General features: G+C 34.4%; 64 protein-coding genes, 1 tRNA gene and 1 other RNA gene (1 of these 66 only partly in view). 59 read left to right on the plus strand and 7 right to left on the minus strand.

What is annotated here, in order from left to right:
• The 9 genes from ACP5QL_RS06950 to rplL form a co-directional block, all read left to right on the plus strand.
• Positions 1-77: hypothetical protein (locus tag ACP5QL_RS06950; RefSeq protein ID WP_428126492.1), on the plus strand; the 77-nt coding region annotated here is incomplete at its 5' end.
• A 24-nt stretch (positions 78-101) separates the two neighbouring features.
• Positions 102-251, plus strand: coding sequence for a 50S ribosomal protein L33 (gene rpmG, locus ACP5QL_RS06955; RefSeq protein WP_012583730.1), 150 nt, complete (start codon positions 102-104; stop codon positions 249-251).
• Positions 250-326: transfer RNA gene (locus tag ACP5QL_RS06960), tRNA-Trp, on the plus strand. The genes rpmG and ACP5QL_RS06960 overlap by 2 nt, the downstream gene beginning before the upstream one ends.
• A 28-nt stretch (positions 327-354) precedes the next feature.
• Entirely contained in the window at positions 355-570 is a 216-nt protein-coding gene (gene secE / locus ACP5QL_RS06965) for a preprotein translocase subunit SecE (RefSeq protein ID WP_428126384.1), read from the plus strand.
• An 18-nt stretch (positions 571-588) separates the two neighbouring features.
• Positions 589-1,119 carry a transcription termination/antitermination protein NusG gene (gene nusG / locus ACP5QL_RS06970; protein ID WP_272996388.1) on the plus strand — a complete coding sequence of 177 codons (531 nt, stop codon included), beginning with the start codon at positions 589-591 and terminating at the stop codon, positions 1,117-1,119.
• A gap of 17 nt (positions 1,120-1,136) precedes the next feature.
• On the plus strand, positions 1,137-1,565 hold the full coding sequence (gene rplK / locus ACP5QL_RS06975) for a 50S ribosomal protein L11 (protein WP_012548197.1): 429 nt from the start codon (positions 1,137-1,139) through the stop codon (positions 1,563-1,565).
• Between the two features lie 55 nt (positions 1,566-1,620).
• A complete protein-coding gene (gene rplA, locus ACP5QL_RS06980; protein ID WP_012583727.1) occupies positions 1,621-2,349 on the plus strand; it encodes a 50S ribosomal protein L1 in 729 nt (242 codons plus the stop codon).
• A gap of 170 nt (positions 2,350-2,519) precedes the next feature.
• The gene (gene rplJ / locus ACP5QL_RS06985; RefSeq protein WP_012583726.1) at positions 2,520-3,056 is read left to right on the plus strand and encodes a 50S ribosomal protein L10; all 537 of its coding nucleotides are present in this window, start codon (positions 2,520-2,522) and stop codon (positions 3,054-3,056) included.
• A 15-nt stretch (positions 3,057-3,071) separates the two neighbouring features.
• On the plus strand, positions 3,072-3,449 hold the full coding sequence (gene rplL / locus ACP5QL_RS06990; RefSeq protein ID WP_012583725.1) for a 50S ribosomal protein L7/L12: 378 nt from the start codon (positions 3,072-3,074) through the stop codon (positions 3,447-3,449).
• 22 nt (positions 3,450-3,471) lie between these two features.
• On the opposite strand, the gene ACP5QL_RS06995 is transcribed toward rplL, so the two are convergent.
• Genes ACP5QL_RS06995 through ilvE form a run of 7 tightly spaced genes read right to left on the minus strand, consistent with a single transcriptional unit; the run spans position 3,472 to position 11,081 of the window.
• Positions 3,472-4,695, minus strand: coding sequence for an aspartate kinase (locus ACP5QL_RS06995; RefSeq protein WP_012583724.1), 1,224 nt, complete (start codon positions 4,693-4,695; stop codon positions 3,472-3,474).
• 16 nt (positions 4,696-4,711) lie between these two features.
• Complete coding sequence (locus ACP5QL_RS07000) at positions 4,712-5,710, minus strand: aspartate-semialdehyde dehydrogenase (RefSeq protein WP_012583723.1); 999 nt, start codon at positions 5,708-5,710, stop codon at positions 4,712-4,714.
• A gap of 16 nt (positions 5,711-5,726) precedes the next feature.
• Positions 5,727-6,620 (minus strand): homoserine kinase, encoded by an 894-nt coding sequence (gene thrB / locus ACP5QL_RS07005; RefSeq protein ID WP_012583722.1) that lies wholly within the window; start codon positions 6,618-6,620, stop codon positions 5,727-5,729.
• Complete coding sequence (gene thrC, locus ACP5QL_RS07010; protein ID WP_012583721.1) at positions 6,617-7,657, minus strand: threonine synthase; 1,041 nt, start codon at positions 7,655-7,657, stop codon at positions 6,617-6,619. The genes thrB and thrC overlap by 4 nt, the downstream gene beginning before the upstream one ends.
• A 4-nt stretch (positions 7,658-7,661) precedes the next feature.
• Positions 7,662-8,936 (minus strand): homoserine dehydrogenase, encoded by a 1,275-nt coding sequence (locus ACP5QL_RS07015; RefSeq protein ID WP_424662376.1) that lies wholly within the window; start codon positions 8,934-8,936, stop codon positions 7,662-7,664.
• Positions 8,933-10,204, minus strand: a complete 1,272-nt coding sequence (gene lysA / locus ACP5QL_RS07020) for a diaminopimelate decarboxylase (RefSeq protein WP_012583719.1) — start codon at positions 10,202-10,204, stop codon at positions 8,933-8,935. Before lysA ends, ACP5QL_RS07015 begins: the two co-directional genes overlap by 4 nt.
• Positions 10,194-11,081: a branched-chain-amino-acid transaminase gene (gene ilvE / locus ACP5QL_RS07025; protein WP_428126399.1), complete on the minus strand. Its 888-nt coding sequence runs from the start codon at positions 11,079-11,081 to the stop codon at positions 10,194-10,196. The genes lysA and ilvE overlap by 11 nt, the downstream gene beginning before the upstream one ends.
• Before the next feature lie 162 nt (positions 11,082-11,243).
• Here ilvE and rpsF point away from each other — a divergent pair, with 162 nt between their 5' ends.
• The 50 genes from rpsF to ACP5QL_RS07275 all read left to right on the plus strand — a co-directional run.
• Positions 11,244-11,537: a 30S ribosomal protein S6 gene (gene rpsF, locus ACP5QL_RS07030; protein ID WP_012583717.1), complete on the plus strand. Its 294-nt coding sequence runs from the start codon at positions 11,244-11,246 to the stop codon at positions 11,535-11,537.
• Between the two features lie 3 nt (positions 11,538-11,540).
• Positions 11,541-11,981: a single-stranded DNA-binding protein gene (locus tag ACP5QL_RS07035; RefSeq protein WP_012583716.1), complete on the plus strand. Its 441-nt coding sequence runs from the start codon at positions 11,541-11,543 to the stop codon at positions 11,979-11,981.
• A complete protein-coding gene (rpsR, locus tag ACP5QL_RS07040; RefSeq protein ID WP_012583715.1) occupies positions 11,974-12,228 on the plus strand; it encodes a 30S ribosomal protein S18 in 255 nt (84 codons plus the stop codon). The genes ACP5QL_RS07035 and rpsR overlap by 8 nt, the downstream gene beginning before the upstream one ends.
• 78 nt (positions 12,229-12,306) lie before the next feature.
• Positions 12,307-13,239 carry a DUF2232 domain-containing protein gene (locus ACP5QL_RS07045; RefSeq protein WP_012583714.1) on the plus strand — a complete coding sequence of 311 codons (933 nt, stop codon included), beginning with the start codon at positions 12,307-12,309 and terminating at the stop codon, positions 13,237-13,239.
• 4 nt (positions 13,240-13,243) lie between these two features.
• Positions 13,244-13,699, plus strand: a complete 456-nt coding sequence (gene rplI, locus ACP5QL_RS07050) for a 50S ribosomal protein L9 (RefSeq protein ID WP_012583713.1) — start codon at positions 13,244-13,246, stop codon at positions 13,697-13,699.
• 2 nt (positions 13,700-13,701) lie between these two features.
• Positions 13,702-15,063 (plus strand): replicative DNA helicase, encoded by a 1,362-nt coding sequence (gene dnaB / locus ACP5QL_RS07055; RefSeq protein WP_012583712.1) that lies wholly within the window; start codon positions 13,702-13,704, stop codon positions 15,061-15,063.
• Between the two features lie 86 nt (positions 15,064-15,149).
• Positions 15,150-15,632, plus strand: coding sequence for a roadblock/LC7 domain-containing protein (locus ACP5QL_RS07060; protein ID WP_012548117.1), 483 nt, complete (start codon positions 15,150-15,152; stop codon positions 15,630-15,632).
• A gap of 28 nt (positions 15,633-15,660) precedes the next feature.
• Positions 15,661-16,248 (plus strand): GTP-binding protein, encoded by a 588-nt coding sequence (locus ACP5QL_RS07065; RefSeq protein WP_012583711.1) that lies wholly within the window; start codon positions 15,661-15,663, stop codon positions 16,246-16,248.
• Entirely contained in the window at positions 16,241-17,011 is a 771-nt protein-coding gene (gene argB / locus ACP5QL_RS07070) for an acetylglutamate kinase (RefSeq protein WP_012583710.1), read from the plus strand. Before ACP5QL_RS07065 ends, argB begins: the two co-directional genes overlap by 8 nt.
• Before the next feature lie 16 nt (positions 17,012-17,027).
• The gene (locus tag ACP5QL_RS07075; RefSeq protein ID WP_428126413.1) at positions 17,028-18,419 is read left to right on the plus strand and encodes a GumC family protein; all 1,392 of its coding nucleotides are present in this window, start codon (positions 17,028-17,030) and stop codon (positions 18,417-18,419) included.
• Position 18,420: 1 nt separating this feature from the next.
• A complete protein-coding gene (locus ACP5QL_RS07080; RefSeq protein WP_012583708.1) occupies positions 18,421-19,533 on the plus strand; it encodes a DegT/DnrJ/EryC1/StrS family aminotransferase in 1,113 nt (370 codons plus the stop codon).
• Positions 19,534-19,535: 2 nt separating this feature from the next.
• Entirely contained in the window at positions 19,536-20,525 is a 990-nt protein-coding gene (gene galE / locus ACP5QL_RS07085; RefSeq protein WP_012583707.1) for a UDP-glucose 4-epimerase GalE, read from the plus strand.
• 24 nt (positions 20,526-20,549) lie between these two features.
• Positions 20,550-21,011: an SsrA-binding protein SmpB gene (smpB, locus tag ACP5QL_RS07090; RefSeq protein WP_428126418.1), complete on the plus strand. Its 462-nt coding sequence runs from the start codon at positions 20,550-20,552 to the stop codon at positions 21,009-21,011.
• A 1-nt stretch (position 21,012) separates the two neighbouring features.
• Positions 21,013-21,363: a transfer-messenger RNA gene (ssrA, locus tag ACP5QL_RS07095) on the plus strand.
• A gap of 40 nt (positions 21,364-21,403) precedes the next feature.
• Positions 21,404-23,059: an N-acetylmuramoyl-L-alanine amidase gene (locus ACP5QL_RS07100; RefSeq protein ID WP_012583705.1), complete on the plus strand. Its 1,656-nt coding sequence runs from the start codon at positions 21,404-21,406 to the stop codon at positions 23,057-23,059.
• Positions 23,052-23,849: a glutamate racemase gene (gene murI, locus ACP5QL_RS07105; protein ID WP_012583704.1), complete on the plus strand. Its 798-nt coding sequence runs from the start codon at positions 23,052-23,054 to the stop codon at positions 23,847-23,849. The genes ACP5QL_RS07100 and murI overlap by 8 nt, the downstream gene beginning before the upstream one ends.
• Complete coding sequence (locus ACP5QL_RS07110; protein WP_012583703.1) at positions 23,833-24,930, plus strand: tripeptidase T; 1,098 nt, start codon at positions 23,833-23,835, stop codon at positions 24,928-24,930. Before murI ends, ACP5QL_RS07110 begins: the two co-directional genes overlap by 17 nt.
• Before the next feature lie 5 nt (positions 24,931-24,935).
• Positions 24,936-25,349: a methylaspartate mutase subunit S gene (gene glmS / locus ACP5QL_RS07115; protein ID WP_012583702.1), complete on the plus strand. Its 414-nt coding sequence runs from the start codon at positions 24,936-24,938 to the stop codon at positions 25,347-25,349.
• Between the two features lie 6 nt (positions 25,350-25,355).
• Complete coding sequence (gene glmL / locus ACP5QL_RS07120) at positions 25,356-26,741, plus strand: methylaspartate mutase accessory protein GlmL (RefSeq protein ID WP_272995156.1); 1,386 nt, start codon at positions 25,356-25,358, stop codon at positions 26,739-26,741.
• Complete coding sequence (locus tag ACP5QL_RS07125) at positions 26,732-28,183, plus strand: methylaspartate mutase subunit E (RefSeq protein ID WP_424662371.1); 1,452 nt, start codon at positions 26,732-26,734, stop codon at positions 28,181-28,183. Before glmL ends, ACP5QL_RS07125 begins: the two co-directional genes overlap by 10 nt.
• A 16-nt stretch (positions 28,184-28,199) precedes the next feature.
• Complete coding sequence (locus ACP5QL_RS07130; protein ID WP_428126428.1) at positions 28,200-29,453, plus strand: methylaspartate ammonia-lyase; 1,254 nt, start codon at positions 28,200-28,202, stop codon at positions 29,451-29,453.
• Positions 29,446-30,783 carry an acyclic terpene utilization AtuA family protein gene (locus ACP5QL_RS07135; protein WP_424662370.1) on the plus strand — a complete coding sequence of 446 codons (1,338 nt, stop codon included), beginning with the start codon at positions 29,446-29,448 and terminating at the stop codon, positions 30,781-30,783. Before ACP5QL_RS07130 ends, ACP5QL_RS07135 begins: the two co-directional genes overlap by 8 nt.
• A 3-nt stretch (positions 30,784-30,786) precedes the next feature.
• A complete protein-coding gene (locus ACP5QL_RS07140) occupies positions 30,787-31,104 on the plus strand; it encodes a DUF4387 domain-containing protein (RefSeq protein ID WP_012583697.1) in 318 nt (105 codons plus the stop codon).
• Positions 31,097-31,939 carry a fumarate hydratase gene (locus ACP5QL_RS07145; protein WP_428126433.1) on the plus strand — a complete coding sequence of 281 codons (843 nt, stop codon included), beginning with the start codon at positions 31,097-31,099 and terminating at the stop codon, positions 31,937-31,939. The genes ACP5QL_RS07140 and ACP5QL_RS07145 overlap by 8 nt, the downstream gene beginning before the upstream one ends.
• Positions 31,936-32,460 (plus strand): FumA C-terminus/TtdB family hydratase beta subunit, encoded by a 525-nt coding sequence (locus tag ACP5QL_RS07150; RefSeq protein ID WP_012583695.1) that lies wholly within the window; start codon positions 31,936-31,938, stop codon positions 32,458-32,460. Before ACP5QL_RS07145 ends, ACP5QL_RS07150 begins: the two co-directional genes overlap by 4 nt.
• Entirely contained in the window at positions 32,460-33,383 is a 924-nt protein-coding gene (locus tag ACP5QL_RS07155; RefSeq protein WP_424662369.1) for an alanine-tRNA synthetase second additional domain-containing protein, read from the plus strand. Before ACP5QL_RS07150 ends, ACP5QL_RS07155 begins: the two co-directional genes overlap by 1 nt.
• A gap of 2 nt (positions 33,384-33,385) precedes the next feature.
• Positions 33,386-34,108 (plus strand): ribonuclease PH, encoded by a 723-nt coding sequence (gene rph, locus ACP5QL_RS07160; protein ID WP_012583693.1) that lies wholly within the window; start codon positions 33,386-33,388, stop codon positions 34,106-34,108.
• On the plus strand, positions 34,109-34,723 hold the full coding sequence (gene rdgB / locus ACP5QL_RS07165; RefSeq protein ID WP_012583692.1) for an RdgB/HAM1 family non-canonical purine NTP pyrophosphatase: 615 nt from the start codon (positions 34,109-34,111) through the stop codon (positions 34,721-34,723). It begins immediately after the preceding gene.
• Positions 34,720-35,097 carry a RidA family protein gene (locus tag ACP5QL_RS07170; RefSeq protein ID WP_012583691.1) on the plus strand — a complete coding sequence of 126 codons (378 nt, stop codon included), beginning with the start codon at positions 34,720-34,722 and terminating at the stop codon, positions 35,095-35,097. The genes rdgB and ACP5QL_RS07170 overlap by 4 nt, the downstream gene beginning before the upstream one ends.
• A gap of 26 nt (positions 35,098-35,123) precedes the next feature.
• Entirely contained in the window at positions 35,124-35,798 is a 675-nt protein-coding gene (locus tag ACP5QL_RS07175) for a rhomboid family intramembrane serine protease (protein ID WP_272995146.1), read from the plus strand.
• Between the two features lie 15 nt (positions 35,799-35,813).
• Complete coding sequence (locus ACP5QL_RS07180; protein ID WP_012583689.1) at positions 35,814-36,656, plus strand: SDH family Clp fold serine proteinase; 843 nt, start codon at positions 35,814-35,816, stop codon at positions 36,654-36,656.
• 99 nt (positions 36,657-36,755) lie between these two features.
• On the plus strand, positions 36,756-37,796 hold the full coding sequence (gene hrcA / locus ACP5QL_RS07185; protein WP_428126442.1) for a heat-inducible transcriptional repressor HrcA: 1,041 nt from the start codon (positions 36,756-36,758) through the stop codon (positions 37,794-37,796).
• Positions 37,797-37,801: 5 nt separating this feature from the next.
• The gene (locus ACP5QL_RS07190) at positions 37,802-38,542 is read left to right on the plus strand and encodes an RsmE family RNA methyltransferase (protein ID WP_012583687.1); all 741 of its coding nucleotides are present in this window, start codon (positions 37,802-37,804) and stop codon (positions 38,540-38,542) included.
• Between the two features lie 4 nt (positions 38,543-38,546).
• Positions 38,547-39,800, plus strand: coding sequence for a tRNA (N(6)-L-threonylcarbamoyladenosine(37)-C(2))-methylthiotransferase MtaB (mtaB, locus tag ACP5QL_RS07195; protein WP_012583686.1), 1,254 nt, complete (start codon positions 38,547-38,549; stop codon positions 39,798-39,800).
• A 16-nt stretch (positions 39,801-39,816) separates the two neighbouring features.
• The gene (gene rpsU, locus ACP5QL_RS07200; RefSeq protein WP_012547397.1) at positions 39,817-39,987 is read left to right on the plus strand and encodes a 30S ribosomal protein S21; all 171 of its coding nucleotides are present in this window, start codon (positions 39,817-39,819) and stop codon (positions 39,985-39,987) included.
• 9 nt (positions 39,988-39,996) lie between these two features.
• Positions 39,997-40,887 carry a PhoH family protein gene (locus tag ACP5QL_RS07205; RefSeq protein WP_012583685.1) on the plus strand — a complete coding sequence of 297 codons (891 nt, stop codon included), beginning with the start codon at positions 39,997-39,999 and terminating at the stop codon, positions 40,885-40,887.
• Positions 40,884-41,312, plus strand: coding sequence for an rRNA maturation RNase YbeY (gene ybeY, locus ACP5QL_RS07210; RefSeq protein WP_424662366.1), 429 nt, complete (start codon positions 40,884-40,886; stop codon positions 41,310-41,312). The genes ACP5QL_RS07205 and ybeY overlap by 4 nt, the downstream gene beginning before the upstream one ends.
• Complete coding sequence (locus tag ACP5QL_RS07215; protein ID WP_012583683.1) at positions 41,312-41,674, plus strand: diacylglycerol kinase; 363 nt, start codon at positions 41,312-41,314, stop codon at positions 41,672-41,674. The genes ybeY and ACP5QL_RS07215 overlap by 1 nt, the downstream gene beginning before the upstream one ends.
• 38 nt (positions 41,675-41,712) lie before the next feature.
• On the plus strand, positions 41,713-42,969 hold the full coding sequence (locus tag ACP5QL_RS07220) for a hemolysin family protein (protein WP_428126496.1): 1,257 nt from the start codon (positions 41,713-41,715) through the stop codon (positions 42,967-42,969).
• The gene (locus ACP5QL_RS07225) at positions 42,962-44,572 is read left to right on the plus strand and encodes a CTP synthase (protein WP_012583681.1); all 1,611 of its coding nucleotides are present in this window, start codon (positions 42,962-42,964) and stop codon (positions 44,570-44,572) included. The genes ACP5QL_RS07220 and ACP5QL_RS07225 overlap by 8 nt, the downstream gene beginning before the upstream one ends.
• Positions 44,565-44,960: a cytidine deaminase gene (gene cdd, locus ACP5QL_RS07230; protein ID WP_272995138.1), complete on the plus strand. Its 396-nt coding sequence runs from the start codon at positions 44,565-44,567 to the stop codon at positions 44,958-44,960. Before ACP5QL_RS07225 ends, cdd begins: the two co-directional genes overlap by 8 nt.
• Positions 44,957-45,853 (plus strand): GTPase Era, encoded by an 897-nt coding sequence (gene era / locus ACP5QL_RS07235; protein ID WP_012583679.1) that lies wholly within the window; start codon positions 44,957-44,959, stop codon positions 45,851-45,853. Before cdd ends, era begins: the two co-directional genes overlap by 4 nt.
• A gap of 9 nt (positions 45,854-45,862) precedes the next feature.
• Positions 45,863-46,522: a deoxyribose-phosphate aldolase gene (gene deoC / locus ACP5QL_RS07240; protein ID WP_012583678.1), complete on the plus strand. Its 660-nt coding sequence runs from the start codon at positions 45,863-45,865 to the stop codon at positions 46,520-46,522.
• On the plus strand, positions 46,506-47,216 hold the full coding sequence (gene recO, locus ACP5QL_RS07245) for a DNA repair protein RecO (RefSeq protein WP_428126454.1): 711 nt from the start codon (positions 46,506-46,508) through the stop codon (positions 47,214-47,216). The genes deoC and recO overlap by 17 nt, the downstream gene beginning before the upstream one ends.
• Positions 47,217-47,218: 2 nt before the next feature.
• A complete protein-coding gene (gene glyQ / locus ACP5QL_RS07250; protein ID WP_012583676.1) occupies positions 47,219-48,118 on the plus strand; it encodes a glycine--tRNA ligase subunit alpha in 900 nt (299 codons plus the stop codon).
• A complete protein-coding gene (glyS, locus tag ACP5QL_RS07255) occupies positions 48,111-50,180 on the plus strand; it encodes a glycine--tRNA ligase subunit beta (RefSeq protein WP_272995131.1) in 2,070 nt (689 codons plus the stop codon). Before glyQ ends, glyS begins: the two co-directional genes overlap by 8 nt.
• A 103-nt stretch (positions 50,181-50,283) precedes the next feature.
• A complete protein-coding gene (ppdK, locus tag ACP5QL_RS07260; RefSeq protein ID WP_428126457.1) occupies positions 50,284-52,953 on the plus strand; it encodes a pyruvate, phosphate dikinase in 2,670 nt (889 codons plus the stop codon).
• Positions 52,954-52,999: 46 nt separating this feature from the next.
• Entirely contained in the window at positions 53,000-54,037 is a 1,038-nt protein-coding gene (locus tag ACP5QL_RS07265; RefSeq protein ID WP_272995127.1) for a deoxyguanosinetriphosphate triphosphohydrolase, read from the plus strand.
• Positions 54,038-55,771, plus strand: a complete 1,734-nt coding sequence (gene dnaG, locus ACP5QL_RS07270) for a DNA primase (protein ID WP_272995125.1) — start codon at positions 54,038-54,040, stop codon at positions 55,769-55,771. It abuts the gene before it with no gap.
• Between the two features lie 30 nt (positions 55,772-55,801).
• A protein-coding gene (locus ACP5QL_RS07275; RefSeq protein ID WP_272995124.1) for a sigma-70 family RNA polymerase sigma factor crosses the window boundary here: on the plus strand, positions 55,802-56,991 show its 5' portion. 52 nt of this gene lie beyond the right edge of the window; the window shows 1,190 of its 1,242 coding nt (coding positions 1-1,190); its start codon is at positions 55,802-55,804; its stop codon lies off the right edge, out of view.

Consider the following 56,991-nt stretch of genomic DNA (forward strand, 5'->3'; position numbering starts at 1 on the left):
AGGAAGGTTTAAGGTTTGCTATAAGAGAAGGTGGAAGAACAGTTGGTGCAGGTGTCATAACTAAAATTATTGAATAAAAACAGTGAGGTGTTATAATAGATATGAGAGTAATAATAACTTTAGCTTGTACAGAATGTAAAGAGAGAAATTATACTACTGAGAAAAATAAGAAGAATGATCCAGATAGATTGGAGTTAAGAAAATATTGTCCAAGATGTAAAAAGCATACCCTTCATAGGGAAGTAAGGTAGGCCCGTAGCTCTAATAGGGAGAGCACCGGACTCCAAATCCGGGGGTTGCAGGTTCGAGCCCTGCCGGGCCTGCCAAAAATTTTTATATGGTGGGAGAGAAGTTATGATTAGGAAAATATCGGTCGTAGATAGGATAAAGAGTTTCTGGATTGACGAGAAATTAGAGCTCAAAAAAGTAATGTGGCCAGACAAAAATAAAGTTCTTCAACTTTCTTTAGCTTTAGGTGTAACTTTAATATTGTTAATTCTTATTATTTCTTTATATGATTTTATTTTTGGTATTTTGAGTAGATTAATTCTTGGAAGTTTTACGGGGTAGAAAATGGAGGTAATTTCTGTGGCTGAACCAAAATGGTTTGTGGTACATACTCTTGCGGGACACGAACATAAAGTTAAAGCTATATTAGAAAGGCAGGTAAAACTTAATCATTTAGAGGATAAGGTTTTTGAGATTGTTGTTCCCGAGGAGAAAGTAATGACAGTAAAGGGCGGGAAAAAGAGGATACAAGTAAAAAAAGTGTTTCCTGGATATTTGTTCATAAGAATGATTGAAGATGAGGATGTGATAAGAATGATTCGAAATACTACTGGAGTAACAGGATTTGTAGGTACCCCAGGTAGGCCAAGTACTTTAAATCCTCAAGAGGAACATTGGATAAGAAGATTCTTAGAACAGAAAGAAATAAGACCTGAGCTTAAAGTTAAAAGGGGTGACAGAGTTTATATAAAATCAGGACCCTTCATGGGATATGAGGGGTTCGTAGATGAGGTATATCCTGAAAAAGGAACAGTAAGAGTATTATTATCTATTTTTGGGAGAGAAACCCCTACTGAGATAGATCATACTCAAGTAGAAAAGACTGATTAGTAAAGGAGGGAATATCATTGCCTAAAAAAGTTGTAGGAAAAGTAAAACTTCAGTTACCAGCAGGTAAAGCTACACCTGCCCCACCAGTAGGACCAGCATTAGGTCAATATGGTGTTAATATTATGGAGTTTTGTAAAGCTTATAATGCTGCTACAGCTGGACAGGAAGGAATGATTATACCTGTTGAAATAACTATTTATGAGGATAGATCCTTTACTTTTGTGACAAAGACTCCCCCTGCTTCTGATCTTTTAAAGAAGGCTGCAGGAGTGGAAAAAGGATCTGGAGAACCTAATAAAGTAAAAGTTGGAAAGGTAAAGAGAAGTAAGATAAGAGAGATAGCAGAGTTGAAGATGAAAGATTTGAATGCAAATGATATAGAGGCAGCGATGAGGATGATTGAGGGTACAGCAAGGAGTATGGGTATTGAAATAATTGAGGGTTAAAAAGAAAGTGGGAGAGATTTTTTCTCGCTAATACCACTATAAAGGAGGATTGAATATGGCAAAAAGAGGTAAGAGATATCAGCAGTTGCTTTCTCTGATTGAAAAAGGAAGATTATATTCTCCAAAGGAGGCTGTAAGTTTAGTTAAAAAACTTGCAACAGCAAAGTTTGACGAGACCATAAATCTAGCTGTAAGACTTGGCGTGGATCCAAGACATGCAGATCAACAAGTTAGAGGAACAGTTGTTTTACCTTACGGCACAGGTAAAGAAAAGAAAGTCTTGGTTTTTGCTGAGGGAGAAAAGGCTCAGGAAGCAAGAGAGGCCGGAGCAGATTATGTAGGTGGAGAAGATCTAGTAAAGCAGATTGAAAGCGGATGGCTTGATTTTGATGTAGCAATAGCTACTCCTGATATAATGGGAACCTTAAAAATTCCTTCTCGATTAGGGAAAATTTTAGGTCCAAGAGGATTAATGCCGAATCCTAAAACGGGTACCGTTACTAATGATATAGCTAAGGCTGTTAAAGAATATAAGGCTGGAAGGGTAGAATTTAGGACGGATCGATATGGAATAGTTCATGTTCCAATAGGTAAAGCCTCTTTTTCTGAAGAGGCTTTGTATAAAAACTTAATGACCGTGTTAGGAACCCTTTTAAGGCTTAAGCCAGCCGCAGCAAAAGGACAATATTTTAAAAGTATCTACATATCCCCAAGTATGGGCCCAAGTGTACCTATAGATACTAAGAATATTGCAGACCTTGTAAAACAAGAGGAGGCTGCATAGCGGAATAAAATAAAAACTTGAAATATTAGAGGGCCGAAGACCGTAGGTTTTTAAAATTTCCTACGTAGGCCTTTCTGGTTTCTCAAAAAATAAAAAAAGATTTAGATAAATAAGGGAAAGCCAGAAGGCTTTCCCTTATTTTTGAAATAATAAGAAAGGAGGTGAAAAGATTGCCAAAACCAGAGAAAATACAGAAGGTTGAAGAGTTATATCAAAAAATGCTGAATGCTAATGCTCTAATTTTTACAGAATTCAAAGGCTTATCAGTTGCTGATTTAACTCAACTAAGAGGAAAGATAAGACCCTTAAATGCAGAATACCGAGTAGTAAAGAATACTTTAGCTCTTCGTGCAATTCAAAGAATGTACCCAGATAAAGATTTAGAAAAATTCTTCGTAGGACCTACTGCAATAACCTATTGTTATGATGATCCTTTTGGCGTTTTGAAGGCCCTTGTGGATTATGCAAAGGATCATGAATTATTGAAGTTTAAAGGCGGAATAATAGATGGGGAAGTTTATTCTGCTGATGAGATTAGAGAGTTAGCTAAACTTCCTCCAAAGGAAGTCATACTATCTCAGGTGGTTGGATCTATCTCTGCACCATTATCTTCTCTTGTGTGGAATTTAAAATGGCCTGTTAATAAGCTGGTTTGGACTTTAGACGCTATTGCTAAAGAAAAAGAAAAAATTTCAATAAATCAATAAAGGGAGGTTATTAGAATGAATAAAGAGGAAATTATTCAAGCTATAAAAGAAATGAAAGTGATCGAACTGGTAGAGTTAGTAAAGGCTCTTGAGGAGGAATTTGGTGTTAGTGCAGCAATGCCTGTGGCAGCTGTAGGAGCACCTGTAGCTGGAGCAGCGGCAGCAGCTCCTGTTGAGGAAAAAACTACCTTTGACGTAATTTTAAAGGATGCTGGAGCTAATAAGATAAAGGTGCTCAAAGTAGTAAGAGAAATCACAGGACTTGGTTTGAAAGAAGCAAAAGATCTTGTGGATTCTACACCTAAACCTATAAAAGAAGGCGTATCTAAACAAGAGGCAGAAGAAATTAAAGCTAAATTAGAAGCAGAAGGGGCAGTAGTGGAGATTAAGTAAAAGATTAAAGGGAGGAGGGGGATTAGTCCTCTCCTCCCAAATTAAATCCATCGTGTAATGCTCTAACAGCTTTTTCTACCAAATCTCTTCTTATTATACACGTAATTTTAATCTCGGATGTAGTAATCATTTCTATATTTATTCCTTCCGAAGCAAGAATTCCAAACATCTTGGCAGCAATTCCTGGGGTGCTTTGGATTCCCCATCCCACAATAGAAACTTTTCCTACGTTATTATCATATAATACCTTTTTTGCTCCAATTTCTTTTGCTACTTCTTGCACTACTTTTAGAGCTTCGTTCAACTCCCTTTCAGATACGGTAAAAGATAAATCAGTTATTCCTTCTTTACTTACATTCTGGACTATATCGTCCACATTTATTGATTTTTCTCCAAGAGGAGCAAATATTTTGTGGGCTATGCCGGGTTTGTCAGGGACACCTATAATAGTTATTTTAGCAATGTTTTTGTTATGGGCTATCCCCTTTACTTTCTGTTTAGATTCCACTTCCTTTACCTCCCCTATTAAAGTTCCAGAATTTTCATTAAAACTTGATCTCACTACTACTGGTACATGATATGTGGCAGCAAGATCTACAGAGCGAAGTTGCATTACCTGTGCTCCTTGGCTTGCCATTTCTAACATTTCTTCATAGGATATAAACTCGAGTTTTTTGGCATTTGGTACTACCCTGGGATCGGCAGTAAAAATACCATCCACATCAGTATATATTTCACATATATCTGCTTTTAAAACAGCAGCAAGAGCTACTGCAGTTGCATCAGATCCTCCTCTTCCAAGAGTTGTTACATCTCCCTTTTCAGGTTCATATCCTTGGAAGCCAGCAACAATAACTACTTTTCCTTTTTCTAATTCTTCCAATATTCTCTTGGGATCGATTTTTTTTATATTTGCTTTTGTAAAAACAGAATCTGTCATAATTCCTGCCTGTTTTCCTGATAGAGCTATAGCAGGAATTCCTAAATTTTGCAGAGCCATAGCAGTAAGTGCAGCAGAGATTCTTTCACCAGAAGATAGTAAAAAGTCCATCTCTCTTGGATTAGGATTAGGATTTAATTTTTCCGCCATATCTATAAGTTCGTCAGTGGTATCACCCATAGCAGAAACTACCACTACTAATTTATGTCCACTATGATAATACTTAGCTATTCTTTGGGCCACATTTTTAATTCTCTCAATAGACCCGACAGAGGTTCCACCATATTTCTGTACTATCAGGCTCACCTTCTATATTTCCTCCTTATTTTATTAAATATTCAAGAATTTGAATAGCATTTAAAGCTGCACCTTTTCTAATATTATCTGACACAACCCACATATTTATAGATCTTGGGTTAAATAAATCTTTTCGAATTCTACCCACAAATACCTCATCTCTTCCTTCGCAAAAGATAGGCATTGGATAGACCTTATTCGAAGGTTCATCTAAAACTCTTACACCAGGTGCATTGGATAAAACTTCAAAAACCTCTTCCAAAGAGAAATCATCTTGAAACTCAGCATTAATTACTTCTGAATGTCCTCTTATTACAGGAGTTCTTACGCAGGTTGGAGAAACTTTTATAGTTGGATCATGCAGTATTTTATGGGTTTCTCTTACCATCTTCATCTCTTCTCTGGTATAATTTTCGTCTTCAAAACTATCAATATGTGGAATTAGGTTAAACGCGATAGGATGGGGAAAAACTTTAGGAGGATGATCTTCCCTTTTAAGAAAAGCTGAAGTAGAAGTTAAAAGCTCGTCTATAGCATCTTTTCCTTTTCCAGATACCGACTGATAAGTTGCTACAAATATTCTCTTAAGTTTCCATCTCTTGTGAAGAGGATTTAAAGCTACGAGCATTTGTATAGTTGAACAATTTGGATTTGCAATTATGTTTTTATGATTTTTTAGATCCTCTGGATTTATCTCTGGTATTACAAGAGGTACTTCAGGGTCCATTCTAAATGCATTGCTATTATCTATAATTATGGTTCCTTTTTTTGCAATTTCAGGAGCAAGTTCAAGACTAATCTCTTCTCCAATAGAGAATAATGCAAATTCAGCCTTAGCAATTCCATCTGCCGTGGCTTTTTCAACTTTTATCTTTTCGTTTCCAAACTCCACATATGTTCCTTCAGATTTTGCAGAAGCAAAGGCATACAATTCTGAAATGGGGATTTTTCTTTCATAAAGTATCTTTAACATCTCTTGTCCTACAAGACCTGTTGCTCCGACTACCGCTATTTTATATCCCATCTAATTACCTCCTTACTTAGAGATTTTCTATTTTAATTCCTTCATTATTAACTTTTAGAACCATAAGTTTACCATCAATTTTATTTTTTAAATTATTTTCTAAGTTTTTCAAAATTTCAAGGGCTTTTTTATAAGAGAATGTTAGAGTTATTAATGAAGGTCCAGCCCCGCTTAGTACTAACTTTTTATTAAACTTTTTTAATTCCTCTTTAAGGGTATTATACTCTTTTACTAGTTTAAATCTGTAAGGTTGGTGAATTTTATCATCCATCCCCATGTCTATTAGAGCTTCATCACCTTTAATTAATCCTGTTATTAAAAAACTTAGTTTTTGTAAATTAAATATTACATCTTCTTTGGGATAATTTTGAGGTAAAATTTTTCTTGCTGATTCTGTGGATAACGTATATTTGGGAATGAAAATAACCCCATATATGTTACTATATACAGGTAGTTTGCTAAAGAAAATTTCATTTTCGTTTTTTAAACATATTACAACGCCTCCTTCTAAACAAGCTGATAAATTGTCAATATGATTCTCAAAATTTAAAGCAATTTTTATTTTTTCAAATTTTTCGAGTTTTTTATTGGCAATTATCTCTGCTGTGAATATACCTCCTAAGATGGCGGCAGCACTGCTCCCAAGTCCTTTTCCTATGGGTATCTCAGACTCTATTTTTATAGTATATTTAAGATCTTCTTTAAACCTAAGATAGTCTAATGTATAGGCTAGGCTTTGAAGAAATAAGTCATTCTTCTTAATCTCTTCCTTATTATTGTTTAGAATCCTTTTTTCAAGGGAATTTAACTCAATATCTATTCTAAGATATAAATCCCAACAGATACCTATAGTATCAAAACCAGGTCCCAAGTTAGCAGATGTGGCAGGCACCTTAATAAGATATCTCATTTTTCTAATATCTTCTGAAATTCTTCTATTTTAGGTTCGATAGATACATCAATCTTAGCTTGTTTTATAGCTATATCTGGATCTTTTAAGCCATGTCCAGTAAGAACACATACTACTTCTTTACCTGGGAATCTATTCTCTCTTAAAAGTTTTTTTACCCCAGCCCATGATGCTGCAGAAGCTGGCTCTACAAATATTCCTTCTTTTGAGGCTAATTCCTTTTGAGCTTCTAATATTTCTTCGTCGGAGACAGTGTCAATTAGGCCTAAGGATTCTTTAACTGCGTTTATAGCTTTATCCCAACTTGCAGGATTTCCTATTTTTATTGCTGTAGCTATAGTTTGTGGATTAGGAATAGGATACCCTTTTACAAGAGGAGCAGCACCCTCTGCTTGAAATCCAAGCATTTTAGGAAGTTGTTTTATTTTCCCTATTTTATAATATTCTTTAAAGCCCATCCAATAGGCAGATATATTTCCCGCATTTCCAACAGGAATAGCAAGATTTTCAGGATTTCTACTAAGAACATCACAAATCTCAAAAGCTGCTGTTTTTTGTCCTTCTAATCGATAAGGATTTATAGAGTTTACTAAGGTAATAGGAAATTTTTGAGAGATCTCTTTTACTAATTTTAAAGCGTCATCAAAATTTCCTTTTACACTAATTATTTTAGCACCATACATTATAGCTTGGGCAAGTTTCCCTAAAGCAATAGCCTTTTCTGGGAGTACCACAAAAGCTTTTAGATTTGTAAGAGCAGCATATGCAGCTGCTGAGGCGGCGGTGTTTCCTGTAGAAGCACATATAACCATCTCACTTTTTTCTTCTAAAGCTTTTGCAATTGCTACCACCATACCTCTATCTTTGAAGGATCCGGTAGGATTCATACCTTCATATTTAAGCCATATATCTATACCATATTTCTTAGAGAGATTGTTGGCATATATTAGTGGAGTATTACCTTCATGTAGGGTTATTAGAGGGGTTTTATCGGTTATGGGGAGGAGATCTCTGTATCTCGGTATTACGCCATTCATTTCTTCACACCTCAATTCTTATTAAACTTCCCCATTCTTCAAGAATAGGTAGCAACTTTATCTCTTCAATTGCTTTTGACATACTTTTTTCGTAGGTTTTATGAGTTAAAATTACGAGTTCTGCTTTTCCTTCTTTTTCTGAAGTTTCTTTCTGAATGACTGAGGAAATGCTTATGTGATTTTCTCCTAATATTTTAGCTATTTGAGCTAAAACTCCTGGTTGGTCTTTTACCCATAATCTTATATAGTATCGGGTATATATCTCATCGCTAGGTTTTATTTTAGAAGGATAGAGATAAGCAAAGGAATAATACCGAGGAACCGAATAAAGGATGGTATGAGTTGCCTCCAAAATATCAGAAAGAAGAGCCATTGCGGTAGGATAGGGTCCTGCTCCTTCTCCATATAGCAACACATCTCCTCTTTTTTCTGCCCTCAATAATATGGCGTTATAGACACCCTTTACAGAAGATAAAGGAGATGATAAGGGAATCATAGTTGGATGAACTCTTACTTCTATTTCACCATTATAGAATTTGCTTATTGCAAGAAGTTTTATTTTATATCCAAGTTCTTTTGCATATTGGATATCTCTTAAGGAAATCTTTTCGATTCCTTCAGTATATATGTCTTCTGGTTTTATTGTTGTATGATAAGCAAAAGAAGAGAGTATTGCTAATTTGAATTTTGTATCAAGTCCCAATATATCTTTTGATGGATCAGGCTCAGCATATCCTAATTTTTGAGCTTCTCTTAATACTTCCTCAAAATCTCTAAGTTCTTCTTCCATTTTTGTTAATATATAATTTGTAGTTCCATTTACAATTGCCCATATTTCCTTGACTTTATCCACAGCCATAGCTTCTTTGATAGTTTTTATTAACGGTATCCCTCCACCTACACTTGCTTCAAAAGCTATATCTACTCCTTTTTTTCTTGCTATTTTATGAAGTTCATCACCATGAAGAGCAATTACTTCTTTGTTTGCAGTAACTACAAACTTTTTTTCTTCTAAGGCCCTTTTTATATAAGTATGAGCGGGCTCTTCTCCTCCCATTACTTCTACAATAAGAGATATCTCTTTATCATAAATTATCTCGTCAGGATTGTTAGTTAAAAAATCCTTAGGTATATCTCTTTTTTTAGAAAGATCTCTTACAAGTACTTTTTTAATCTCTAGAGGTTCTCCAAGAATATTTAGGATATTTTCTTTCTCCATGTGGATAGTATCCCAAAGAGCCTGCCCCACTTGTCCTCCTCCAAGAATCCCGATCTTCATATCTGTCCCCCTAATAGGTCCTCATAATTTTCTCTTTTTACTATAATCCTATCTTTCCCATTTTCTACTAATACTACTGCAGGTCTTGGAGTAGCATTGTACCACGTATACATGGAAAAGTTGTAGGCACCAGTTGTAAAGGTTATTAAATAATCTCCAGGATTAGGCCATAAACCCGAAAAGTCTTTTATTAAAATATCTCCTGATTCACAATGCTTTCCTGCTATGGAAAAAATTTCTTCCCTATCTCCTTTAGTTATAATTAGGGCCGAATATTTTGCTCCGTATAGAGATGGTCTTATATTATCTGACATTCCTCCGTCTACCGAAACATATTTTCTTATGCCAAGTTCTTTCCTACTCTCAATTCTATAAAGAGTAATTCCTGCTCTACCTACAAGAGATCTTCCTGGCTCACAGATTAATTTGAAATTATGCCCAATAGTCTCACTAAATTTATTTGATACTTCTCGGGCAAGGTCCTCTATGTCAGGGGGATTATCCTCTTTTGTATAGGCTACTCCTAATCCACCACCTATACTCATCTCTTCTACAGTTATGTTTTTACTATTTAGCTCTTTATATACTTCGCTTAATACTTCGGAAAGTTTAACATATGCTGAGATATCAAATATCTGGGATCCTATATGGGAGTGTATTCCCTTAAAAATTATGTTTTTTTCCGTATTTATTTTTTCTATGAGCACTAAAGCCTGCTCTATGGGTAAGCCAAACTTAGTGTCCGTTTGCCCCGTACGGATAGATTTATGGGTATTAACTTCTATATTAGGTATGATCCTTACCAATACTTTTACTTTTGTATCTTTTTTAGACAATACATATTTTATCTTTTCGTATTCATCAAAGTTATCTATAATTATTGCTCCAACCTTCTGATCGATGGCATATTCAATCTCCTTTAGAGTTTTTGCATTTCCATGGAAGTATATGTCTTCAGATGGTACATTAGCACTTAAGGCTATATACAGTTCTCCCCCTGTAGAAACAAGAGCTCCTAAACCATAATTTTTAAATATTCTAATGACTTCTAAAATAGGCAGAGCTTTTATTGCAAATAATACCTTATATTTGTTTTTGTAATATTTTTTCCAAGAGTTTATATATTTTTGAGCCTGAAAAATCAGTGTTTCCTTGTCTAATATATAAAGAGGAGTTCCATATTTTTCTCCTAAATAAGGTATACTTACTCCTCCTATTTTATAGTCTTCATCCTTCTTAAAGGTTATAGGATATACTTTATTTTCCATATACCAGACTCCCTGCTACTCCAGAGTTTGCATATTCGTGGAAGATTTTTCTTATCTTTTGAGTAATTTCTCCTGGTTTTCCATTTCCAATAATTCTTTCGTCAATCTTTATAACTGAGATTATCTCTACTGCAGTACCTGTCAGAAATACTTCATCGGCATTATAAAGATCGTATCTTGTGAAAAATCCTTCCACAACTTCAAGACCAAGCTCTTTCTTTGCAAGTTCTATTACTGTTGCCCTTGTTATACCTGGAAGAGCACCTAAGGTTACTGATGGAGTAAATAATATGCCATTTTTTACGAAAAATATATTATCTACAGTTGCTTCAGTTACATATCCTTGATGATTTAACATTATTCCCTCAGCAGCACCAGCAATTCTTGCTTCTATTCTTGCAAGAATATTACTCATGTAGTTTAGAGATTTTATTCTCGGATCTAAAACATCAGTGGGAGATCTTCTGGTAGCAACAGTAACAGCATTTAGGCCAGTTTGGTAAAACTCTTCAGGAAAGACCTTTATCTTGTCTGCTATGATTATGACAGTACCCTCTTTGCATTCCCAAGGATCTATTCCAAGTCCGTATGCTCCTCTTGTAACAATGAGCCTTATATAGGAATCTCTTAAATTGTTCACTCTTACAGTCTCTAAGACTGCCTCTTCCATTTCTTTAAAAGATAAAGGTATATTAAGCCATACTGCTTTTGCCGATGCGTATAATCTTTCCAAATGCTCCTTGAGTTTGAAAACACTTCCGTTATATGATCTTATTCCCTCAAATACGCCGTCACCATAAAGAAGTCCACGGTCAAAAACAGAAATTTTTGCGTTCTCTGTAGGAATAAATTCTCCATTAATATAAACTAATCCCATTTTGTTTTTCCCTCCTTTTTTTAAGGTAAAATTATACATTTAGAATGGAAATTTTTCAATTGAAATCTCTTGGCATTTTGTTAAAATAATAGTATAATTTTTGAGCTAAATCCTGCTCCATACCGAGAGTATGGGGCCAAATAAGTCCAAGGGAGGTAGGAGATGCGTAAATACGAGATTATGTGTTTAATAAGTCCTGAGTTATCCGAAGAAGATTTCAAAACACTTTATGAGGGTATCCAACAAGATATTCAAAATTTGGGTGGCGAAGTACAAAATGTAGACGTATGGGGTAAAAGAACCCTTGCGTATCCTGTTAAAAAATTTACCGAGGGTTATTATGTGGTTATGAACTTTTTGTTTCCTCAGACTCAGCTTCCAGAATTTGAGCGGAGATTAAAATTAAGAGAAAAACTCTTGCGCTATATGATTACTCTCTTGGAGAAAGAAGAGTAAAAAATGTTAAATAAAGTTTTGCTTATTGGACATTTGGTAAGAGACCCTGAGATGAGGTATACACCTTCTGGTATACCTGTTACTACTTTTAGAATTGCTGTGAATAGGCCTAAGAATAGTAAGGGGGAAAGTACTGCAGATTTTATTGATATTGTGGCATGGAGAAGATTGGCAGAAATATGTGGTGATTATCTTAAAAAGGGTAGGCTTGTAGCTGTGGAGGGAAGACTTAGGACAAGAACTTATCAGACTCCCGATGGCCAAAGAAGGAGAGTGGTTGAGGTAGAAGCAATAAATGTACACTTTTTGGGAAAAAAGAGTGAGAATACAGAAAGTATTTCAATTGAAGAACCTTCAGAGGAGATTCTTGATATTGATATAGAAAATGAAGAAGAGATATTAAATGAAATATTAGAGGAAAGTGAGGAGGAAAGTAATGAGTAATGAGAAGGCTTCTACAAAAGCTCCTAAGTTCGCTTATCCATCAAAGAAAAAATACTGTATTTTTTGTAGTGAAAAGATAGATTATATTGATTATAAAAATGTGGAAAGATTGAAAAGATTTATGACTGAAAAAGGCAAGATAATACCTCGTAGAATCAGTGGAAATTGTGCAAGACATCAAAGACAGTTAAGCACTGCCATCAAGAGAGCAAGGTATATGGCTTTATTACCTTATGTGGTTAAATAGACTATTTAAATTTGGTAGTTTTATAAAGATTAAAGGAGGGCACTTTGCCCTCCTTATTATTATGTGAGGAGAGAATCTATGAATAGAAGTCTTCAAGGTTTGGTTGAAGGGAGTTTAATCACTGCTATAAATATTGTTCTTGCGTGGTTTTCTTATTGGTTTTTTCCTATGATATATTTCATTCCTTTACCCTCTTTGATTTTAACTTATAGACATGGATTAAGAATATCTATATTGTCTCTGATTATTTCTATTATTCTTCTATCCCTAATGTTAAGTCCTTTTAGTGCCATTTTTCTTATGCTACCTTCAGGTATTCTTGGATTATATTTGGGATATGGACTACAAAAGAAATTTAATTTGAGACTGTTAATTGTTGGAAGTTTTACACTTCTTCTGTTCTTTGAAATTTTAAGCATATATCTGTCCATGATACTTTTTAAGATGCCCTTTGAGAAAGTTATAGGAATTGATGCTATGAAAGAAGGTTGGAGAAAATCTTTGGAGATATTTAGGAATTATTTAGGGGAAAGTAATAACGAATATATTGATATGCAAAACAAGTTTATGGAAAATTTACACATCTTTGTACCTTATTTCTTGATAATCTCCACCTTATTTCAGGTTTTTCTTAACTATATAATCGTGGAAAGAGTATTAAAAAGGTTTAAAATAGAAGCGCCATCTTTACCTAATCTTGAAGGTTTTAGGATATCCAAGAAATTATTATTTTCTGTTCTTGCCTTATATATCCTCTTTATTTTTGTTAATATTCCTTCCAAAAACATAATCCTTTCTAATTTGTATCTTTTTTTACAAACTATTATACTTTTTAACGGCTATATTTTTGCATGGATTTTGTTAAAACATTATATTTCACGTAAGAGTTTACGTATACTCCTTTTCATCCTTTTTATTTTAAATCCTATTTTTGGGAGTATAATATTTATAGTAGGTTTTGTTGACATATTCTTTCCTTTAAGAGAAAAATTAATTCTAAAAGAGGGGTAGTTATATGAAGAAAGTAAAAGTTCTACTCTTAAGAGATGTAAATAACTTAGGAAAAAAAGGAGAAATAGTGGATGTAAGTGATGGATATGCTAGAAATTATCTTTTTCCTAAGGGACTAGCACAAGAAGTTAATGAGGGAATGTTAGAACATTTAAAATTGCAGGAGATCTCTCAAAAGAAAAAAGAAGAGAAGCTTTTGGAAAAATTTAGGAAAGAAAAGGAGTATATTGAGAAAGAAGTTTTTGTGATTAAGGCAAAAGTTGGAGAGAGAGGAAAGCTTTTTGGATCTATAACAAGCAAGGACATTGCGGAGATTATCTCTAAGAAGTTGAAGATAGAGATAGATAAAAGACAAGTTAATCTTGATGAACCTATAAAGTCTTTGGGAGAATATAACATTGAGGTGAAATTGCATCCTCAAGTTGTAGCTAATGCTAAAGTGTTGATTGAGGCTGAATAGAGATGAAGAATAAGGAAGATATCCTCGGAAGAGTTCCCCCTCATAATGAAGAAGCAGAACAAGCTGTACTTGGTGCAATGCTTCTTTCAAGGGATGCTATAGCCAAGGTTATTGAAATATTAAATCCAGATAGTTTTTACTACGAGCATCATGGAATAATTTTTAGAATTATTGTAGAACTGTTTGAAAAAGGTCTTCCTGTAGATTTGGTCTCAGTTACAGAAGAGCTGAGGAGTAGAAATCTTCTTGAGAGGGTTGGAGGTAGTGTTTATCTTGCCTCCCTTCTTGATGTAGTTCCTACTGCTGCTAATGTAGAGTACTATGCAAACATTGTGGCAGAAAAAGCTCTCTTAAGAAGACTAATTACTGCTGGTACTGAGATAGTCTCTTTAGGATATAGGGAAAATGAAAATCCAGAACTTTTAGTTGATAAGGCAGAACAATTGATATTTGATATAGCTCAGCACCATAGATTTAGAACCCTTGTCCCTCTTAGAGATATCTTGGCAAAAAGCTTTAAAGAAATAGAAAGAATTCATCAAACAGGAAAACCTTTTACTGGTATTCCTACGGGGTTTTGGGATTTGGACAGAAAAACGGGAGGATTTCAACCTTCGGATCTAATTATAGTAGCAGCTCGCCCTGGAATGGGCAAAACTTCTTTTTGTTTAAATATTGCTCAACATGTAGCTTTAGAGGAACATTTACCAGTGGCCATATTTAGTCTCGAGATGTCAAGTTTTCAGTTAGCTTTAAGGCTTTTAGGTTCGGAGGCTCAGATAGATATTCATAGATTAAGGACAGGACAGATTCGGGAACAGGAATGGCCTAAATTAGCAAGAGCCTTTGGTAAATTAGCAGAGGCGCCTATCTTTGTAGATGATACTCCTGATCTTAATGTTATTGAGATGAGAGCAAGGGCAAGAAGACTAAAAGCAGAAATAGGACTTTCTCTTATCATTGTGGATTACTTACAGCTTATAAGACTTCTCGACAGGGATAAAAGTGAGCATCAACAAATTTCTGAGATTTCAAGAGGACTTAAATCTTTAGCGAGGGAGCTCGAAGTGCCAGTTATTGCTATATCGCAACTTTCAAGAGCTGTGGAGACAAGAGCCGAAAGAAGACCTCAACTTTCAGACTTAAGAGGTTCAGGAGGTTTAGAGCAAGACGCTGATGTAGTAATATTTATCTATAGAGAAGGATATTACAAGGCGCAAGAATCAGAGATAGACTCAGATTTGCCTGAAGAAGTGGAGATTATAATAGCTAAACAGAGGAATGGACCTACTGGTACTGTAAAGCTATTGTTTATGAAGAATTCAACTTCTTTTAAATCCCTGAGTTTAAGAGAAGAGGCGTGATAGATTTGACTATAGATTTTTAAAGATTTATAATTTTCTCAAGTTTAAAAAAATAGATAATTAAAAAATTTAAGGAGGGTTATTTGATGGACGAAAGAGAACAGATTTTATCATTAGTAATCTCATTGGAGGATCAGGAAGAAATAGAAAGATATCTTGGACAATTTCTTGCGGAGTCTAAAGCTAAAGCTGCTCTCTTAATAGATAAAAGTGGTACTGTAATTGGTGGTAGGGGAACTGCTTCTCAATTTGATTTTGTAACCATTTCTGCTTTAGCCGCAGGTGCCTTTTCGGCTACTCAGGAGCTTGCTAAGCTTTTAGGAGAGGAAGAGTTCTCGTTAATTTTTCATCAAGGAAAGAGAAACCATCTTCACATATCTCATATAGAGAAACAGGTTTTACTTCTTGTGATTTTTGATGATTCTACCACCCTTGGTATGGTGAGACTTTTTGCACAAAAGGCTTGTGAAAACCTTGCGAAAATAATAAAGAAAATTAAAGAAAAACAGAAGGACATACCTAAAGCAGAGTTTAATTTTAGTGATATAGAGGATTTTTTCAAAAAATAAAAAAATAAGAATAGAAAGGTGAAGATAAATGGCGGTTTTAAATTATGCTGCAAGAGAAATCACTTGTAAAATTGTTTATTGTGGACCTGGTTTGAGTGGAAAAACGGTAAATCTTCAGCAAATTTATAAGATGGTTTCTCCTGATAGACGTGGCGAGCTTGTCTCTCTTGCTACCGAAACCGAAAGAACTTTGTTTTTTGATTTTTTACCTTTAGATCTTGGAACAGTACAAGGTTTTAAGCTGAGATTTCAATTATATACCACACCAGGTCAAGCTCTCTATGAGGCAAGTAGGAAATTAATTTTAAGAGGTGTTGATGGACTCGTCTTTGTGGTAGATTCTCAGAAAAGTAGATTAGATGAAAATGTAAGGATATTTGAGGCTCTTAAAAAGGAGCTTGCTGCTGTGGGTTATGATTTTAACACGCTTCCTTTTGTTTTTCAATATAATAAAAGAGATTTGCCAGATATTGTTAGTGTTGAGGAGTTAAATCAAAAATTAAATCCTGATGGGAAGTATAAATATTTTGAGGCTGTTGCAATCGAGGGAAAAGGAGTTATGGAAACTTTAAAAGCTATTTCTCAGGAGGTACTTTTAAAGCTTACTCGTGGATAAGAATTTAGTACTTATAAAAATTGGTGGAAATGTTTTAAATAAATTTTCTCTCTTCTTATCCTTTATAAAAGATCTTTACGATAAAGGGTATGATTTTGTTTTTTTACATGGTGGAGGAAACGAGATAAATTATTGGATGGAGAGGTTTGGTCTTGAGCCTAAATTTGTAAAAGGCAGAAGAGTAACCGATGAAAATACTTTAAAAATAGTTGAGATGGTCCTCTCAGGAGAGATACAAGGAAGAGTTATATCAGAAATTAAAAAAGTAGGGTTAAAAGTTGTAGGTCTTAATGGAAAGTCAATTTTCAATTGTAGAAAATTGTTTATTGACGGTATAGATTTAGGATATGTAGGGGAAGTAGTGGGAGTAGAAGTTTCGGCTATTGAGAAACTCTTAGAAGAAAGATACATTATAGTCACTACCTCTTTGGGGATTGATGAACAGGGTAATTCTTATAACGTAAATGCTGATTCTGCTGCTTTAGCTTTGGGGGTTCATCTTAAGGTAGAGAGGTTGATATTTTGCACTGATGTTCCAGGAATTATTTTAAAGCAGAATGGTGAAGAGGTGGTTTTAAATAAATTATCTGTAGAAGAGGCTAAAAGATTGATTGAGATAGGAGAAGTTTTTGGTGGGATGATTCCAAAGCTTGAGTCAGCAATTGTGGCTATAGAAAATGGAGTAAAAACAGTGCAAATATGGGGAGGATTGGATTTTTCAAAGGCATGGAATATGGAAGAAGGAACTTTAATTTACAAGTAATTTTTGGGGGAAGATTATGAATGAAGAAAGAATATATGAAGATGAAATTAGCTTAGCAGAACTTTTCTATATCATTTGGAAAAGAAAAATTTTAATCATTACTTTATTCATAGTTTTTATAACAGTAGCTCTAATTTACAGTTTGTTAGCTCCTAAAATTTACGAGGCTAAAACTGTGATCTTATTACCTCAACAATCAGGAAGTACTTCTGCCTTAAGTGCTTTGGCTCAAAGTCTACCTATATCCTTAGGAATTCCTCTACCTTCAACCCCATCTGCGAATATGGTAGCTATTTTAAAAAGTAGGTCTGCAGCTGAGTATGTTTTTAAAAAACTTAAGCTTGAGGGTTATTTTAAAGCGAAAAACTATGAGGACGCCTTAGAGCAGTTGATGAAGAGCATAAAAGTCACTACTAATGATAAGGAAAATACTATTACTCTAACTGCGGAGGCTAAGGATCCTAAATTAGCTGCAGATATTGCTAATACTTATGTAGAAGCTTTAAGTAATATAAATGCTTCTCTTGGAGTATATACTGCGAAAAGGACAAAAGAATTTTTGGAAAAGCAGATAGAAAGAGTTAAAAAAGATTTAGAGCAAGCTGAGAACAGATTGAAGGAATTTCAAGAGAAGAACTTAATATTTGATGTAAACGATGAGGCAAAAGCCGTAGTTGATGCTCTTGCAAAATTGGAATCAGAAAAACAAATGACATCCATAACTTTAAAGGTGGAAAAAGAGAATTTTGAGAATTTAAAAAGAGCTCTTATTAATCAGCAAAGAATTCAACAAAAAGATCTGCTCGCTATAACCTCTCTTACCGCCACATCTACTGTACTTTCTGACCTTAGGAATAAGCTAATCTCTCAGGAATCAGAACTTGCTCTTCTTTCTGTGGATTATGGTCCAGATCACCCAAAAGTTATTTCCATGAAGTATGCGATTGAGGAGACCAAGAGGGTAATTAGAGACGAACTTGATAGAATTTATAAAGCGATTAATAATTCTTCTTTATATGAACTTTTTAGCTTACAAATGGATATATTTGTTAATGAATCTAAATTAAAAGCTCTTTCTGATGTCATAGATGAATATCAGAAGAGACTTTCTAATTTGCCAGAGCTTGGTCTTACTTTATCTAAACTTTTGAGAGATGTGAAAGTTCAAGAGACTATTTATACCATGCTTCTTTCTCAATATGAACAAGCAAAAATTGATGAGACAAAAGAAACGGCCGTAGTTTCAGTTCTTGATCCTGCTGTACCTCCCTCTAAGAAGTCTAAACCCTCTACTGTTTTAAACGTGCTTATAGCTGGGGTAAGCAGTATATTTTTGGGGATATTTTTAGCCTTTTTCCTTAATTTTTGGGAAAATTTTAAGAGAGAATGGAAAAAATTGGGAGGATAACATGAGAATTCCAGCCTTTGACTTAACGAGGCAATATAAAAGAATTTCAAACGATCTTCTGCCTCTTTTGGAGCAAGTTCTTTCCAAAGGTCAATTTATCTTAGGTGAAAATGTTCACTTATTGGAACAGGAACTTGCTGATTATTGTAATGTAAAATATGGTTTAGGAGTTGCGTCTGGTACTGATGCTCTTCTTATATCTTTGGAGGCCTTAGGAGTTAAAGAGGGAGATGAGGTTATAACCACACCTTTTACCTTTTTTGCTACTTCTGAAGTTATATCTCTATTGAAGGCAAAGCCAGTTTTTGTAGACATTGATCCTACTACTTATAATATAGATCCAGAAAAGGTAGAAGATGCTATTTCTCCTAAAACTAAAGGCATAATTCCCGTTCACCTTTTTGGACAAATGGCTGAAATGGATGATTTGACTTACCTTGCTGAAAAGTATGACCTTTTTATTGTGGAAGATGCTTGTCAGGCTATAGGAGCAGAGTATAAAGGTAAGAAAGCAGGAAGTATCGGAAATACGGGTTGTTTTAGTTTTTTCCCCACAAAAAATTTAGGAGGCTATGGGGATGGAGGTTTCATAACTACCAATGATGAAAAAATATACGAAAAAATCAAACTTTTAAGGGTGCATGGAAGCTCTAAAAAATATTATCATGACATAATAGGTCATAACAGTAGATTAGATGAGATTCAAGCAGTGATACTAAGAGTAAAGTTAAAATATTTAGACTCTTGGATAGAGAGAAGAAGAGAAATTGCAAAGATTTACTCAGAGAATTTAAAAAATTTTGATATAGTAGTTCCTGAAGAGAGACCTTATTTAAAACATGTATATCATCAGTATGTAATAAGAGTTAAGAAAAGAGATGAACTTCAAAATTATCTCTCCTCTAAAGGAATAGGTACAGCCATATATTATCCACTACCACTTCATTTACAAAAATGTTATGAAGATTTAGGTTATAAAAAAGGTGATTTTCCTGAGGCAGAGAAGGCGAGTGAGGAGGTTCTCGCTTTACCTATGTGGCCAGAGCTTACCGATGAAGAAGTGTATTATGTGATTGAAACTGTAAGGGAATTCTATGATAAGTATGGAGGATAGTTATGGGGTTTATTCTTGTAACAGGTGGAGCTGGTTATATAGGAAGTCATGTGGTTAAAGAACTACTTAGGAGAAATTATAAAGTGGTGGTATTGGACAATCTACACAAAGGTCACAAAAAAGCGGTCTTGACGCCGTATTTTGAGATTGTGGATCTAAAGAAGATGGATTCTCTAAGAGAAGTTTTTGAAAAGTATGATATCGATGCAGTAATGCACTTTGCTGCGCTAAGCACGGTAGCTGAGTCCATGAAAGAGCCTTTCAAATACTACGAAAATAATATTTTAGGTGGCTTAAATTTATTAGAGTTAATGAGAGAGTATAATATAAAATACTTTATTTTTTCTTCCACTGCTGCTGTTTATGGTGAGCCTCAAGTAGTTCCTATACCAGAGGATCATCCCAAAAATCCCACTAATGTGTATGGATCCTCGAAATTGATGTTTGAGGAGATATTAAGTTGGTATGATGAAATATATAAGCTTAGATATGTCTCTTTAAGATATTTTAATGCAGCGGGAGCAGATCTTGAGGGAGAACTTGGAGAAGATCACAGACCTGAAACTCACTTAATTCCTATAGTCTTAAAAACAGCCTTAGGACAGAGGGAATATATAGAGATATATGGAACCGATTATCCAACTCCTGATGGCACATGTATAAGAGATTATATTCATGTAGTGGACTTAGCTGAAGCTCATATTCTTGCTTTAGAAGCCCTATTTGATGGAATGCGTTCAGAAGTTTTTAATTTGGGGAATGAGAGAGGATATTCAGTAAGAGAAGTAATCAATATTGCCGAAAAAGTAGTGGGACAAAAGATTCCTATTAAAGAGGGACAAAGAAGACTTGGAGACCCAGCTATTCTTATTGCAAGTTCTAATAAGATAAAAAAGGTACTTAAGTGGCAACCCAAATTTAATGATTTAGAAATCATGATTTCATCCGCTTGGAATTGGATGAAAAAGCATCCTTTTGGATATTCTGAATAAAATTTGATATAATTGATATCGGAAATGGCAAAAGAAAAGAAGGTTGTGGCAGTTAATAGAAAGGCAAGGCATGATTATTCTATTCTGGATACTTTTGAGGCTGGAATAGTCCTTACAGGTACCGAGGTTAAGTCTCTAAGAAGGGGTAAGGTAAGTTTGCAAGATAGCTATGCGGATGTAAAAAATGGAGAAGTTTGGATTTATAATCTGCATATAAGTCCTTACGAACATGGAAATATTTATAACCATGATCCTAAGAGGCCAAGAAAACTTCTACTTAATAAAGATGAGATCGCATATCTTGTGGGAAAAGTAAGGGAAAGAGGATTGACTTTAATACCACTTTCTATATACTTTAATGAGCGGGGTTGGGCAAAAGTAGAGTTAGGGCTTGCAAAGGGTAAAAAGCTTTATGACAAGAGAAGAGATATAGCAGAAAGAGATGAAAGACGAGAATTAGAGAGACTATATAAGTTAAAGTACTAATGGGGGCGATTGGTTTCGACAGGGAGTACAAGGATCAAAAGCTGCAAGCCGAGGTGCCGTTACCTCGTAAAACAACGGCAAAAAAGAAGTGCCAACACAAATTTAGCATTAGCTGCTTAATTTAGCAGCTACGCTCTTCTAACCCGGGCTGGCAGGGTTAGAAGGGTGTCATAGTAAGCCAGCTGCCCCTTCCGACTCCCCTAAGGAAGGGAAAGAAGTAAGGGGATAGGTGCTTATAGAATCCTGCGGGAGGGAGTCTGTAAGCACCGAAAAGTTAAAACTCCCGCTAAGCTTGTAGAGGCTTTTGATTCTTGCTCTCTGGACGCGGGTTCGACTCCCGCCGCCTCCACCAAAAATTAAATTCGGGCTAAGAAAGGAAGAGCTCTTAGGAAATGTCTTTAAAAAGGTTTTTATTTGTTTTATTTTTTGTTTTTATTTTGTTAGCCAATAACTACATTTTAAGTGATGAGTTATCTTTTCTTGAAGTTGATTATTTAGGAGAAAAGATAAAAATCCTTACTACCCTTAAAGAGATTAATAATGAGATCTATATTCCTTTACCCTTATTTTCCTCAACTTTTGGATATGCTTACAAACAAGTTGCCGACGAAATACATCTTTATGACTCTAACAATGAAATTCTTATAGCAAAAGTAGGAGAGAAAAAGGTAATCTTGCATGGAAGAAACGGGGTTTTAGTTAATCCTATTTTAAAAGAAGGTGATATAGTTTATTTTCCTCTTTCCTCTTTTTATCGACTTATAGGGTATAGAGCATATCTGAAGAATAAGACTCTATATATAGTAAATGAAATATCAAATGTGGATTATTCAAAGGGGATATTAACTATAAACTTTAAAGGGAAGTCCCAGATAAATTTTAATACCTTAAATTTAAGCGCACCTCCACGGTTTGTAATTGATCTCCAGAATGTCGTTTTTATCGATAATAAAGGAGAGATAAATTTAAATGATCCGTATATAAAAAGTATAAGGTATTCTCAATTTAATGTGGCTCCATACGTAGTAAGAGTGGTTGTCGAATTTAAAAACCAAATCATGACACCTGAGATTAAGAAGGATTTAGGAAAATTAATCTTAAAGTTTCCTGTAAAATATGGAGAAAATGATGGACAAGAAATGGTAAGACTTTATGATCTTTCCTGGGAAGAGAATGCTGATACTTTGAATTTTTTTTTGAGGTTTTCTGATAATTTTACTTATACTAAAAACTTTTTACCTAATCCTAATAGGTATTATTATGATATTTCCAACGCAGAATCCTCTCTGACTTATACTAGTATTATTATTCAAAGGGATCCTATTATTTCTGTGAGAATTGGCGAAAGGACAAAGGAGGATTATAGTTTAAGGGTTGTTTTTGAAACATATACCGAATCAGATATAAGTGAGGAAGTATACTCAAATACTCTTAAAATTTCTTTTAAAGTCTCAAAAAAAGGAAATTTAATAAGAGAAAATTCCATAAATTATACAGTTTTTGTTGATCCAGGGCATGGAGGTTCTGATCCTGGTGCTATATATGGAGAGCTAAAAGAAAAAGATATAAATTTGAAAGTTTCTCTTAAACTTGCAGAGAAATTAAAAAACAAAGGTTATATAGTATATCTTCTTAGAGAAAATGACATTACTTTGTCCTTGGATGACAGGGTTAAGTTTATTAATGATAAGATAAATTCCAATAATCTACTTTTGTCCTCTTCTATTTTAATAAGTATACATACAAATGCCGCTTTTTCTCCTGATGTAAGAGGCATAGAGATATGTTATGCTAATGATATATCGGAAAGTTTAGTCAAGACTTTTATAGAAGTTTTTAATTCTAATGATCTTATGGTAAGGAGATCTATCAAAGGAAAATTTTATGTTCTATCCCGTGTCTCTATACCTTCTGTAATTGTTGAAATGGGGTTTATCACTAATGAATTTGATAGAAATTTGTTATTGAACGATGAATATCAAGACAAGTTAATAGATAAAATTATAGAAGTGATAGACAAATATGTAGAAGGAGGTAAAAATGAGTAAAATAGGTATTCTGGATTCTGGTGTAGGTGGGCTTTCGGTTCTTAAAGAAGTTTACCTAAATAATTTAGCCGATGAGGTCTATTTCTTAGGCGATACAAAATACTTTCCTTATGGGATTAAGCCTGTAGAGTTTATTCAAGAAAGAGTTTTTGAGATAGTAAGTTTCTTTAAAAGTCTTGGTGTAGAAGAGGTTATCATAGCTTGTAATACTGCATCGTCAGTAGCTTATGATTTTCTTAAAGATAGATTTAGAGATCTTAAAATACATAGTATTGTCTTAGGAGCTATAGAAGGTGCAAAAAATTATAAGGCTAAAAAGATAGGGGTTTTAGCTACAAGAAGAACTATGGAAAGTAATATCTATCCTAGATTAATTCACGAAAAGATTTCAGACAAAATCGAGGTATATGTTCAATCTTGCAGTGAGGGACCTCTTCTTGAGACTATTGAAAAGGGAATAGTGGAAGGAGAACTTATTGAGAAAGAAATCATGAGGTGTATTGATCCATTAGTAGAGAAAAACATTGAAGGGTTAATTTTAGGATGTACTCATCTTCCTTTTGTAAAAAAAGTTATAAAAGACTTATATCCTAATCTTTTTGTAGTTGATCCTTCCTTAGAGGTAATAAATTTTTTAAGAAGTGATAGTAATTTTAATACAAAGGTAGAGATTTTTGTCACCGGAGAAGCAGAAGAATTTCAAGGGATTCTTAACAAACTCTTAGGTATGGATTGGATTGTCAAAAAAGTAACTTTGGATAGGAGTGATGTAAGTGTTATCAAAGGATAGACTAATTAATACCTTTATAGATTTTGTAAAAATCTCCTCTCTTTCTTTAAGAGAGAAAGAATTTTCTTCTTTTTTGAAAAATAGACTTGAAAATTTAGGCTTAAAAGTTATTGAAGATAACGCTGGAAAAACTTTAGGTGGAAATTCGGGGAACTTATATGCTTATCTTGATGGTGATGGAGAACCAATTTTAATCTCAGCTCATATGGATACAGTATCTCCAGGGGAGAATATAAATCCTCAGATTGCTGGTGATTACATCCTAAGTGATGGAAATACAATTTTAGGAGCTGATGATAAAGCTGCCATATCTGCTATAGTGGAAGCTATTCAAACTATAAAAGAAAAAAAAGAAAGAACTAAAAAGATTGAATTTCTTTTTACTATTGGAGAAGAGATAGGGCTTGTAGGAGCTAAAAACATAGATCCTTCTTTAATAAAGTCAAAGGAGGGTTATGTGTTAGATGGAGAAGGAGATGTGGGTACTTTAATATTAAGAGCACCAACTCATGATAGGTTTTATCTTAACATATATGGTAAAGCTTCCCATGCTGGAACTTCCCCAGAAAAGGGTATAAATGCCATATTATTAGCTTCGGATTTTCTTCTTAACCTTTCTTGGGGTAGGATTGATGATTTTACTACTGCAAATGTAGGAATTATAAAAGGAGGTAGAGCAACTAATATAGTCCCCGATGAAGTGTATCTGGAAGGTGAGTTTAGGAGTCTTGATGAGGATAATCTTTCTTCTCTGTGGAGGAGATTTGAGGATAATCTTATTAAGTTGGTAAAAAAAGGTGCTAGTTATGATTTGAGAAAAGAAACTCTTTATAGAGGATTTAACATTGATGAGAGGGAAAAAGTTGTGAGAAGAATAGTGGATGTTTTAAACCAGATGGAAAAGAAAATTAATTTGACATATACTATGGGGGGAAGTGACGCTAACATTTTGAACTCCTATGGGATAAAGACAGTAAATGTAGGAATTGGAATGGAAAATGCTCATTCTAAGGAAGAGCGCATAAAAATAGAGAATCTTTATGATACTGCAGTATTGATTTATAACCTTATAAGAGGGTGATATATATGGGTGAAAGGACAGTAGTTTTGGGAGTCATTGGAGCAGATGTTCATGCTGTAGGCTTAAGAGTTCTAGATTATGTATTGAGAAATGCGGGTTTTGATGTGGTGAATATTGGGGTTTTATCATCACAAGAGGATTTTATAAAAGCAGCGATTGAATCGGGAGCAAGAGCTATTTTAGTTTCATCTCTTTATGGACATGCAGAACTTGACTGTAAGGGTTTTAAGGAGAAACTAAAGGAAGCAGGACTTGAAGATATAATCCTCTATATAGGTGGAAATTTAGGCGTAGGACAAAAAGATTGGAATGAAGTAGAAAAGAAATTTAAAGATTTAGGTTTTCACAGAGTATATCCTCCTAAAACTTCGCCCGAAGATGTGGTTAGAGACCTAAAAAAGGACTTGGGATTAGAATAGAAAGTCATGAAAGCTCTAATATTTGATATTGGAAGTACTTTTACTAAAGGTGTGGCTTATGATTTAGAGAAAGGAGAGATTATAGGTAAGGCAAAATATCCTTCTACAGTAAGTGAGGATGTAAACATAGGACTAAGTAAAGTAATAGAGGATATAAAGGCTCAAACAGGGTATAGGATAGAAGAATTTGAAATAAAAAGAGCCACTAGTAGTGCTGCAGGAGGCTTAAAGATAATTGCTATTGGACTTGTTCCTGATCTTACTGCAGAGGCTGCTAAAAAAGCTGCTCTTTCTGCTGGAGGAAAGGTATTAAAAGTATATTCTTATGAGCTTACAAGCTTGGATCTTGAGGAAATTTTGTTTTTGAAACCCGATATAATAATACTTTCAGGGGGGACTGATGGCGGAAACCGGTATTATCCTTTGGTAAATGCTCAAAAACTTTCTACTTTACCCTTAAATATTCCCTTTATTTATGCTGGAAATAAGGATTTAAGAGATAGAATAGAGAAAATTTTCAGAGAAAATAATAAAGAGATATATATTACTGAAAATGTAATGCCAGAATATGGAGTTATAAATATTAATGAAGTACAGAAATTAATTAGAGAGATTTTTTTAAGAAATATAATTCATGCAAAAGGTTTGGACAAAGTGAAAAAGATAATTGATGGAGTAGTAATGCCAACACCTCTTGCGGTTTTAAAAGGCTTAGAGGCATTCTCGGAGATGTACGGAGAAAGTATATTGGTGGATGTAGGAGGAGCAACCACTGATGTTTGTTCTGTGGCTGAGGGAGCACCAACTCAGTCGGGAGTTGTGTGGAAAGGTTTGAAAGATCCAATAGTAAAAAGGACCGTTGAAGGGGATCTTGGAGTAAGGGTTTCTGCTGTATCTTTATTGGAAGCGGTTGGTGAAAGAGAATTAGAAAAATTAGCTAATGATTTAAAAATAAATCCAAAGGAAAGGGCATATTTTCTTAGTAAAAATACCAATTTTATACCTGAGAAGGATGAAGATATTTATTTTGATGCAATACTTTCTTATTATGCTGTAAAAATAAGTGTAGAAAGACACGTGGGTCATTTAGAGGTAATTTATACTCCAATGGGAACCTTATATTTTCAGTATGGGAAAGATTTGAGGGGGGTTAAAAAATTGCTTCTTACTGGTGGACCTTTGATTTATAATCCTCACAAAAAAACAATATTGAAAGGAGCTATTTATTCTAAGGATGAGCCTTTTGTTTTAAAGCCTATATCTCCTGAAGTTTTTATTGATAAAGAATATATATTATTTTCTATAGGTGTAATATCTGAGATCAGTAAAGAAAAGGCTAAAAAACTTATTGAGAGATATATGAAGAGAATGGAGGCTTGGGAATGGTCTTAAAAAATAAGAAATGGGATCATAAATATTTCTTGAAGATGAGAGAAGAAGTTCTAAATTCTTGGGAAACAGGAAGGGAGGTAAATTTTGAAGAAGCGGTTTCATATTTAAGCTCATTACCAAGGGAAAAATATGCAGATTATGTTTTGAGAAAAGCAGATGAAAGTAAAAAAACCCTGCTTCAGCCAAGAGCAGGAGTGCCTATATTAAAAGAACATATCCTTCTTTTGCAATACCTCCAAAAAGAGGGTGGGGCAGATATATTACCAACTACTATTGATAGCTATACAAGACAAAATAGATACCGAGAGGCACAATTAGGTATTGAAGAGAGTTTAAGAGAGGGAAGATCTTTACTCAATGGATTTCCTGCAGTAAATTATGGTGTTAGGGCTTGTAGAGAAATAATAGAAAGTGTTGATGTACCAGTAGAGGTGAGACATGGAACTCCTGATGCAAGATTGCTTGCAGAAATAACTCTTGCAGCTGGATTTACCTCCTTTGAAGGAGGGGGCATTACCTATAACATTCCTTACGCTAAAGATGTTTCTCTGGAAAACTCAATTCTCTATTGGCAATATGTGGATTACCTTGTTGGACTCTATGCTGAAAATGGAGTAATAATAAATCGAGAGTCTTTTGGTCCTTTGACGGGTACCCTTGTTCCTCCATCTATCTCTATAAGTATTGGAATTATAGAAGCTCTACTTGCTGCTGAGCAGGGAGTAAAGAGTTTTAGTGTGGGATATGGGCAATGTGGGAATATTATTCAAGATACCGCTTCTATTAATGTTCTCTATAGGTTAACAAAGGAGTATTTGGCAAGTTTCGGATATTATGATGTACATGTTACCACTGTTTTGCATCATTTTATGGGTGGGTTTCCAGAGGATGAGGCAAGGGCTTATGCGGTAATAAGCTTAGGTACAGTTCCAGCGGTATTATCTAAAGCTACGAAAGTAATAGTGAAAACACCTCAAGAAGCAATTGGTATTCCGTCTAAGGAGGCTAATGCTGCAGCTTTAAGAAACACAAGACAAGTTCTTCAAATGTTAGACTCGCAGGATTTTATTGATAAGAATAAACTTCAAGAAGAGGAATACATCATTGAAAGAGAAGTGAGAAGCATTTTAAATAGTGTGTATTCTATTGGTGAAGGAGATCTTGTGTTAGGTACTGTAAGGGCTTTTTCTTCTGGTTTGCTTGATGTTCCTTTTGCTCCAAGTAGGTTTACTCTGGGAAGAGTTATGCCTATAAGAGATAATGAGGGTGCTATAAGATTTTTTGATTTTGGAAATTTGCCCTTTGATGAAGAAATTAAAGATTTTCATAGAAAGAAGATTGAAGAGAGAGCAAAGTATGAGAAGAGAGAAATTAGTTTTCAAATGGTATTAGATGACATATATGCTATAAGTAAAGGTAGATTAGTGGGAAGACCTAAGTAGGTTAAGGAGATTTATTATGATAAAAGATGCTTTATATTCCATTGGGCTTTCAGGTTTTTATTTTGATGATCAGAGGGCTATTAAAGCAGGAGCAAAAGAAGATGGCTTTGCTTATAGGGGAGTTCCTTTAACCTCAGGCTATGAATCTGTAAGACAGAAAGGAGAAAGTATATCGGTAATCTTAATTCTTGATGATGATCAGATAGCCTTTGGGGATTGTGCTGCTATTCAATACTCGGGAGCAGGAGGGAGAGAACCGTTATTTAAAGCAAAAGAATTGGTTAAAGATTTAGAGAATGTAGTATTTCCCTTTCTTTTCCAGGAGAAATGGGAAAGTTTTAGATTCATATGTCAGAAGTTAGAAACCTTGAGTATCAATGGTAGGAAACTTCATACTGCTTTGAGGTATGGAGTTTCTCAAGCTATTCTTGATGCTTTTTCAAAATATTATAAAAAGACCATGACTGAAATTATTCGGGATGAGTATTTGCTAAATTTTGACATTAAAAAGATTCCAATTTTTGCTCAATCAGGAGATGAAAGATATATTAATGTGGATAAAATGATTCTTAAGAGAGTAGATGTTTTACCTCATGCTCTCATCAATAATGTAGAGACAAAGTTAGGATGGCGTGGAGAAAAGTTAATAGAGTATTTGGGATGGTTGAAAGAGAGAGTAAAAATACTTGGAGACGAGAATTATCATCCTATATTTCATATAGACGTTTACGGAACCATTGGAATTGCTTTTCAGTATAATATAGATGAGATAGTAGAATATATGGAAAAACTTGAGAAGATTTGTTATCCATATAAGTTGAGAATTGAAGGGCCTGTAGACATGGAGAGTAAAGAGTTACAAATAGATTTCTTGAGCAAAATAAAGAGAAAACTCAAAGAAAGAGGTATAAATGTGGATATTGTAGCAGATGAATGGTGTAATAGCTTAGATGATATCAAGGATTTTATTAAAGCTGAAGCAGTGGATATGATCCAGATAAAGACTCCTGTTTTAGGTAGTATTCACAATTCTATTGAGGCTGTGCTTTATTGCAGAGAAAACAATATAGGAGCCTATTTAGGTGGTAGTTGTAATGAAACTGATAGGTCGGCTCAGGTTTCCGTCCACATTGCATTGGCAACTCAGGCGGATCAAATTTTGGCAAAACCAGGAATGGGCGTAGATGAAGGACTGATGATAGTTTATAACGAAATGATGAGGACTTTAAAAATATTAAAAAAGAAAGGATTGAATGTTATAGATGCTTAAGATTTTCTCTCCTACTGCTATTTTAGGATATGGTTTTCCTGAAAAAACTTATTACAATGCCCTCTCAGAGAAGCCAGACATTATTGCTGTAGATGCAGGTTCGACAGATCCTGGACCTTATTACTTAGGTAAAGGTATTTCTTTTGTTGATAGGAACGCTACTAAGAGGGATCTATATTATTTAATAAAAATGGCTTTAAAGTTTGACATACCAATATTAGTCGGAAGTTCAGGAGGATGTGGTACAAAATCTTCTTTAGATTGGACTTTTGATATAGTTAAGGAGATTTTAGGGACAGAAAATATCAAGGCAAAGGTTGCCAAAATTTATAGTGATATTGATAAAGAGATAGTTAGAAAAGCTATTTTAGGGGATAAAATTAAAGAACTTGATGGGTCTTCGAAATTAACTGTAGAAGATCTTCAAAATGTAAATAATATTGTGGCTCAAATAGGTATATCGCCCTTTATTGAGGCTTATAAAAAGGGAGTAAATATAATTTTAGCAGGAAGAAGTTATGATCCAGCCCCGTTCTCTGCAATTCCAATTTATAAAGGATATCCTAAAGGGCTTTCCTACCATTTAGGAAAAATTCTTGAATGTGGGGCAATTGCAGCTGAACCTGGTAGTGGAAGAGATGGGCTCATGGGATTAATTTTTGAGGATCGTTTTGAGGTTTATCCCCTTAACGAAGATAGAAAATGTACTGTTATTTCTGTGGCTGCTCATACTCTATATGAGAAAAGTGATCCCTATCATCTTATTGGTCCCGATGGGGTTATTGATCTTACCAAGTCGGTTTTTATACAAAAAGATGAGAGAACTGTTTCGGTTATGGGTTCAGAGTTTATAGAATCTAAGGATAAGTGGATTAAGATAGAGGGAGCCAAATATCTTGGTATAAGAGGGATCTGTATAGCTGGAATTAGAGATCCTATCATGATTTCTCAAATAGATGAAATATTAGAAAAGCAGAAAATTCTTTTAAGGGAGAATTTTAAAGATTTAAATAAGTATGAAATATTTTTCCATGTATATGGGAAAAATGGAGTTATGGGAAGTTGGGAGAAGGAAAAGAATCTTTCCCACGAACTTTGTATTGTTATTGAGGTGATAGGTGAGAATCAAGATCATGTAAAGACAATACTTGGATTTTTAAGATCTTCGCTTCTTCATTATGGTTATAAAAACCGTATTTCCACAGCTGGAAACCTTGCTTTTCCATTCTCTCCCTCCGAAGTTATCTGGGGAGAGGTTTTTGAATTTAAGATTTACCATCTTATAAAACTTGAAGATTACGAATTTCCAATAGAGGTTGTAGAGGTTTAGCCTATGAGGCATAAATTAATTGATTTGGCAAAAGTAATACGTACTAAAAATAGTGGTCCCTTCATTCTTACCATAGACATTATTTTTAAAGATTCTTATGTGTATAAGAGATTAAAAGAAATAGATTATTTTTCTAAAGTTTGGTGGGCTCAGGTTTATGGGATAAATTTAGATGATGTTATTTCTGTAATTTATTTTGATCCTGTAAGTGCTGTTAAGGCTAATATAAAAAGGAGGGTTCCATCGGGAAGTCCTGGGGATACTGATGTTTATGGAGCCCAACAACATGCTCCTCTTCTTGAGGTGGAGATAGATGTTTAGAGTCATTAATCAGGAGGAAATTTATAAGAAGTTGGTAGATTTGATAGAAAAAGTAAATTTTTCTTTACCTGAGGACGTAGAAAAAGCTTTGCTAGAATCAAGAAAAAAAGAAGAAGATAAAAATGCTCAAATTGTTCTTGATATTCTTATAGAAAACGCAAAAATTGCTAAAGAAAAAAAGATTCCTGTATGTCAAGATTGTGGAATGGTGGTGGCTTTTGTAGAGATTGGTAGAAATTTATGTATTAATGGGAATATAGAGAATGCTATAAATGATGCAGTAAGAACAGTTTATGTAAATGATTTTCTCAGAAAGTCTGTAGTTAGGGATCCTTTAAGGAGAATTAATACAGAGGACAATACTCCTGCAGTTATTCACTATGATGTGGTTGATGGAGATAAGTTGAGAATAAATATACTGATAAAGGGCTTTGGAAGTGAAAATGCGAGTGTGGTAAAAAATTTACTTCCTACTGTATCAAGAGAGGAGTTAATTAATGAGATTATAGAGCATATAAAATTTTTCGGGCCTAACGCATGTCCTCCATTAATTGTGGGTATAGGTATAGGAGGTACTTTAGAGAAGGCTGCAATTTTATCTAAGAAAGCATTATTGAGGCCTATAGGTAAACATAATGATGATCCTTTTTGGGCATCTTTGGAAGATGAACTTTTGGAGAAGATAAATAATCTCAATATAGGCCCTGGAGGGCTTGGGGGAAAAACTACAGCTTTAGCGGTAAATATAGAGAGTTATCCTGTTCATATTGCAGGATTTACTCTTGCAATAAATCTCCAATGCTGTGCGGTAAGGCATGGGTGGGTTGAGATATGAAAAGGATCTATATTCCTGATGATATTGAAAAATTGGAGAGGTTTGAGGTAGGGGAATGGATACTTTTAAATGGGGTGTTGTATTCTGCAAGAGACCAAGCTTGTAAAAAATTAGTAGATATGATAGATAAAGGAGTTGAACTACCTTTTAATTTAAAGGATATTATTATCTATCATATGGGACCTTCTCCTGCACCACCCGGTAGAGTGGTAGGTTCTGCAGGACCTACTACAAGCAAAAGGATGGATCCTTTTGTGGCAGAGCTCATGAGGAATGGAGTAAAGGGATTTATTGGAAAGGGAATGCGAGGTAAAGAAGTAATTGAAGCAATAAAAAAATATAAAGGTTTTTATCTCGTAACAGTAGGAGGAGCGGGAGCGTATCTTGGAGATAGAATTAAGAATATGGAAATTTTGGCTTTTCCTGAACTTGGTCCTGAAGCCATTTATTATTTAGAGGTTTTTGATTTTCCTGCCATGATGGCTATTGACTCTAAAGGAAACTCCTTCTGGAAGATATAATGATACATCCAAAAGTTCTATTAAGGGAGGCCATTTATTATGCTCCACGAGGGGAAGCAAGACTTCAGCTTCTTGGATCTATTATTGCTCAAAATTTCCTATCTCACGAAGATAAACTCATAGGACTAATAGGGGATTCTGGTTCAGGGAAATCCTTATTAATAAGAGGGATGTTTCCAGGACTTAATCTAACTAACGATGATGAAGGAGTATATAGAAGGCCCTTACCTCTTATTGAAGATTATGAGAGAGGAAGATTTTACGAATATATATACCATCTTGATGTAAGATTTGAGCTAGCTTTTTATCCTATATATCTTATAGCAGAAGCTATTTTAAAGGCTTTAGAAGAAGATAGAAAAATTGTTTGTGAACATTTTGAGCTGATCTACTCTTATATTAAGAGGAATGCAGACCTACTCATAGGAGTAGGTGAAGAAGTTATTGTAGCAAGACCTAATATTTTTGGGCCTTTGCCAGAAGAAATTGTAGCCATTGTTTTTCCCTCTCTAAGTTATAGATTGCAGGCTCATACAGCTGAGGATCTGACAGGAATGATTTTGGAGGATCATGGTTATTTACGATATATTGAAGGACACAGTGATGTGAAACATGGATTTGTTATAAGATTGAAAGAGAAACTTCAAGTAGATATTTCAGATTTAGAAAGAGAGGTTAAAAATTATATTGAAAAGGGTGTAGAAGTATCTTATTTAGATAGACAACACATAAAGATAGGTGAGCGTATTATACCCTGTACAGGACCAAGACTTCATGTGAAAAATACGAGAGATATAAAAGAGTTCTATTTATATCCCGATTTCATTTTTGACAAAGAAGAAGAGGATTATTTGCTTGTTGGATTTGTCGATAAGGTGGAATATGATAAAATAGTTAATAAACTTAAAGAAAGAGGAAGATAGATATGGTAAGGATTGATAAAAGATCAAATACGGATTTAAGACCTGTGAAAATAACAAGAAAATATTTAAAGTATCCCTTGGGGTCGGTTTTAATTGAGATGGGAGAAACAAAAGTTATATGCACTGTTTCCATGGAAGAAAAAGTTCCCCCTTTTCTTAAGGGTACAAATCAGGGATGGTTGACTGCTGAATATGGGATGCTTCCAGGTTCTACTCCAGAAAGAAAGGTGAGAGACGTAGTAAAAGGTGCGATAAATGGGAGATCTCAAGAAATTCAAAGGCTTATAGGGAGATCTCTAAGGGCAGTAGTTGATTTTAGCAAGCTTGGGGAAAGAACTATCTGGATTGATGCAGATGTTATTCAGGCAGATGGTGGTACAAGGACCGCTGCTATAACTGGGGCTTTTGTGGCTCTTTATGATGCTTTAGAAAAGTTGAAGAGGGAGGGAATCATAAAAGAGATACCTATAAGAGAATTTGTTGCTGCTGTAAGTGTGGGAATCGTAGATGGAGAAATTCTTCTTGATCTCTCTGCTAATGAGGACATGAGGGCCGAAGTGGATATGAATGTGGTTATGACAGAAAGTGGTAAATTTGTGGAAATTCAAGGAACTGCTGAGAAAACTCCTTTTACCCATGAACAGTTGCAACATATGCTTAACCTTGCTAAGCAGGGTATTATGAGATTAATTGAAATTCAAAAGAAAACTCTTGGGTTACTTTAGATGGATAAGTTTATTATATTGGCGACAAAAAACGAAGGTAAAATAAGAGAAATATTGGATATTCTCTCAGAGTATAGAAGTTGGATAAAAACTTTGAAAGATTTAAATCTTGACATAGAACTTCCTGAAGAGTTAGGTGAAAGTTATGAAGAAAATGCTTTTATCAAAGCAAGGTATATTGCTGAACTTACAGGTTATCCTGTTATTGCAGAAGATTCGGGTCTTGAAATTGATGCTTTAAAAGGAGAATTAGGCATTCATTCTGCAAGGTTTGGAGGAAGTGTGGGATATAAGGAAAAGATAAGATTGGTTTTGGAGAAGATGAAAGATATTCCATGGGAAGATAGAAAAGCAAGATTTGTATGTAAGGCAGTGTTTTATGATGAAAAAGAAGACATAAAAATTATTACAGGTGGGAAAGTTGAGGGGTATATTGCTTATGAGCCGAGAGGAGAAAGGGGTTTTGGTTATGATCCTATTTTTTATTTTCCCCCATTGGGTAAGACCTTTGGGGAAATAAACGAGTTTGAGAAAAACAAATATAGCCATAGATTTATGGCTTTTAATAAGTTAAAATTATTTTTAGAATGTTTTTATAAAGGGGGTAAGCTATGAAAGAGATAATTTCGACCTCAAAAGCTCCTTCTGCTATTGGTCCTTACTCTCAAGGAATAAAGGTAGGGAATATGGTATTTATCTCGGGACAAATTCCAATTGATCCAGATACGGGAAATGTGGTAGAGGGAGGAATAAAGGAACAAACCAAAAGAGTTTTAGAGAATGTAAAAGCTATATTGGAATCCATAGGTGGAAGTTTAAATAATGTAGTAAAGACTACAGTATTTATGGTAGATTTGGAAGAGTTTTCTGAGATGAATGAGGTATATAAAGAATATTTTCCTAACAATCCTCCTGCAAGATCAACTATACAGGTTTCTGCTCTTCCCAAAAATGTAAAAATTGAAATTGAAGCAATAGCGGTCTTTTAAATTTTTATTTAAGAGGAGAAAGATGTATGATTCCTCTGCGAGATGATATACCGTCTCGAAGGTATCCTATAGTTAATATGACTCTTATCTTCTTGAATATTTTTGTTTTTTTATGGGAGATGTTATTACCTCAAGGGGTCTTAGAAAGTATAATATTTAAATATGGGGTAGTCCCATATAGGTTTTTCAGTTTAAATTTACTTCCTCATGGGATTTTAACCCTTTTTACTTCTATGTTTTTACACGGTGGATGGTCTCACATCATTGGTAACATGCTTTATTTGTATATATTTGGTGACAATGTAGAGGATGCTATGGGGCATTTTAGATATCTTGTTTTTTATCTTCTTTCTGGAATTCTTGCTGGGTTGACTCAAATCTTCTTTAGTACTAACCCTTATATGCCTGCTATAGGAGCGAGCGGAGCGATTGCAGGTGTTTTAGGAGCATATATGAGATACTTTCCCTTAGCGAAGGTTCTAACTATGACTTTTTTTGTATTTTTTATAGATTTTATTTATATCCCTGCTTTTTTATATATAGGTCTTTGGTTTATAATGCAAATTTCATCAGGGATATTCTCTCTTTTAATTAATATTAGTGGTGGAATAGCTTGGTGGGCACATATTGGGGGGTTTGTTTTTGGTTTCATCTTAGCAAAGCATTTTAGGAGAAGAAGATATTGGGTTTATTACTACTAAGGGAGGTGACTTTTTATGAACTTTTGGGATATTTTTTGGATCATATTTATTTTGAGTAGTATTTCTCCCATAGTAAGGCAGAGAGTTATAGAAGCAGAGAGATTTAGATTAATTCAGACCCTGGAGAGAAAGAGAGGTTCTAGGGTTATTACTCTTATTCATAGGCAAGAAACTATGAATCTTTTTGGTATCCCAATAGCAAGGTATATTAACATTGAAGATTCAGAAGAGATTTTGAGAGCTATAAGACTTACTCCTGAGGATATGCCTATTGATTTAATTCTCCATACTCCTGGTGGGTTAGTATTAGCAGCTGAGCAGATAGCTCATGCATTAAAAAATCACAAAGGAAAGGTTACGGTCTTTGTACCTCATTATGCTATGTCAGGAGGAACTTTTATAGCTCTTGCTGCAGACGAAATTATAATGGATGAGAATGCAGTACTTGGTCCTGTGGATCCTCAACTTGGAGAATATCCTGCTGCTTCTATCTTAAATGCTATTAATAGAAAGGGGGCAGATAAAGTCGAAGATAAAACCCTTATTCTGGGAGATGTGGCAGAAAAAGCAATTAGACAGGTAAAAGAATCAGTTTTTGAGCTTTTAAAAGATAAAATGCCTGAAGAGAAAGCAAAGGAGATTGCAGAAATTCTTTCCACAGGTACCTGGACTCATGATTATCCTATAACGGTCGAAGAGGCACAGAAATTAGGTCTTCCTGTAAAAGTTGGATTACCAAAAGAAATTTATGCTCTCATGAATTTATATCCTCAATCTCCTGGTTCAAGACCTTCTGTACAGTACATACCTGTGCCTTATCAGCCTTATAAAGGTGGTGCAAATAATAAAAAATCATAAGTCTGTAATTTAATTTATAACTATTATTAATTACTATTGACACTTATTAAAGCTAAGTGTTAATATTTAATTGAAAATTTTAGCAATTTAGTAGGGAGAGTGCTAAATTTGTTAGATGAAAGAAAAAAAACAATATTAAAAATAACGGTAAAAGATTACATTGAATCTGCCCATCCAGTAAGCTCAAGGGTACTTGCTAAAAAGTACCTTTTAGGATGGAGTCCTGCTACTATACGTAATGAAATGGCAGATCTTGAGGAAGAGGGTTATCTCATACAACCCCATACATCGGCGGGAAGAATCCCCTCTGATAGAGGATATAGATTCTATGTAGATTTTTTGTTGGATGGATATGAGCTTTACGAGGAAGATATAAAGGTTGCAAATAGTATTATTTTTTCTGTTCTTGATTGGGAGAGCCTTTTGAAGAAGGTAGCAGAGTTGATGTCCGAAAGAACCACTTTTATTGGGGTTGTTTTATACCCCCAATTGAGAAATACCACTCTTAAGAAAATAGAGTTTGTGGATTTGAGGGAGGAAACTGTAGTTATTATTGTCACTACCGCGACAGGGATAGTAAAGGAGAAAATTATAAGGTTATCGAGGTCTATTACAGAAGAAGAATTACAAAGAATAAGAATGAAATTAAATAAAGAGTTTGGAAATAAAGAGCTTCAAAAGGTATATTGGAATTTAAGTAAAGAAGAAAAGAGGATTAATATTCCTTCTGAGATTATAGAGACCTTGAAGGACATATTGAAAGAATTGATTTATACGGGAAAGGAAGAGGGAGTATTTGTCTCTGGTCTTTCTAAAATACTGAAACATTTGGAATTTCAGGATATTAATAAAGTGAAGACATTGGTTGATGTCTTAGAAGAAGAAAAAACTTTGTCTTCTTTACTTTTTACCGCTTTTCTTAATAAAGGACTTACTATACTTATTGGTCAGGAGATAAATATTCCAGAACTTAGTGATTGTAGTGTTATCACTACAGTTTATTCCTTAGGGGATAATATTACGGGATCTATTGGTATGATAGGTCCCAAAAGGATGAAATACGAAAGAATCCTTGCCTTCGTAGAATTAATAGGAAAGACATTATCCGAGAGACTTACACAAATTTTGGGTGAGTATTAATAATCATGTCTCCAATGTTTTTTGCCACCACTTTTAAGGAACCTGATTTACTTTATATTGAGGATAAAGAGGATATTTTCCATATGGTTAATGTTTTAAGAATAAGAGAGGGAGAAAAAATTGATGTAAATTATAATTCAAAGATTTTTAGAGCTTATGTTGAGAAAATTGAAGAAGATAGGGTAATATGTAAGATTATTGAGAAAATTGGGAATAAGGAGGCTAATGTTGAAGTTTATTTATGTCAAAGTTTGCCTAAAAAGGAGTCCTGGGAGATCATTTTAGAAAAATGTACCGAAATTGGTGTCGTAGGATTTATTCCTTTACAAACTCAAAGGAGTATTGTAAACTTATCAAGAGACGAATTGAATAAAAAATATCAAAGATGGAATAAAGTTATCAAAGAAGCTGTAAAACAGTGTGGAAGGAATAAATTACCGTTATTATATAAAGTTCAAACCTTAGAGGAAAGTTTAAATTTGGCTAAAAAGGAGAATGCTGATATATTGATTGCCTGGGAAGGGGCGGAGTTGAGTTTAAAAAATATTATAAGAAATAATATTAGAGATAAAATTTTTCTTTTTATAGGACCTGAAGGAAGTTTTACTGATGAAGAGATTAACCTTATGAAGAAGTATAATGGTATTTTTTTTAATATGGGTCCAAGAATATTAAAGGTTGAGACAGCTGCAATTGTGGCTTCTGCTCTCCTTCTCTATGAGAAAGGAGGCTTAGGTTTATTTTAATATCTTGAGAAAAGTTGCTTTTTATACCTTTGGGTGTAAGGTAAATCAATATGAAACTGAAAACTTAAAAATATTAGCAAGAAATGCTGGTTTTGAGATTGTTCCTTTTGGAAAAGAGGCAGATTTAATATTTATAAACAGTTGTGCTGTAACGCACGTTGCTGAGAGAAAAGCAAGGAGACTAATTAATCTTATCAAAAATCGCTTTCCTAATGCTAAAATTGCTCTTGCAGGTTGTTATGCGGAAAGGCTTAACTTGTCCTCGGAAAAGCTTGTTTTAGATTTTGTTCTAGATAATAAGCAAAAGTGGGAGTTTTTTGGGGGAAGTGAAGACTCAGCTTTTGTAACCTCCGAAGATCGAGCAAGAGCAATATTGAAGATTCAAGATGGATGTAATAATTTTTGTACCTATTGTATAGTCCCCTACTTAAGAGGTAGAGAAAGAAGTAAACCTTTTGACAAGGTAATGGAGGAAGCCCAAAAACTTGTTGAAAATGGTTTTAAGGAAATAGTTTTGACAGGGATAAGATTAGGAGCTTATGGAAGAGATTTGGGAGACAAAGATGCCTTGTCCAAACTCCTTTTAAAACTTTTTGAGATGGATGGTTTAGTTAAAATAAGACTAAGCTCTATAGAACCCATGGATATAACAGAGGGGTTGATAAAACTTGCGGATCATCCTAAGTTATGTAAACATTGGCATATACCTCTTCAAAGTGGTGATGATGAGATTCTTAAGAAGATGAACAGAAGGTATGATACTAAATATTTTGAGCAGATAGTCTATAAATTAAGAGAAAAGGTGCCCGATGTGGCCATAACTACTGATATAATAGTGGGTTATCCTGAAGAGAGTGAGGAAAATTTTAATAACACTTATCTTTTTGCAGAGAGAATGGGGTTTATGAGGATACATGTTTTCCCATATTCACCAAGACCTTTTACTCCGGCTTATAAATTAAAGCCTTTACCTTATGAAGTGATTACAAAAAGGAAGGAAAAATTGATAAAATTAAGTAATGACTTATGGGAGAGATATGTAAGTAAATTCATAGAGAAAGAATTAGAAGTTATGGTTGAAGAAAGAAAGGAAAATCTATATAGAGGTACAACTGATAACTATATAAAAGTAGAGTTTGAAAGTAATTTATTATTAAAGGAGGGTGAATATATAAAGGTAAGACTATTGAAGGTAGATAATAAAGAAGAAAAAGTATGGGGCGAAGTTTTGGAGAGTAAAGTAAAAGTTACATTATAAGAAAGGAGGGAAGATTGTGACTGAAGTAAGAGTAGGAAAAGATGAAAGTCTTGATAGTGCATTGAAGAGATTTAAGAAAAAATTGCAGGAAGATGGTGTTCTTGCAGATATTCGTAGGCATGAATATTATGAGAAACCTAGCGAAAAAAGGAATAGAAAAAAGGCTCAATCTAAGAAAAAGAAGTAAATAGGTTTTATGGAAAGGTCACTATTAAGGACAGAGATAATAATTCCAAAGGATGTGGAAAGTTATAGAGAAGAAATATTGAATAACATTGAGAAAATAGAAGAAATAGATAATGTAAAAATTAAAGTGGAAGATAATAAATTAGTGATCTATGGAGAGCCAGAGTCTGTTAAAAGAGTGGAAGCTTTTTTATTAGATCAAATTTCTATTTCCAAGAAAAGTGGGACCCTTCTAGTCCATAAGGTACTTGTTTTTGATAAAAAAATAGTTAGGATTTTGACCCCAGGGCAGAAAAATTATGTGGAAGAAATCGAGAAAAACTATATAGTATTAGCAAAAGGTCCCGCAGGTACAGGGAAAAGTTTTCTTGCTATAGCAGTGGGTTTGAATATGTTGAAAAATAATTTGGTGCAAAAGATGATTTTAACGAGACCAGTGGTGGAGGCAGGAGAAAAATTAGGTTTTCTCCCTGGGGATATTCAACAAAAGGTAGATCCTTATATAAGACCTCTATATGATTTTTTGGAGGAGCTATTAGGTTCAGAGAAACTTAATAAGTACATAGAAAAGGGTATGATAGAAGTTGCCCCTCTTGCTTATATGAGGGGAAGGACTTTTAAATATTCTTTTATTCTTTTGGACGAAGCCCAAAATACCACTCCTATGCAGATGAAGATGTTCCTTACTCGTTTTGGAGAAGGAAGTAAGATGGTTGTGACTGGAGACGTAACTCAAACAGATCTTGATGTGGGAAGAACTTCTGGATTAACTCATGCGTGGGAGATATTAAGAGGAATAAAGGGTATAGGATTTGTAGAGCTTACAGAAAAAGATGTGGTACGCCACGATATAGTGAAGGAGATTATAAAAGCCTACGAAAGATGGGAGATAAATAAATGAGTGTTAATATCTTTGATCTATATGGATGTTTTGACAAAAAAGAAGAAGATAGAGTTAAAAACTTTGTAAAAGAAGTTTTTAAGAAGGAAGGTTTTCTTCCGAATAAATATGATATCTCGGTGGTTTTAGTAGATGATGAAAAAATAAGAGAGCTAAATAGCAAATATAGAGGGAAAGATACACCTACCGACGTTCTTTCTTTTTCTCTTGGAAAGGATCCTAAGGGAAGAATAGTAGGAGAGATCTATATATCTATAGATACTGCTAAAATTCAGGCAGAGGAAAATAATAAGACTCTTATAGATGAAGTTGCTTTTTTGACTTTGCATGGGCTTTTACATATACTTGGTTATGATCATGAGAATGATGAAGAATATGAGAAAATGGAAAAGGAAACAAAAAAGCTAATATCTTTGTGGAGATAATGAGGAATAGGAATCTTATTGAAAGTATTACAAAGGCTGTGGAAGGCTTAGAATTTGGCTTGAAATATGAAAGAAATATAAAAATTCAAGCATTTATAGCTTTACTAGTTGTATTATTTTCCTTAATTCTAAACTTTGATCTAACGGATAAGTTGTTAATATTTATGTGGTGTGGTGTGGTAATAAGTGCTGAGTTTTTTAATTCCGCTATTGAGAGGGCTATGGATGTGCTTTCCGAAGAATATTCGCCTAAAATAAAGATAGTCAAAGATCTTTCTGCTTCAGCAGTTTTTATACTGGCATTAATAGCTTTAGTTTCAGGATTATTAATCTTTTTTAAATACCTGTCGAGATTAATTTAAAGGGGTGTGAAGTTAAACTGGAATATTTATCGCTTTTAATTCTATTAATTATTTCGGGTTTTTTATCAGCTCTTGAGACATCTCTTCTTTCTCTTCCTAAGATTAGACTTCATCATTTGGCTGAGAATGGAGACAAAAGGGCAATAAAAATTGTTAGACTTATGGAAAATAGTCAAAGAGTGCTTAGCACAATTCTTATTGCCAATAATTTTGTGAATGTTTTAATCTCGGCAATAGCCACCAAAATAGCTCTTGCTACATTTAAGAATTTTGGTGTTGCTGTTGCTACGGGCGTGAGTACCTTTTTTATTGTGGTATTTGGAGAGGTGATTCCTAAGAGTTTTGGCTTGAAGTTAAAAGAAAAATATGCATTAGCAGTGATTAATGTTTTTTATCCCTTTTACATAATATTTCTACCAATTACAAAATTGATTTTAGGATTTAGTAATATTTTTTACAAGTTTGTAGGTAAGACTCAAGAAAATATCTCTCCTTTTGCTACTGTAGATGAGTTTTTAACCCTTGTGAATGTAGGAGAAAAAGAGGGTATTATTGAGAAAGAAGAAAAAGAACTCATAAATAATGTCTTAGAATTTACTGATACTGAAGTTCATGAAATTATGGTTCCAAGAATAGATATGGTTTGTGTTAGTGTAGACAGTCCTTTAAAGGAAGTTTGGAGAAAAATTATAGAAGAGGGACATTCAAGAATTCCAGTATATGAGGGTAGTATTGATAATATAGTGGGTATAGTACATGCAAAGGATGTGTTAAAAGCTCTTGCAGAGAAGGATCCTAATATAAAAGTAAGAGACATTTTACGGGATGTTATATATGTGCCTGAGAATATGAAGATAAATGAGCTTTTTAATGAGATGAGAAAGAAGAAGGCTCATTTAGCTATAGTTGTAGATGAATATGGAGGTACAGCAGGACTTGTAACCCTTGAAGATGTATTAGAAGAACTTGTAGGAGAAATTGAAGATGAATATGATAAAGAGGAAAATAAGTTTAATTTTATAGACGAAAATACGTTAGTGGTGGATGCAAAGATAAATATTTATGAGTTAAATGATATTCTTGAGGAGGCATGGGGTATGACTCTGCCTAAGACGGAGTATGATACTTTAGGTGGTCTTATATTAGACTTATTAAACAGGGTGCCTTCTCGAGGGGAACAAATTGATCTTGGAAATTTAATTATAGTAATAGATAGCGTTAGAAGGCAAAGAATAGAAAAGGTGAAAATAATAAGAAAAATTAAAAAAGAAGGAGAAGAGGAAAAAGATGAGTGATACAAAGTTCATATTTGTTACAGGTGGAGTTATATCTTCTCTTGGAAAAGGTTTAACTACAGCTTCCTTAGGGAGGATATTAAAAAGTAAAGGTTTTAATGTTACAGCTTTGAAATTTGATCCTTATATAAATGTGGATGCTGGAACTATGAACCCTTATCAACATGGAGAAGTGTTTGTAACAGAAGACGGGGCTGAGACTGATCTTGATTTAGGGCATTATGAAAGGTTTTTAGATGTTAATCTTTCTGCTATAAACAATGTAACCACTGGCAAGATCTATTCTTCAGTGATTAGGAAAGAAAGAGAAGGTAAATACCTTGGGTCAACAGTACAGATCATTCCTCATATAACTGAAGAGATAAAAAACAGTATCAAATTAGTAGCAAAAGAAACGGGAGCAGATATAGTTCTTGTTGAAATTGGAGGAACAGTAGGCGATATTGAAGGATTACCTTTCTTAGAAGCTGCAAGACAGTTTAGAAAAGATGTGGGTAAAGATAATGTTATATATCTTCATGTAACTCTTGTGCCTTCACTTTTTCCTACAGGAGAGTTAAAAACGAAACCCACCCAGCATAGTGTAAAGGAGCTTAGAAGTATAGGTATTCAGCCTGATATAATCCTTTGTAGAGCAAAGACAAAACTTCCAAAGAGTATAAGAGAAAAAATTGCTTTGTTTACTGATGTGGAGCCAGAGGCAGTAATTACAGGTGTAGATGTGGAAGATCTATATGCAATTCCTCTTTACTTTGAGGAAGAGGGATTAGGGGATTTGGTTTGTAAACTCTTAGGTCTGGAAAATAGAAAAAGTAATCTTGAAGATTGGAAAGCAATGGTTAATAAAGAACTTTTAGGTGAAGTAAACATTACAATCTTGGGTAAATACGTTACTTTGCCTGATGCTTATATAAGTGTAGTACAGGCTTTAAAACATGCTACAAGATTTTATGGAGTAAAGTTGAATATTAGATGGGTAGAAAGTGATAAGGTTAATTCTGAAAATGTAGATGATGTACTTAAAGGTACTGAGGGATTATTAGTTCCTGGCGGATTCGGAGCTCGAGGAATAGAAGGAATGATAGAAGGTATTAGATGGGCTCGAAAGAACAAAATTCCCTTCTTAGGATTATGCTTAGGACTTCAATGTGCTGTAATTGAATTTGCAAGAAGTATTGGGTTAAAGTATGCTAACAGCAGTGAATTTGATGAAAATACACCAGATCCTGTAATTGATTTGATGCCTAACCAGAAGAATATCAATGAAAAGGGTGGAACTATGAGACTTGGTGCATATCCATGTGTACTTGATAAGTCCTCTTTAGCTTATAAATATTATCAAAAGGAAATTATATATGAAAGGCATAGACATAGATATGAGGTAAACAATAAGTATAGGGAATTATTTGAGAGGCATGGATTAAAGATTGTAGGAAAATCTCCTGATGGAGAATTAGTTGAGATAATTGAGATTCCTGATCATCCATTTTTCATAGCTACTCAATTTCATCCAGAATATAAATCAAGACCTTTAAATCCCCATCCTTTGTTTAAAGGATTTATAGAGAATGTAATAAAGGAGAAAGAGAAAAAAAATGGATAACAAAAAGCTATATGAATTGGCATTAAAAGCCTTAGAAAATTCTTATTCCCCTTATTCTAATTTTCCTGTGGGAGTTGCCCTACTTACTAAAAATGGTAAGGTATATCTTGGAACTAATATTGAAAACGCATCTTATGGATTGACTATTTGTGCTGAAAGGGTAGCAATATTTAAGGCAGTAAGTGAAGGAGAAAAAGAGTTCTCAAAAATAGTTATAGTAGGTAAGGATGGAAGTGGGGTTCCTCCTTGTGGTGCATGTAGACAGGTTATGTTTGAATTCTCACCAGATATGGAAATATTGCTTTATGATAAAGAAAAGGGCAAATTTATGACTTATAGAGTAAAGGATATATTACCTTTAGGATTTGATTTGGAGGCTAACAAATGATGGGAAAGACAAAGCTTGCATACATAAGTATAGTGGGTAAACCTAATGCTGGAAAGTCTACTTTAATCAATCTTTTAGTGGGGGAAAAGGTCTCTATCGTGGCTGATAAACCTCAAACTACAAGACAGCGTATTCTTGGAGTTCTCACTTTAGAGGATGCCCAATTTATTTTTCTTGATACTCCTGGTTGGTTTCCTCCTAAACACTTATTGGGAGAGTATATGCAAAAGACTATTAAAAAAACCATTGAAGACTCAGATATTGTACTATATGTTATAGACTCTTCGGTAGAGTTAGACGATGATAATAGAACTTTACTCAAATTTGTTAAAGATCAAGGTAAACCTTATTTGGTGTTGTTAAATAAGATAGATATGGTTTCATCCAAATCTATAGAGGAAAGGAAAAAAGAGGTTATTGCCTTAGGGGTATCAGAAGAAAAGATTATTGAAATTTCAGCTCTTTATGGCACGAATAAAGAATTACTTATAGAAAAACTTAAAGAAATAGCCCCCGAAGGTGAATTTTTGTACCCTCCTGATATGTTGACAGACCAAACGGATAAATTCTTTATTGCTGAAATAATAAGAGAGAAAATTATCCACTTAACTTATCAGGAGGTTCCTCATTCTGTGGCTGTTTATGTAGATGACATTGAGGAAAAAAAAGATGGTAATCTACTGTACATTAGAGCAACTATTATTGTAGAAAGACCAACACAAAAAGCAATTATTATTGGAAAAGATGGTCAAATGCTTAAAAAAATAGGTACTTTAGCAAGGATGGAGATTGAGTCTTATTATCAAAAGCAAGTTTATCTTGATCTTTGGGTAAAGGTTAGGGAAAAATGGAGAAAGAAACCAGAAATATTAAGAGAATTAGGATACGAGTGAGGTGAAAAAATGAATAGATACGAGCTTGCTCAGAAGATAGACCATACTCTTTTAAGGCCCAATATTTCTCTTTTGGATATTGAAAGACTGTGTAACGAAGCAAAAGAGTTCGGTTTTTATTCTGTATGTATAAATCCCTATTATATTCCTTATGCAAAAGAGTTACTAAAAGATACCAAAGTTAAGATATGTACAGTGATTGATTTTCCATTGGGAGCAAGTACTACTTCCATGAAAGTTTATCAAGTGAGAGAATCTCTTAAACTTGGAGCAGAAGAATTTGACATGGTTATAAATATTGGGGCTTTAAAAGACAAGAAAAGAGACTATTTGATATCTGAGATCAGAGAGGTAGTAAAAGCTGCAGAAGGCAAGGTAGTTAAGGTAATAATTGAGACGTGCTATTTGACAGATGAGGAGAAGATTTATGCTACTGAAATAATAAAAGAAGGTGGAGCCCATTTTGTTAAAACATCTACTGGTTTTGGTCCTCAAGGTGCTACTGTACAGGATGTTAGATTACTAAAATCTATTGCTGGTAATGACCTGAAGGTTAAAGCATCTGGAGGTATTAGAACCTTTGAACAAGCTTTAGAAATGATAAATGCAGGAGCAGATAGGATTGGAACCTCCAGTGGAGTGAGTATAATAAATGGGCTTGGAAAATAGGTATTATTATGAAGAGGGCATAATATTGTTTAAAAAAAAAGTAGGAGAGGGGGATCTTTTGTTAACAATTTACGGCAAAGAAAAGGGAAAATTTCTTGCCATAGCGAGAGGGGCTCTAAAGATTAAAAACCGTTTAAGGGGAAAAGTAAACATTTTTTCTATTGGAAAGGGGTATTTTGTAAAGAGAAGAGAGGTAGATCTTTTAATTTTCTGGGATTCTTATGAGAAGTTTTTTGAGATTATAAAAGATGTAGACAAATTTATTATCCTTTCCAAATATCTTAAAAAGGCTGATAAGTTTATACCATTAGAGGTCAAAGATTTAGAAATTTATGAGTACCTTTATAAATTTCTGAAAAATTGGAATTTAATAAATAAATATTCAGGAGATGTATTTTTGATAAAACTTTTACAAAAACTGGGGTATATTAGTAAGGTAGAACTAAAATGTAAAGGATGTGATAAAGATTTATTAAAAGATGAGTATGTTTATTTTGATTTAGATAATCGTAAAATTTACTGTGAAGATTGTAGGACGTTGAAGTCTCTGAAGATAAAGTCTGAAGAAGTTATTAAGTTTAATGAGATTTTAGATAGAACTTTTGATGAATTAATTATGGAAGAGACTGGTTTTAGTGATAAGACTTTTAATTTAATAGATAGAATGATAGAAAGAATTGAGCAGGAGGTATGAGTATGCTCTTTCAGGAAATAATATTTAAATTAAATGAATTTTGGCATAATCAGGGATGTATTATTCAACAACCTTATGATATTGAAGTAGGAGCAGGAACTATGAATCCTGCAACTTTTTTTAGGGTGCTTGGTCCTGAGCCTTGGTATGTAGCTTATGTGGAGCCTTCAAGAAGACCTACTGATGGAAGATATGGTGAGAATCCAAATAGACTACAGCACTATTATCAATATCAGGTAATCTTAAAACCCTCTCCTGCTGATGTTCAGGAAATTTACATTGAAAGTTTAAAGTATCTTGGAATAGAGATAGAAAAGCATGATATTAGGTTTGTAGAGGATAATTGGGAATCTCCAACCCTTGGAGCTTGGGGGATAGGATGGGAAGTTTGGCTTGATGGGATGGAGATTACTCAGTTTACTTATTTTCAACAGTGCGGTGGATTTGATCTTTTCCCTGTATCAGCAGAGATTACCTATGGACTTGAGCGTATTGCTATGTATATTCAGGGGGTAGATGATTTCAAAGCTATAAAATGGCAAGATAATGTGACCTACGGAGATGTTCATCTTCAAAGTGAGGTTGAGAACTGTATTTATAATTTTGAATTAGCAGATGTGGAAAGGCTTAGACTTTTATTTAATGAATATGAAAAAGAGGCAGAAAGGCTCTTAAATCAGGGTTTGACCTTTCCCGCTTACGATTATGTGTTAAAATGTTCTCATACTTTTAATCTGTTGGATGCAAGAGGAGCCATTAGCGTGGTACAAAGGAGTCAATATATATCTCGTATTAGGCGTCTTGCTGCAAGGGCTGCTGAAAATTATTTAAAGAGTAGAGAAGCTCTTGGTTTTCCTCTTCTCAACAAGGCATGGAGAAAGGAGGAGGCTCGACTTGGGTAAGAATTTTCTCTTAGAAATAGGAACTGAAGAAATGCCTGCCCATTTTCTGGATCCTGCTATAAAGCAGATTTATGATTTCTCTTTGAACTACTTTGAGAACCAGAAGATAAGTTTTGAAGATATTAAGACCTGGGCTACTCCCAGAAGGCTTGTGGTTTATATAAAGAATCTTAGTGAAAAACAGGAATCTCAAGAAGAAGAAATTAGAGGTCCTGCAGCTCATGTGGGATATAAAAATGGAGTATGGACAGAGGTTGCTAAAAGATTTGCAGAACAATATGGAGCATCCTTAGAGGCTCTCTATATAAAAGAAACCCCAAGAGGTAAATATATATTTTTAAAGAGGATTAAGGAGGGAGTAAATACTTTAGAAATACTTCCAGATTATGCTGTTTCTCTTTTAAAAAACATCAGATTTCCTAAAATGATGAAATGGGGAAATGTAGATTTTTATTTTGGCAGACCTATAAGATGGATCGTAGCATTGTATGGGAGTGAAGAGGTAAAGTTTGAAGTGGCAGGTGTGAAATCTTCAAGATATTCAAGACCACCAAGATTTTTGCCCCAAACTCCTATTGAAATAAAGGATGCTGATTCCTATATTGATTTGATGAAAGAAAATTATGTTATTGTAGATCAAAATGAAAGAAAAAACGAAATTTTGCGACAGATTAAGGAGATCGCTAACAGCAATTCTTTGACTCTTTCTTATGATGAAGATCTCTTAGAGGAAGTTACCTATCTTGTGGAATATCCTACTGCTCTTTTAGGTCAATTTGATAGCAAATATTTAACTCTTCCTGAAATTGTACTTATTGTTACCATGGAAAAGAAACAAAGATATTTTCCTTTGAGAGATAAAGAAGGAAATTTAATTAACAAGTTTATTGTGATAAGAAATGGGACAGAAAATTATAAGGAAGTAGTGATACAAGGGAATGAAAAGGTGCTAAAGGCAAGGCTTGCTGATGCGGAGTACTATTATAATGAGGATATAAGGTGTCCCTTAGAGAAATACTCTGAAAAACTGTCAGGGATCATTTTTCAAGAACAGTTAGGGACTATTAAAGATAAAGTAGAAAGAGTAAGAATCCTTGTAAGAGAGATAGCAAATATTTTAGAGCTTAGTACTGAGGAGAAGGAAATTTTGGAAAGAGCAGTAGATCTTTATAAGGCTGATTTGGGAACCTTGATGGTCAGTGAATATCCTGAGTTACATGGTATCATGGGGAGTATTTATGCTAAAATTAGTGGAGAAAGAGAGCCTATACCTCAGATAATAGGGGAGTATATTTATCCTCGTACTTTAGAGGATCAGATTCCTAAAAATCCTCTTTCAACAGTTTTAGGAATTGCAGATAGAGTAGATAGTCTTACTGGATATTTTGCGTTAGATTTGTTTCCGACAGGATCTGAGGATCCTATAGGTCTAAGGAGAATAAGTGGGGGGCTTTTAAGACTTCTTTTAGAAACAGATTTCAAATTAAATTTGAGAAATCTTTTTATGAAATCCTTTGAGGTTTATAAATTTAGTGATAAATGTCCTATATCTCAGATTGAAAAAGGCATGCTCTTTATTGGACAAAGGTTGAGAAACCTTCTTTTAGATAAGTATCCCAATGATATAGTAGAAGCGGTGATGGAAGTAGGATATGATGAGTTATGGAAGTTGAAAAGAAGGGTAGACTTTATAAGGGAATTTAAAGAAAAGGACCCCTATGAAAAATTAAAGAGAGCATTAAATAGGCTTTATAGAATACTACCAAAGGATTTCAGTCCTAAGGAGATTAATGAAAACCTGTTTAATTCTCCTTTTGAAAAAGAGCTTTATAGAGATTATGTGAAAATTAATAAAGAAATTTCTAAAGAGATTTTAAAAGGTAATTATAAAGTCTTACTTGGTTATGATTTTCTAAAGGAATTTTCTGATCATATTGAAAGCTTCTTTGACCATGTTCTTGTCATGTCTCCTAATGAGGAGGAGAAGTTAAATCGTTTGTCTCTCCTTTTTGCTATAAAGTCTTTGTTTTGGGAAGTTTTGGATTGGAGTAAATTAAATTAGCTTTTTAAACTTTTATTAAAATAAGTTTCAGAGGGATTATGATATAATTCTTTAAGATAAATTTAAGAGCTTTAAAAAAATATAAAGGTAAGGAGGATGGAATATGTCAAAAAAGAGAGTATATCTATTTGAAGAGGCGGATGGTAAAAATCGTTTACTTTTTGGCGGTAAGGGTGCTGGGCTTGCTGACATGACTAAAGCAGGACTTCCTGTTCCTCCAGGATTCATAATTACTACAGAAGTATGTAAGGAATATTATGAAAATGGTAAAAAGCTTCCAGAAGGACTAATGGAAGAAGTATTGGAAGCAATGAAAAAATTAGAGGAAAAAACCGGAAAGAAATTTGCCGATCCGGAAAATCCACTTCTTGTCTCTGTTAGGTCTGGTGCACCTGTTTCCATGCCAGGCATGATGGATACAATTTTAAACCTTGGTTTAAATGATGAGACAGTAGAAGGTCTTGCAAAAAGAAGTAACAATGAGAGATTTGCTTATGATTCCTATAGAAGATTTATTCAAATGTTTGGTAATGTGGTCTTAGGAATTCCTCATGAAAAATTTGAAGAAATTTTAGATCATTACAAAAAAGAACAGGGGGTTAAACTTGATAGTGAGCTTTCAGCTGATACGTTGAAAAAGGTAGTAGAGGCATATAAGGAGCTTGTAAGGAAAGAAACGGGAAAAGATTTCCCACAAAATCCTTATGAGCAACTTGAAATGGCGATTAGAGCAGTGTTTGATTCTTGGAACAACGAAAGGGCAATCATTTATAGGAAACTCCATAATATCCCTGAGGACTATGGTACTGCAGTAAATATTGTTACCATGGTATTTGGAAACATGGGGAATGATAGTGGGACAGGAGTAGCATTTACAAGAAACCCATCTACAGGCGAGAAAGAGTTTTATGGTGAGTATTTAACCAATGCACAGGGAGAAGATGTAGTAGCAGGTATTAGAACACCACAACCTATTTCTAAACTTGCTGAAGAGATGCCTGAAGTGTATAAGCAGCTTCTTGAAGTAAGAGATTTACTTGAAAAGTATTACCGAGATGTTCAAGATATTGAGTTTACTATTGAAAAAGGAAAGTTATATATGCTTCAAACGAGAAATGCAAAAAGAACTGCAAGGGCAGCGGTAAAAATTGCAGTAGATATGGTAAAAGAAGGCTTAATTACTAAAGAGGAGGCTATACTAAGGGTTTCTCCTGATCAAATAAATCAGCTTCTTCATGCCCAGATAGATCCTAATGCTCCAAAGAAAGTTATTGCAAAAGGTCTTCCAGCATCTCCTGGGGCTGCATCAGGTAAAGTAGTGTTTTCTTCTCGTGAAGCTGAAAAGAGAGGTAAAGAAGGAGAGAAAGTTATACTTGTCAGACCTGAGACAACTCCCGATGATATAGGCGGGCTTGCTGCTGCTCAGGGTGTGCTCACAAGTAGAGGTGGAATGACAAGTCATGCAGCAGTAGTGGCAAGAGGAATGGGTAAACCAGCAGTGGTAGGATGCGAAGCCATAAAAATAGATCTAAATAAGGAGGAATTCACAGTAGGAGATGTAGTAATCAAGAAAGATGATATTATAACTATAGATGGTTCTACTGGAGAAGTTATACTTGGAGAAGTCCCAATGATTCCACCCACATTAAGTGAGGAGCTTAAAGAGCTTCTTTCTTGGGCTGACGAGATAAGAAAGATTGGAGTAAGAGCTAATGCAGATACTCCTGAAGATGCACAAAAAGCCTTTGAGTACGGAGCAGAGGGTATTGGACTTGCAAGAACGGAACATATGTTCCTTGGAAATAGACTTCCCTTGGTTCAAGAAATGATTCTTGCAGAGACAGAAGAAGATAGGAGGAAAGCTCTTGATAAACTTCTTCCTGTTCAAAGAGAAGATTTCATTGGACTCTTTAAAGCAATGCAAGGAAAACCTGTAACTATAAGATTAATTGATCCTCCTCTTCATGAGTTCTTACCACCACTTTTAGATCTTACTGTAGAAGTAGAGCTGATGAAAGCAAAGGGAATCACGGGTAAAGAATTAGAAGAGAAAGAGAGACTCCTTTCGGTGGTAAGAAGATTGCATGAATTTAACCCAATGCTAGGATTTAGAGGGTGTAGATTGGGCATGGTATATCCAGAAATCTTTGAAATGCAAGTTAGAGCAATTATGGAAGCAGCAGTAGCAGTAGCCAAAGAAGGATTGCCTGTAAAACCAGAGATAATGATTCCTCTTGTGGCTTTAGAGTCCGAAATGAAAGTGTTAGGTGATCTTATCCATAGAGTAGCAAAACAGGTGATTGAGGAAAGTGGGGTCAATATTGAATATAAAGTTGGTACTATGATTGAAGTTCCGAGAGCAGCCCTTATTGCAGATAAACTTGCAGAGGTTGCTCAATTCTTCTCTTTTGGAACTAATGATTTAACCCAGATGACCTTTGCATTCAGCCGTGATGATGCAGAAGGTAAATTCTTAGGAAGATATAGAGAGAAAGGATATGTGGAAGAGGATCCATTTGAACATTTAGATACTGAGGGTGTAGGAGAATTGATGAAGATAGCGGTTCAAAAAGGTAGAAGTACAAGACCCGATCTTAAAGTGGGTATATGTGGAGAACATGGTGGAGATCCAAAATCTATTGAGTTCTGTTATATTATTGGACTTGACTATGTAAGTTGTTCCCCATTTAGGGTGCCTGTGGCGAGATTAGCAGCTGCTCAAGCTACTTTAAAACATCAAAAGAAAATGGAGTTTGTAGATAGAACTGCTTAGAGAGGTGATAAAAGAAGGGGAGGGAAAAATTTCCCTCCCCTGAAAAATGACTATTAGGGAGAAATTAGAAGAAAGAGAAAAACTATTCTTGTCCCCATATGCAACCCTAAGTTGTAATAGTAAAGGTAGACTATTTTTTGAAGAAGAATGTTCTATAAGAACCCGTTTTCAAAGAGATAGAGACAGAATTATACATTCTAAAGCCTTCAGAAGGTTAAAACATAAGACGCAAGTATTTCTGGCTCCTGAAGGAGATCATTATAGAACTCGTTTGACTCATACCCTTGAAGTCTCTCAGATAGCAAGAACTATTGCGAGAGCTTTATTTTTAAATGAAGATTTAACGGAAGCTATAGCTTTAGGACATGATCTTGGACATACTCCTTTTGGACATATGGGAGAGGATGTTTTAGATGAGATTTCTAAATCCTATGGACTTTTAGGATTTTCTCATGCGGAGCAGAGTTTAAGGATTGTAGATAGGCTTGAAAATAATGGAAAGGGATTAAATCTAACCTATGAAGTTAGAATGGGCATTCTTCAACATAGCAAAGGACAGCAAGATTTTAGGAAATGTTTTGGGAGTCGAGTATGCGAGACTTTGGAAGCTGAAGTGGTTAGATTTTCTGATGTTATTGCTTATTTGAATCATGACCTTGATGATGCCATAAGGGCTGGTGTTATAAGAGAAAAAGACATTCCTAAAAAGGTGTTAGATGTTTTGGGAAGGACTCATAGAGAAAGAATTAATACTATGGTCCAAAATCTTGTGGCAAATAGTATTAATAAAGATAGATTGGTATTTGATTCTGAAATCCTTGATGCTATTGAGGAGATGAGAGCTTTTTTGTATGAGAAATTATATGTGAATCCACATGTGAAGTCTGAAAATGATAAAGTTAAATTATTATTAACAGGTCTCTTTGAATATTTTATGAAAAATCCTCAAAAGCTTCCTCAAAATCTTTCCGAGGAAGAGAATATTATAATAAAGATAAGAGATTTTTTAGCAGGAATGACTGATAGATATGCCATAGAGCTTTATGAGAATATATTTATACCAAAACCATGGAGGTTTTTCTAAATGAGTCTTGCATGGGAAGATTTTGTGGAAGAGGTAAAACAAAGAGTTAACATAGTTGATGTCATATCAAGGTACGTAAATTTAAAAAAGACAGGAAAAAATTACGTAGGGTTGTGTCCTTTTCATCAAGAAAAAACTCCGTCTTTTTACGTTAGTCCTGATAAAGGGCTTTATCATTGCTTTGGATGTGGAGCAGCAGGAGATGTTTTTTCCTTTCTCATTAATTATAGAAATCTTACCTTTCGAGAAGCTTTGGAGGAACTTGCTCGAGAAGTTGGTTTGGAACTCCCAAAAAAAGATGAAAGGATTTCGGCTGAGGCTAATATTTTTTTAGAGATAAACAAGGCAGTAGCTACTTTCTATCACATATACCTTAATAGTAAATATGGGGCAGAGGGTAGGTTGTATTTAAAAAAAAGAGGTGTGTCATCAGAAATCCAAGAGAAATTTTTATTAGGCTATGCTCCTTTAAATCCAACCCTAATGTTAAAATATCTTGAGAAGAAGGGATTTTCAAAAGATGATATTCTTAAAGCAAAGGTACTTTATTTTATAAAAGATGAATGGAAGGATCCTTTTGCTGGGAGAGTTGTTTTTCCAATAATGAATCCAAGGGGAAAAGTTATAGGGTTTGGAGGTAGAACCCTAACAGGCGAGGAGCCAAAATATTTAAATTCTCCTGAAAGCGATCTCTTCAGTAAAGGAAAAAATCTGTATGCTTTATATCAGGCAAAGGAAAGCATTAAAAAGGAAGGAGAAGCTATTTTAGTAGAAGGATATATGGATGCTATTTCTCTCCACCAGGCAGGAATTACTAATGCAGTTGCCTCCTTGGGTACTGCATTTACTTCCCATCAAGCAAAACTGTTAAAGAGTTATACTAACAAAGTAATATTAGGATATGACCAAGATTCTGCAGGTTACCAAGCGGGGAAAAGAGCTTTATCTCTTCTTGAATTAGAGGGGCTTGAGGTTTATTGGCTTTCTTTGCCTCATGATGTAAAAGACCCAGATGAATTTGTTCAGAAGTATTCAAAAGAGGAATTTTTGAGGTTCGTTAAAGAAAGTAAACCATCCTTAGATTTTTTAATTGAAAATACCTTAAATCTTCCCATGAACTTTAAAGAAAAATTAGAAGAAATTATAGAAATATTGACATCTTCAATTCTTCGTAGTAAAAATATACTAGTCCAGCAGGAAAAAATAAAGCAATATCTCCCAGTAATAAGTAGGAAACTGGGAGTTCCCGAAGAGGGTCTTCAAAGAGAAATTCAAAAGCGGATTTTCTCTGATAGGAGTTATAGGAATAATGTTAAAATTGAGATAACACGTTATTTTGGAGTCTCAAAAACGGAGGAAGTACTTTTAGGTTTGATTCTTTTAAAGACAAATAATTCGCAGATTAGAAATATGAGTCCTGAAGACTTTTCCTTCCCATTGTATCAAGAAGTATTAAAAAAATGGAGAATTTGGGAAGGAACCTTAGAGGAATTTTTGAATTTATGGGATGAGGATAAAAGAGTACTTATAGATAGGGCGATATCGTCGGGAGAAGAGTTTATTAATCAAGAGGAAGTTATTCCCTTTTTATGGGATCATTTTCAAAAATTGAGGATAAAGAAGGAGATTAATAAACTAATTGAAGAACTATCTAAAGTAGAAGACCCTGCAAAAGAGAAGGAATTGATGGAAGAAATTTATTTCTTAAGAAGTCTTTTAGAAGTGAAGGATTAAAAAATAACTTTGAGGAGGAGATGATTTTATATGCCTAAAAAGAAAATTCAAAAGGTGACTCCTGAGGAAGTCCTTGCGGAGTTTCCATATCCTGAGGAAAGTATAGAAGAAGTTGAAGAATTTCTTGAAAGTCATGAGTTAGTAGATAGTGAGGATCTTTATGTAGATGTTAAAGAAGATAAGCTTCCTGAAAGTGTGGAAGAGGAAGTTGAAATTCCTGAGGAAATTGAATTAGATGATCCTGTTAAAATGTATCTGAAAGAGATAGGAAAGATTCCTTTATTAACTCCTGAAGAAGAGATAGAACTTGCTAAGAGAGTGGAACAGGGAGATGAAGATGCGAAGAAAAGACTTATAGAGGCAAACTTAAGACTCGTAGTAAGTGTGGCTAAGAGATATATTGGAAGAGGGCTTTCTTTTCTGGATTTAATCCAAGAAGGAAATCTTGGTCTTATAAAGGCTGTAGAGAAATTTGATTGGAGAAAAGGATATAAGTTTTCTACCTATGCTACTTGGTGGATAAGACAGGCAATAACAAGAGCTATTGCTGATCAGGCGAGAACTATTCGTATTCCTGTTCATATGGTAGAAACTATGAACAAGATCCATAAGATTACAAGACTCCTTACCCAGAGCTTAGGTAGGAAACCTACAGAGGAGGACATAGCAAAATTCCTTGTCATACAGCAGAAGTTACAGGAATTTGAAGTATACCAGGAATCGGGTGAAAAGATTTCCGATGATGAGATTGTAGAAATTAGCATGTTGTCCTTGGATGAAATAGCTAAAAAACTTGTAGAATTGCACCTTAAGACAAAAGGAAAAAAGGAACTAACCAAAGAGAAGATAAATGAAGAAGCTAAAGAATTAAGACATGTACTTGAGGAGGAGATAAAACAGCAAACTGAAAAGGTAAGAGAAATTAGTATGATGGGACAGGAGCCTCTTTCTCTTGAAATGCCTGTAGGAGAAGATGAGGATAATAGGTTAGCTGATTTTGTAGAAAATAAAGATTTGAGTCCTGCAGATATTGCTGTACAGAAGTCTTTGAAAAAAGATATAGAAGAATTATTAAACGAACTTTCTGAACGAGAAAGAGAAATCTTAAAATTAAGATTTGGTTTAGAGGATAATCAACCAAGAACCTTAGAGGAGGTTGGTAAGTTATTTAATGTGACCAGGGAGAGAATAAGACAAATTGAGGCAAAAGCCTTAAGAAG

Source organism: Dictyoglomus sp., assembly GCF_049968615.1.
GTDB lineage: Bacteria > Dictyoglomota > Dictyoglomia > Dictyoglomales > Dictyoglomaceae > Dictyoglomus > Dictyoglomus turgidum.

What these genes read in the sequence shown, in the direction of transcription:
- ACP5QL_RS07265 (WP_272995127.1), top strand. Translation starts at nt 53,000, where the DNA reads ATGACTATTAGGGAGAAATTAGAAGAAAGAGAAAAACTATTCTTGTCC.
- ACP5QL_RS07145 (WP_428126433.1), top strand. Translation starts at nt 31,097, where the DNA reads ATGTTTAGAGTCATTAATCAGGAGGAAATTTATAAGAAGTTGGTAGAT.
- rpsF (WP_012583717.1), top strand. Translation starts at nt 11,244, where the DNA reads ATGCGTAAATACGAGATTATGTGTTTAATAAGTCCTGAGTTATCCGAA.
- rph (WP_012583693.1), top strand. Translation starts at nt 33,386, where the DNA reads ATGGTAAGGATTGATAAAAGATCAAATACGGATTTAAGACCTGTGAAA.
- recO (WP_428126454.1), top strand. Translation starts at nt 46,506, where the DNA reads ATGGGCTTGGAAAATAGGTATTATTATGAAGAGGGCATAATATTGTTT.
- thrB (WP_012583722.1), bottom strand. Translation starts at nt 6,620, where the DNA reads ATGAGATATCTTATTAAGGTGCCTGCCACATCTGCTAACTTGGGACCT.
- rdgB (WP_012583692.1), top strand. Translation starts at nt 34,109, where the DNA reads ATGGATAAGTTTATTATATTGGCGACAAAAAACGAAGGTAAAATAAGA.
- ybeY (WP_424662366.1), top strand. Translation starts at nt 40,884, where the DNA reads ATGAGTGTTAATATCTTTGATCTATATGGATGTTTTGACAAAAAAGAA.
- ACP5QL_RS07225 (WP_012583681.1), top strand. Translation starts at nt 42,962, where the DNA reads ATGAGTGATACAAAGTTCATATTTGTTACAGGTGGAGTTATATCTTCT.
- ACP5QL_RS07130 (WP_428126428.1), top strand. Translation starts at nt 28,200, where the DNA reads ATGATAAAAGATGCTTTATATTCCATTGGGCTTTCAGGTTTTTATTTT.
- rplL (WP_012583725.1), top strand. Translation starts at nt 3,072, where the DNA reads ATGAATAAAGAGGAAATTATTCAAGCTATAAAAGAAATGAAAGTGATC.
- ACP5QL_RS07035 (WP_012583716.1), top strand. Translation starts at nt 11,541, where the DNA reads ATGTTAAATAAAGTTTTGCTTATTGGACATTTGGTAAGAGACCCTGAG.
- ACP5QL_RS07065 (WP_012583711.1), top strand. Translation starts at nt 15,661, where the DNA reads ATGGCGGTTTTAAATTATGCTGCAAGAGAAATCACTTGTAAAATTGTT.
- ACP5QL_RS07175 (WP_272995146.1), top strand. Translation starts at nt 35,124, where the DNA reads ATGATTCCTCTGCGAGATGATATACCGTCTCGAAGGTATCCTATAGTT.
- glyQ (WP_012583676.1), top strand. Translation starts at nt 47,219, where the DNA reads ATGCTCTTTCAGGAAATAATATTTAAATTAAATGAATTTTGGCATAAT.
- ACP5QL_RS07100 (WP_012583705.1), top strand. Translation starts at nt 21,404, where the DNA reads ATGTCTTTAAAAAGGTTTTTATTTGTTTTATTTTTTGTTTTTATTTTG.
- ACP5QL_RS07080 (WP_012583708.1), top strand. Translation starts at nt 18,421, where the DNA reads ATGAGAATTCCAGCCTTTGACTTAACGAGGCAATATAAAAGAATTTCA.
- era (WP_012583679.1), top strand. Translation starts at nt 44,957, where the DNA reads ATGATGGGAAAGACAAAGCTTGCATACATAAGTATAGTGGGTAAACCT.
- ACP5QL_RS07215 (WP_012583683.1), top strand. Translation starts at nt 41,312, where the DNA reads ATGAGGAATAGGAATCTTATTGAAAGTATTACAAAGGCTGTGGAAGGC.
- ACP5QL_RS07150 (WP_012583695.1), top strand. Translation starts at nt 31,936, where the DNA reads ATGAAAAGGATCTATATTCCTGATGATATTGAAAAATTGGAGAGGTTT.
- deoC (WP_012583678.1), top strand. Translation starts at nt 45,863, where the DNA reads ATGAATAGATACGAGCTTGCTCAGAAGATAGACCATACTCTTTTAAGG.
- galE (WP_012583707.1), top strand. Translation starts at nt 19,536, where the DNA reads ATGGGGTTTATTCTTGTAACAGGTGGAGCTGGTTATATAGGAAGTCAT.
- secE (WP_428126384.1), top strand. Translation starts at nt 355, where the DNA reads ATGATTAGGAAAATATCGGTCGTAGATAGGATAAAGAGTTTCTGGATT.
- ACP5QL_RS07205 (WP_012583685.1), top strand. Translation starts at nt 39,997, where the DNA reads ATGGAAAGGTCACTATTAAGGACAGAGATAATAATTCCAAAGGATGTG.
- dnaG (WP_272995125.1), top strand. Translation starts at nt 54,038, where the DNA reads ATGAGTCTTGCATGGGAAGATTTTGTGGAAGAGGTAAAACAAAGAGTT.
- ACP5QL_RS07015 (WP_424662376.1), bottom strand. Translation starts at nt 8,936, where the DNA reads ATGAAGATCGGGATTCTTGGAGGAGGACAAGTGGGGCAGGCTCTTTGG.
- rplI (WP_012583713.1), top strand. Translation starts at nt 13,244, where the DNA reads ATGAAGAAAGTAAAAGTTCTACTCTTAAGAGATGTAAATAACTTAGGA.
- rplA (WP_012583727.1), top strand. Translation starts at nt 1,621, where the DNA reads ATGGCAAAAAGAGGTAAGAGATATCAGCAGTTGCTTTCTCTGATTGAA.
- ACP5QL_RS07180 (WP_012583689.1), top strand. Translation starts at nt 35,814, where the DNA reads ATGAACTTTTGGGATATTTTTTGGATCATATTTATTTTGAGTAGTATT.
- ACP5QL_RS07075 (WP_428126413.1), top strand. Translation starts at nt 17,028, where the DNA reads ATGAATGAAGAAAGAATATATGAAGATGAAATTAGCTTAGCAGAACTT.
- ACP5QL_RS07155 (WP_424662369.1), top strand. Translation starts at nt 32,460, where the DNA reads ATGATACATCCAAAAGTTCTATTAAGGGAGGCCATTTATTATGCTCCA.
- rpsR (WP_012583715.1), top strand. Translation starts at nt 11,974, where the DNA reads ATGAGTAATGAGAAGGCTTCTACAAAAGCTCCTAAGTTCGCTTATCCA.
- murI (WP_012583704.1), top strand. Translation starts at nt 23,052, where the DNA reads ATGAGTAAAATAGGTATTCTGGATTCTGGTGTAGGTGGGCTTTCGGTT.
- ACP5QL_RS07125 (WP_424662371.1), top strand. Translation starts at nt 26,732, where the DNA reads ATGGTCTTAAAAAATAAGAAATGGGATCATAAATATTTCTTGAAGATG.
- cdd (WP_272995138.1), top strand. Translation starts at nt 44,565, where the DNA reads ATGGATAACAAAAAGCTATATGAATTGGCATTAAAAGCCTTAGAAAAT.
- smpB (WP_428126418.1), top strand. Translation starts at nt 20,550, where the DNA reads ATGGCAAAAGAAAAGAAGGTTGTGGCAGTTAATAGAAAGGCAAGGCAT.
- glmS (WP_012583702.1), top strand. Translation starts at nt 24,936, where the DNA reads ATGGGTGAAAGGACAGTAGTTTTGGGAGTCATTGGAGCAGATGTTCAT.
- ACP5QL_RS07170 (WP_012583691.1), top strand. Translation starts at nt 34,720, where the DNA reads ATGAAAGAGATAATTTCGACCTCAAAAGCTCCTTCTGCTATTGGTCCT.
- dnaB (WP_012583712.1), top strand. Translation starts at nt 13,702, where the DNA reads ATGAAGAATAAGGAAGATATCCTCGGAAGAGTTCCCCCTCATAATGAA.
- lysA (WP_012583719.1), bottom strand. Translation starts at nt 10,204, where the DNA reads ATGGAAAATAAAGTATATCCTATAACCTTTAAGAAGGATGAAGACTAT.
- glmL (WP_272995156.1), top strand. Translation starts at nt 25,356, where the DNA reads ATGAAAGCTCTAATATTTGATATTGGAAGTACTTTTACTAAAGGTGTG.
- ACP5QL_RS07135 (WP_424662370.1), top strand. Translation starts at nt 29,446, where the DNA reads ATGCTTAAGATTTTCTCTCCTACTGCTATTTTAGGATATGGTTTTCCT.
- ilvE (WP_428126399.1), bottom strand. Translation starts at nt 11,081, where the DNA reads ATGGGATTAGTTTATATTAATGGAGAATTTATTCCTACAGAGAACGCA.
- ACP5QL_RS07190 (WP_012583687.1), top strand. Translation starts at nt 37,802, where the DNA reads ATGTCTCCAATGTTTTTTGCCACCACTTTTAAGGAACCTGATTTACTT.
- ACP5QL_RS07045 (WP_012583714.1), top strand. Translation starts at nt 12,307, where the DNA reads ATGAATAGAAGTCTTCAAGGTTTGGTTGAAGGGAGTTTAATCACTGCT.
- ACP5QL_RS07140 (WP_012583697.1), top strand. Translation starts at nt 30,787, where the DNA reads ATGAGGCATAAATTAATTGATTTGGCAAAAGTAATACGTACTAAAAAT.
- ACP5QL_RS07060 (WP_012548117.1), top strand. Translation starts at nt 15,150, where the DNA reads ATGGACGAAAGAGAACAGATTTTATCATTAGTAATCTCATTGGAGGAT.
- thrC (WP_012583721.1), bottom strand. Translation starts at nt 7,657, where the DNA reads ATGAATGGCGTAATACCGAGATACAGAGATCTCCTCCCCATAACCGAT.
- rpmG (WP_012583730.1), top strand. Translation starts at nt 102, where the DNA reads ATGAGAGTAATAATAACTTTAGCTTGTACAGAATGTAAAGAGAGAAAT.
- ACP5QL_RS07000 (WP_012583723.1), bottom strand. Translation starts at nt 5,710, where the DNA reads ATGGGATATAAAATAGCGGTAGTCGGAGCAACAGGTCTTGTAGGACAA.
- ppdK (WP_428126457.1), top strand. Translation starts at nt 50,284, where the DNA reads ATGTCAAAAAAGAGAGTATATCTATTTGAAGAGGCGGATGGTAAAAAT.